General features: G+C 68.4%; 47 protein-coding genes and 1 tRNA gene (2 of these 48 cut by a window edge). 21 read left to right on the forward strand and 27 right to left on the reverse strand.

Features of this window, described 5'->3' with window-relative positions:
* On the forward strand, positions 1-1516 hold the 3' portion of the coding sequence (cphA, locus tag AC3A6M_RS17810; RefSeq protein WP_487854055.1) for a cyanophycin synthetase. 1094 nt of this gene lie to the left of the window's left edge; only the last 1516 of its 2610 coding nucleotides appear in the window; its start codon lies off the left edge, out of view; its stop codon occupies positions 1514-1516.
* A 145-nt stretch (positions 1517-1661) separates the two neighbouring features.
* The gene (locus AC3A6M_RS17815) at positions 1662-2018 is read left to right on the forward strand and encodes an MmcQ/YjbR family DNA-binding protein (RefSeq protein ID WP_487854056.1); all 357 of its coding nucleotides are present in this window, start codon (positions 1662-1664) and stop codon (positions 2016-2018) included.
* Positions 2019-2034: 16 nt separating this feature from the next.
* On the opposite strand, the gene cphA (AC3A6M_RS17820) is transcribed toward AC3A6M_RS17815, so the two are convergent.
* The 4 genes from cphA (AC3A6M_RS17820) to AC3A6M_RS17835 all read right to left on the reverse strand — a co-directional run bounded on the left by cphA (AC3A6M_RS17820) (position 2035) and on the right by AC3A6M_RS17835 (position 8832).
* The gene (cphA, locus tag AC3A6M_RS17820; RefSeq protein WP_487854057.1) at positions 2035-4671 is read right to left on the reverse strand and encodes a cyanophycin synthetase; all 2637 of its coding nucleotides are present in this window, start codon (positions 4669-4671) and stop codon (positions 2035-2037) included.
* An 82-nt stretch (positions 4672-4753) separates the two neighbouring features.
* Positions 4754-6217, reverse strand: coding sequence for an iron-containing redox enzyme family protein (locus tag AC3A6M_RS17825; RefSeq protein WP_487854058.1), 1464 nt, complete (start codon positions 6215-6217; stop codon positions 4754-4756).
* A 199-nt stretch (positions 6218-6416) separates the two neighbouring features.
* The gene (gene bcaP / locus AC3A6M_RS17830) at positions 6417-7817 is read right to left on the reverse strand and encodes a branched-chain amino acid transporter BcaP (protein ID WP_487854059.1); all 1401 of its coding nucleotides are present in this window, start codon (positions 7815-7817) and stop codon (positions 6417-6419) included.
* A 169-nt stretch (positions 7818-7986) separates the two neighbouring features.
* Positions 7987-8832, reverse strand: coding sequence for a metallophosphoesterase (locus AC3A6M_RS17835; RefSeq protein WP_487854060.1), 846 nt, complete (start codon positions 8830-8832; stop codon positions 7987-7989).
* Between the two features lie 131 nt (positions 8833-8963).
* Between AC3A6M_RS17835 and AC3A6M_RS17840 the strand changes: the two genes are divergently transcribed.
* The 8 genes from AC3A6M_RS17840 (at position 8964) to AC3A6M_RS17875 (ending at position 19898) form a co-directional block, all read left to right on the forward strand.
* Positions 8964-9590 (forward strand): LysE family translocator, encoded by a 627-nt coding sequence (locus tag AC3A6M_RS17840; protein WP_487854061.1) that lies wholly within the window; start codon positions 8964-8966, stop codon positions 9588-9590.
* 75 nt (positions 9591-9665) lie between these two features.
* Positions 9666-10340, forward strand: a complete 675-nt coding sequence (locus AC3A6M_RS17845; protein ID WP_487854062.1) for a haloacid dehalogenase type II — start codon at positions 9666-9668, stop codon at positions 10338-10340.
* 123 nt (positions 10341-10463) lie between these two features.
* Positions 10464-11975: an FAD-dependent oxidoreductase gene (locus tag AC3A6M_RS17850; RefSeq protein ID WP_487854063.1), complete on the forward strand. Its 1512-nt coding sequence runs from the start codon at positions 10464-10466 to the stop codon at positions 11973-11975.
* Positions 11976-12061: 86 nt separating this feature from the next.
* Positions 12062-13927 (forward strand): AI-2E family transporter, encoded by a 1866-nt coding sequence (locus AC3A6M_RS17855; RefSeq protein ID WP_487854064.1) that lies wholly within the window; start codon positions 12062-12064, stop codon positions 13925-13927.
* Between the two features lie 143 nt (positions 13928-14070).
* A complete protein-coding gene (locus AC3A6M_RS17860) occupies positions 14071-16266 on the forward strand; it encodes a hypothetical protein (RefSeq protein WP_487854065.1) in 2196 nt (731 codons plus the stop codon).
* A 203-nt stretch (positions 16267-16469) separates the two neighbouring features.
* The gene (locus tag AC3A6M_RS17865) at positions 16470-17516 is read left to right on the forward strand and encodes a hypothetical protein (protein ID WP_487854066.1); all 1047 of its coding nucleotides are present in this window, start codon (positions 16470-16472) and stop codon (positions 17514-17516) included.
* Positions 17509-18717, forward strand: coding sequence for a cation:proton antiporter domain-containing protein (locus AC3A6M_RS17870; RefSeq protein ID WP_487854067.1), 1209 nt, complete (start codon positions 17509-17511; stop codon positions 18715-18717). Before AC3A6M_RS17865 ends, AC3A6M_RS17870 begins: the two co-directional genes overlap by 8 nt.
* A complete protein-coding gene (locus tag AC3A6M_RS17875; protein WP_487854068.1) occupies positions 18714-19898 on the forward strand; it encodes a YbdK family carboxylate-amine ligase in 1185 nt (394 codons plus the stop codon). Before AC3A6M_RS17870 ends, AC3A6M_RS17875 begins: the two co-directional genes overlap by 4 nt.
* 14 nt (positions 19899-19912) lie before the next feature.
* Here AC3A6M_RS17875 and AC3A6M_RS17880 read toward each other — a convergent pair whose 3' ends face one another.
* Positions 19913-21406, reverse strand: a complete 1494-nt coding sequence (locus tag AC3A6M_RS17880) for a DUF3943 domain-containing protein (RefSeq protein WP_487854069.1) — start codon at positions 21404-21406, stop codon at positions 19913-19915.
* Positions 21407-21538: 132 nt separating this feature from the next.
* On the opposite strand from AC3A6M_RS17880, the gene AC3A6M_RS17885 reads away from it, so the two are divergent.
* Positions 21539-23125 (forward strand): MFS transporter, encoded by a 1587-nt coding sequence (locus AC3A6M_RS17885; protein ID WP_487854070.1) that lies wholly within the window; start codon positions 21539-21541, stop codon positions 23123-23125.
* A gap of 9 nt (positions 23126-23134) precedes the next feature.
* Here AC3A6M_RS17885 and AC3A6M_RS17890 read toward each other — a convergent pair whose 3' ends face one another.
* From AC3A6M_RS17890 to uraH, 4 genes are all read right to left on the reverse strand, one after another.
* Positions 23135-23992, reverse strand: coding sequence for an outer envelope protein (locus tag AC3A6M_RS17890; protein ID WP_487854071.1), 858 nt, complete (start codon positions 23990-23992; stop codon positions 23135-23137).
* Complete coding sequence (locus tag AC3A6M_RS17895) at positions 23989-25491, reverse strand: nucleobase:cation symporter-2 family protein (RefSeq protein ID WP_487854072.1); 1503 nt, start codon at positions 25489-25491, stop codon at positions 23989-23991. The genes AC3A6M_RS17890 and AC3A6M_RS17895 overlap by 4 nt, the downstream gene beginning before the upstream one ends.
* Positions 25492-25566: 75 nt before the next feature.
* Positions 25567-26820 carry a urate hydroxylase PuuD gene (locus tag AC3A6M_RS17900; protein WP_487854073.1) on the reverse strand — a complete coding sequence of 418 codons (1254 nt, stop codon included), beginning with the start codon at positions 26818-26820 and terminating at the stop codon, positions 25567-25569.
* Between the two features lie 197 nt (positions 26821-27017).
* The gene (gene uraH / locus AC3A6M_RS17905; RefSeq protein ID WP_487854074.1) at positions 27018-27374 is read right to left on the reverse strand and encodes a hydroxyisourate hydrolase; all 357 of its coding nucleotides are present in this window, start codon (positions 27372-27374) and stop codon (positions 27018-27020) included.
* Positions 27375-27507: 133 nt separating this feature from the next.
* Between uraH and AC3A6M_RS17910 the strand changes: the two genes are divergently transcribed.
* From AC3A6M_RS17910 to AC3A6M_RS17925, 4 genes are read left to right on the forward strand one after another with little or no spacing between them, the layout of a single operon-like run.
* Complete coding sequence (locus AC3A6M_RS17910; protein WP_487854075.1) at positions 27508-28227, forward strand: GntR family transcriptional regulator; 720 nt, start codon at positions 27508-27510, stop codon at positions 28225-28227.
* 31 nt (positions 28228-28258) lie between these two features.
* Positions 28259-29203 carry an allantoinase PuuE gene (gene puuE / locus AC3A6M_RS17915; protein WP_487854076.1) on the forward strand — a complete coding sequence of 315 codons (945 nt, stop codon included), beginning with the start codon at positions 28259-28261 and terminating at the stop codon, positions 29201-29203.
* A gap of 2 nt (positions 29204-29205) precedes the next feature.
* Positions 29206-30981, forward strand: coding sequence for an allantoate amidohydrolase (locus AC3A6M_RS17920; protein ID WP_487854077.1), 1776 nt, complete (start codon positions 29206-29208; stop codon positions 30979-30981).
* Positions 30982-30983: 2 nt separating this feature from the next.
* Complete coding sequence (locus AC3A6M_RS17925; protein WP_487854121.1) at positions 30984-32210, forward strand: M20 family metallopeptidase; 1227 nt, start codon at positions 30984-30986, stop codon at positions 32208-32210.
* A 203-nt stretch (positions 32211-32413) separates the two neighbouring features.
* Here the strand turns inward: AC3A6M_RS17925 and AC3A6M_RS17930 are convergent, their stop codons facing one another.
* The 4 genes from AC3A6M_RS17930 to gcl are packed head-to-tail and all read right to left on the reverse strand — an operon-like array spanning position 32414 to position 37175.
* Entirely contained in the window at positions 32414-33676 is a 1263-nt protein-coding gene (locus AC3A6M_RS17930; protein WP_487854078.1) for a glycerate kinase type-2 family protein, read from the reverse strand.
* Positions 33673-34566 (reverse strand): 2-hydroxy-3-oxopropionate reductase, encoded by an 894-nt coding sequence (locus AC3A6M_RS17935; RefSeq protein ID WP_487854079.1) that lies wholly within the window; start codon positions 34564-34566, stop codon positions 33673-33675. Before AC3A6M_RS17935 ends, AC3A6M_RS17930 begins: the two co-directional genes overlap by 4 nt.
* Positions 34567-34597: 31 nt before the next feature.
* Positions 34598-35377, reverse strand: a complete 780-nt coding sequence (gene hyi, locus AC3A6M_RS17940; protein WP_487854080.1) for a hydroxypyruvate isomerase — start codon at positions 35375-35377, stop codon at positions 34598-34600.
* A gap of 13 nt (positions 35378-35390) precedes the next feature.
* Positions 35391-37175, reverse strand: coding sequence for a glyoxylate carboligase (gcl, locus tag AC3A6M_RS17945; protein ID WP_487854081.1), 1785 nt, complete (start codon positions 37173-37175; stop codon positions 35391-35393).
* Between the two features lie 121 nt (positions 37176-37296).
* Between gcl and AC3A6M_RS17950 the strand changes: the two genes are divergently transcribed.
* Positions 37297-38205: a LysR family transcriptional regulator gene (locus tag AC3A6M_RS17950; RefSeq protein WP_487854082.1), complete on the forward strand. Its 909-nt coding sequence runs from the start codon at positions 37297-37299 to the stop codon at positions 38203-38205.
* Positions 38206-38217: 12 nt separating this feature from the next.
* Here the strand turns inward: AC3A6M_RS17950 and AC3A6M_RS17955 are convergent, their stop codons facing one another.
* Genes AC3A6M_RS17955 through AC3A6M_RS17965 form a run of 3 tightly spaced genes read right to left on the reverse strand, consistent with a single transcriptional unit; the run spans position 38218 to position 43161 of the window.
* Positions 38218-40656, reverse strand: coding sequence for a sensor histidine kinase, YfiR-like protein-associated (locus tag AC3A6M_RS17955; RefSeq protein ID WP_487854083.1), 2439 nt, complete (start codon positions 40654-40656; stop codon positions 38218-38220).
* A gap of 2 nt (positions 40657-40658) precedes the next feature.
* Complete coding sequence (locus AC3A6M_RS17960; protein ID WP_487854084.1) at positions 40659-41228, reverse strand: TOL_0243 family YfiR-like periplasmic protein; 570 nt, start codon at positions 41226-41228, stop codon at positions 40659-40661.
* 13 nt (positions 41229-41241) lie between these two features.
* Positions 41242-43161 (reverse strand): TOL_0244 family TonB-dependent receptor, encoded by a 1920-nt coding sequence (locus AC3A6M_RS17965; RefSeq protein WP_487854085.1) that lies wholly within the window; start codon positions 43159-43161, stop codon positions 41242-41244.
* 249 nt (positions 43162-43410) lie between these two features.
* Here AC3A6M_RS17965 and AC3A6M_RS17970 point away from each other — a divergent pair, with 249 nt between their 5' ends.
* Entirely contained in the window at positions 43411-45192 is a 1782-nt protein-coding gene (locus AC3A6M_RS17970; protein WP_487854086.1) for a PHA/PHB synthase family protein, read from the forward strand.
* Here AC3A6M_RS17970 and AC3A6M_RS17975 read toward each other — a convergent pair.
* The 6 genes from AC3A6M_RS17975 to AC3A6M_RS18000 form a co-directional block, all read right to left on the reverse strand.
* Positions 45174-45590, reverse strand: a complete 417-nt coding sequence (locus AC3A6M_RS17975; protein ID WP_487854087.1) for an SDR family NAD(P)-dependent oxidoreductase — start codon at positions 45588-45590, stop codon at positions 45174-45176. The two genes, AC3A6M_RS17970 and AC3A6M_RS17975, sit on opposite strands and share 19 nt — an antisense overlap.
* A gap of 91 nt (positions 45591-45681) precedes the next feature.
* The gene (locus AC3A6M_RS17980) at positions 45682-45924 is read right to left on the reverse strand and encodes a VOC family protein (RefSeq protein WP_487854088.1); all 243 of its coding nucleotides are present in this window, start codon (positions 45922-45924) and stop codon (positions 45682-45684) included.
* A 133-nt stretch (positions 45925-46057) separates the two neighbouring features.
* Positions 46058-46132, reverse strand: a tRNA-Val gene (locus AC3A6M_RS17985).
* Between the two features lie 70 nt (positions 46133-46202).
* Positions 46203-46913: a DNA polymerase III subunit epsilon gene (gene dnaQ, locus AC3A6M_RS17990; RefSeq protein WP_487854089.1), complete on the reverse strand. Its 711-nt coding sequence runs from the start codon at positions 46911-46913 to the stop codon at positions 46203-46205.
* 63 nt (positions 46914-46976) lie between these two features.
* The gene (gene rnhA / locus AC3A6M_RS17995; RefSeq protein WP_487854090.1) at positions 46977-47420 is read right to left on the reverse strand and encodes a ribonuclease HI; all 444 of its coding nucleotides are present in this window, start codon (positions 47418-47420) and stop codon (positions 46977-46979) included.
* A 22-nt stretch (positions 47421-47442) separates the two neighbouring features.
* A complete protein-coding gene (locus AC3A6M_RS18000) occupies positions 47443-48234 on the reverse strand; it encodes a class I SAM-dependent methyltransferase (protein ID WP_487854091.1) in 792 nt (263 codons plus the stop codon).
* Between the two features lie 34 nt (positions 48235-48268).
* Between AC3A6M_RS18000 and gloB the strand changes: the two genes are divergently transcribed.
* Together gloB and AC3A6M_RS18010 are read left to right on the forward strand one after the other, a co-directional pair.
* On the forward strand, positions 48269-49078 hold the full coding sequence (gene gloB / locus AC3A6M_RS18005; protein ID WP_487854092.1) for a hydroxyacylglutathione hydrolase: 810 nt from the start codon (positions 48269-48271) through the stop codon (positions 49076-49078).
* Positions 49060-49743: a DsbA family protein gene (locus AC3A6M_RS18010; protein ID WP_487854093.1), complete on the forward strand. Its 684-nt coding sequence runs from the start codon at positions 49060-49062 to the stop codon at positions 49741-49743. Before gloB ends, AC3A6M_RS18010 begins: the two co-directional genes overlap by 19 nt.
* Before the next feature lie 74 nt (positions 49744-49817).
* Here the strand turns inward: AC3A6M_RS18010 and aceB are convergent, their stop codons facing one another.
* The gene (gene aceB / locus AC3A6M_RS18015; RefSeq protein ID WP_487854094.1) at positions 49818-51407 is read right to left on the reverse strand and encodes a malate synthase A; all 1590 of its coding nucleotides are present in this window, start codon (positions 51405-51407) and stop codon (positions 49818-49820) included.
* A gap of 162 nt (positions 51408-51569) precedes the next feature.
* On the opposite strand from aceB, the gene AC3A6M_RS18020 reads away from it, so the two are divergent.
* The gene (locus AC3A6M_RS18020; RefSeq protein WP_487854095.1) at positions 51570-52475 is read left to right on the forward strand and encodes a LysR family transcriptional regulator; all 906 of its coding nucleotides are present in this window, start codon (positions 51570-51572) and stop codon (positions 52473-52475) included.
* Between the two features lie 76 nt (positions 52476-52551).
* On the opposite strand, the gene AC3A6M_RS18025 is transcribed toward AC3A6M_RS18020, so the two are convergent.
* The 4 genes from AC3A6M_RS18025 to AC3A6M_RS18040 form a co-directional block, all read right to left on the reverse strand.
* Entirely contained in the window at positions 52552-52755 is a 204-nt protein-coding gene (locus AC3A6M_RS18025; protein WP_036166698.1) for a cold-shock protein, read from the reverse strand.
* Between the two features lie 296 nt (positions 52756-53051).
* The gene (locus AC3A6M_RS18030) at positions 53052-53426 is read right to left on the reverse strand and encodes an Hpt domain-containing protein (protein ID WP_487854096.1); all 375 of its coding nucleotides are present in this window, start codon (positions 53424-53426) and stop codon (positions 53052-53054) included.
* 28 nt (positions 53427-53454) lie between these two features.
* Complete coding sequence (upp, locus tag AC3A6M_RS18035) at positions 53455-54105, reverse strand: uracil phosphoribosyltransferase (protein ID WP_487854097.1); 651 nt, start codon at positions 54103-54105, stop codon at positions 53455-53457.
* Between the two features lie 75 nt (positions 54106-54180).
* Complete coding sequence (locus AC3A6M_RS18040; protein WP_487854098.1) at positions 54181-55884, reverse strand: isovaleryl-CoA dehydrogenase; 1704 nt, start codon at positions 55882-55884, stop codon at positions 54181-54183.
* Positions 55885-56228: 344 nt separating this feature from the next.
* On the opposite strand from AC3A6M_RS18040, the gene AC3A6M_RS18045 reads away from it, so the two are divergent.
* Positions 56229-56957, forward strand: the beginning of a protein-coding gene (locus tag AC3A6M_RS18045; protein ID WP_487854099.1) for a putative bifunctional diguanylate cyclase/phosphodiesterase. Its footprint extends 1038 nt past the window's final position; only the first 729 of its 1767 coding nucleotides appear in the window; it begins with the start codon at positions 56229-56231; its stop codon lies off the right edge, out of view.

Here is a 56957-nt window from a genome sequence, read left to right on the forward strand (position 1 = left end):
GGTGCCGGCCGAAGGCGTGTGCGTCGAACTGCGCGGCAACGCGAACCTGTCCACCGGCGGCACCGCCGAGGACGTGACCGACCTGCTGCCGGAAGAGACCCGCGACATCTGCATCCGCGCCGCCCGCACCATCGGCCTGGACGTGGCCGGCATCGACATCGTGTGCCAGGACATCGCCCGGCCGCTGCGCGAACAGCGCGGCGGCATCATCGAGGTCAACGCGGCGCCGGGGATCCGCATGCACCAGTATCCGAGCCGCGGCACCCCGCGCGACGCCGGCGCCGCCATCGTCGACGCCCTGTTCGGCGAGGACGACGGCCGCATCCCGCTGATCGGCGTGACCGGCACCAACGGCAAGACCACGACCACGCTGCTGATCGCCCACGCCGCCCGCATGGCCGGCCTGCGCACCGGCGTCACCACCACCGAGGGCGTGTTCATCGACGGCCAGCAGACCGCGAAAGGCGACTGCACCGGCTACCGCTCGGCGCGCAGCGTGCTGACCTCGCCGGACGTCGACTTCGCGGTGCTGGAGACGGCGCGCGGCGGCATCCTCAAGCGCGGCCTGGCCTACGACCGCTGCGACGTGGCGGTGGTGCTGAACGTGTCCGCCGACCACCTCGGCCTGGACGGCGTCGACTCGGTCGAGGAACTGGCGAAAGTGAAGGCGGTGGTTGCGCAGCGCGCCGCGCGCGCGGTGGTGCTGAACGCCGAGGACGACCACTGCGTGGCGATGGCGTCCGGATTGGCCGCCGGCGTCGAGGTGCTGTACTTCTCGCTGGACGCCGACAATCCGGTCCTGCTGCGCCATCTCGAGAACGGCGGCCGCGCCGTCTACCTCGAAGACAATACGATCGTGCTGGCCAACGGGGCGCGCCACGAAGCGCTCGCCGATGTGCGCGCCATGCCGGTGACGCTGAAGGGCGCGGCGCGCTACAACATCGCCAACAGCCTGGCCGCCGCCGCCGCCCTGGCGGCCAGCGGCTTCGGCAATCCGGAAATCGCGGACGGCCTGCGCAGCTTCGTCTCCGACTGGAAGAGCAATCCGCTGCGCTCGAACCTGTTCGACGTCGACGGCGTGACCGTGATCGTGGACTACGCCCACAACAGTGCCGCCTACGCCGCCCTGGCCGAGACCGCGCGCGCGATGACGCCGGGCCGCCTGGTCGGCGTGGTGGCCGCGCCGGGCGACCGCCGCGACGCCGACCTGGTCGACATCGGCACGACCTGCGCCGCCGGCTTCGACGAACTGGTGGTCTACGAGACCGAGAACCGCGGCCGGGCCGCCGGTACGGTGGCGTCGAAACTCGTCGAAGGCATCCGCCTGGCCAGGTTCGAGGAAGACCACCTGCAGGTCGAACTGGACGTGCACCAGGCGATCCGCGCCGGCCTGGCGCGCTGCGACAAGGGTGACGTGCTGGTGTTCGGCTGCGGTTCGGATATCAGCGAGCTGCTGGAGGCGATCCGGCCGCAGTCGCCGGAAGTGGCGAAGCGGATCGAGACCGAGGCGGCTTGACACGCATGAAATAAAATTTCATAAAATGTCATTTTTTGAAACGTTATGACAAAGGCAGCGTGCGACGGGCACGCTGTTTTTTTGCCACGCAGCCTGCCGCCGCGCTACCATTGGCGCTTGTTTGACAGGACAGGGAGAGCGGGCGATGGATTTCGAAGCCGCCAAGGTGCTGTGCCGCAGTTTCGCGGGCTGTACCGAGGACATCAAATGGGGCGCCGACATGGTATTTTCGGTCGGCGAAAAAATGTTCGCGGTGACGGGCGCCGCCACGCCCGCCGAGGGCATGAGCTTCAAGGTGGACGACGAGCGCTTTTTGGAACTCACCGATCGTCCCGGGATCGTTCCGGCCCCCTACCTGGCACGCGCCAGGTGGGTGCATGTCAGCCAGGACGCGGATCTGTCGGACGAGGAAGCGGCGCAGTTGCTGCGCCGGTCCTACGAGCTGGTGTTCGCCAGGCTGACCAGGAAGCTGCAGCGCGAGATTGCCGCAGGCGCGGCGTAGCGGAAGCCCCGCCGGGTCACCCCGCCTGCGCGGCAATCTTCGCCGCACTCTCCGGATCCATCAGCCGGACCGCCTCCACGAACACTTCCAGCGACGAGCCGCAGGCAAACACCAGCACATCCCCGCGCCCGCACAGCGACAGTCCCAGGCGGATCGCCTCGCCCACGTCCAGCTCGCGGTGCAGGGTATCGGTCTTGCCGACCACCTCTTCGGCGCCCTGCAGGATCAGGTCCACCGCGCCGCCATACGCGCGCCCGCGGCTGGAAGATTCGTACACCACCAGTTCGTCGAAGCGGGCGGCGCAAACGCGGCCGACTTCCAGCAGGTCGGCGTCGCGCCGGTCGCCCGGTGCGGTGACGATGCCGACCAGCTGGCCCGGCAGCAGCGCGCGCGCCATCTCGGCCAGCGCCGCATAGGCGGCCGGGTTGTGGGCGTAGTCGACGATGACGGTCACGCCGCGCACCTCGAACACATTGGTGCGCAGCGGGTTGGTCTTGCCGTCGCTGACGAAAGTGGAGAGTCCGGTCGCGATCTGCAGGTTGGAAAAGCCGGCCGCCATCAGGCCGGCCGCGGCGGCGAGGCCGTTGGCGATGTTGTAGCGCGCCCGGCCGCCCATCGAGATCGGCATGCTCTCCACCCGCAGCAGCTGCTGGTGCACGTTGCCGTCGGCGAGGACGATCGCATTGTCCTGCAGGTAGGCCGCGCGGCCGCCCTCTTCCAGGTGGCGCAGCAGGACCGGGTTGTCGGCTTCCATCGAGAAGTAGACCAGTTCGACGTCCGGGCGCACGCGGCGCGCCATCGCCACGCACAGCGGATCCTCGGCGTTCAGCACCGCCGCGCGGGTGGCCGACAGCGGCACCACGGCCTTGACCTGGGCCAGGTCCTCGATGGTGTCGATGCCGTCCAGCCCCAGGTGGTCGGGCGAGACGTTCAGCACGATGCCGACGTCGCAGTGGTCGAAGGCCAGGCCGCGCTTGAGGATGCCGCCGCGCGCCGTCTCCAGCACCGCGATCTCGACTTCCGGCGCGGCCAGCACGGTGCGCGCCGACCAGTAGCCGGTGCAGTCGCCCTTCGTGATCTGCTTGCCGTCGATGTAGACGCCATGGGTGGTGGTGGCGCCGGTCACGCGGCCGGCCAGGCGCGTGGTGTGCGCGATCAGCAGCGTGGTGGTGGTCTTGCCGTTGGTGCCGGTGCAGGCGATGATCGGGATGCGCCCGTCCGAGTTGCCCATCAGGCCTTCGACGATGGCGTCGCCGGCGTCGCGCGGCGCGCCGCTGCTCGGGTACTGGTGCATGCGGATGCCCGGCGCGGCATTCACTTCGATCACGGCGCCGCCCTGGGCCGCCAGCGGCACGTTGATGTCGCGGCAGACGATGTCGATGCCGGCCACGTCCAGGCCGATCTTGCCGGCGGCGCGCACGCAGATCTGCCGCGTCGATTCGGGCAGCAGGTCGGTCACGTCCTCGGCGGTGCCGCCGGTGGACAGGTTGGCATTGCCGCGCAGTTCGACCGGCACGCCCTCGGCCGGGACCGAATCCGGCGCATAGCCCTGCCTGCGCAGGATGTCCTCGGCGTGGGCGTCGAGCGCGATCTGGGTCAGGATGTTGGTGTGGCCCGCCCCGCGCGCCGGGTTGCGGTTCTCGATCGCGACCAGCTCGGCGATGGTATGGCGGCCGTCGCCGACCACGTGGGCCGGGCGGCGGCAGGACGCCGCGGCGACCCGGCCGGCAGCCACGAACACGCGGTAGTCGCGGCCCTGGATGCTGCGCTCGACGATGATCCGGCGCCCGTGCTTGCGGGCGAAGGCGTAGGCCTGCTCGACTTCTTCCGGGGTGCGGCAATCGACCGTCACGCCCTTGCCCTGGTTGCCGTCGAGCGGCTTGAGCGTGACCGGCACCGCCAGCCTGCGCGCCACCCGCAGGGCGTCCTCGATGGTGGTGACGGTCTCGCCTTCCGGTACCGGCACGCCCGCTTCCAGCAGCAGCTGCTTGGTGAGCTGCTTGTCGCTGGCGATCCGCACCGCGATATTGCTGGTCTCTCCGGTGATGGTGGCCTGGATGCGCTTCTGCTTCACGCCCCAGCCGAGCTGGAACAGGTTGGCGTCCTCGGTGATGCGCTGGACCGGGATCCCGCGCTCGTGGGCCGCCGCCAGCACCGCGGCGGTAGAGGTGCCGATCGCGTAGTGGTCGGCCAGCTCGCGCAGCTCTTCCAGGCGCGCCGGCAGATCGTCGAAGCGGCCGCCATGCGCCAGCGCATCGACGATCTCCACCGCCAGCTGGAACGCCGGCTGCGCCACCTTCTCGATCTGGTAGGCGCACACGATGCGGTACTGGCCGGGGGTGCCGGTCACCGGGCGGGTGCGGCCGAAACTGGCCGGGGCGCCGGCCAGGCATTGCAGGCCCAGGGTCACGTGTTCGACCACGCGCGCGAGGTAGGTGCCTTCGCGCAGGCGCTGGGCGAAGCCGCCGGGCTGGCCGGACGGCACCAGGTAGTCGGCCAGCGACGGCAGCAGCGCCAGGAGGGCTTCGCTGAACTGCGGGAGTTCGCGGGTCGAGACGCCGTACAGGTCGCCCAGGTCGAGCACGGACAGCAGGCAGGGGGTATCCGCGTGAATGTTCGGGCCACGCAGGAATCGTTGTTCGAGAATTTGCACGTATGGGTCCTTGATCGTGAAAAACGGCGCGGAACAGGGATCGCCCTGCCCGCGCCGCTGAAGCTTGCTGCGCTGCCGCCGCTCAGGCGTCGAGCAGTTGCGAATACATCCTGGTCGCCATCAGCCCGATCGCCGTATGGTGCACCGACGGCGACATCAGGCGCGCCAGCATCGCCATCGCTTCCGGCTTGCCGGCGCTCGCCGCGACCTTTTCTTCCAGCTCGCGCAATTCGCTGTCGCCGGCCAGCGCGCCGGGCGCATGGCGGCGGATCAGGCCGCGCTCGGCGTGGCCGCCGCGTCCCGCGTGCTGGTTCAGCGTCTCGAGGGTGCGCTGGCGCGCCCGGTGGCTCAGCACGCGCGTGGTGCGCGAACTGGCGCCTGCCTCGCGCGGAGTCGCGATCCAGTCGCGCAGCACCTGCTGCTCGTAGCTGGAGAACACCCCGAACATCTCGGCGCGCTCGCCCTGGATCAGGCGCCAGAAGCGGCTGTTCTCGACATCTTCGCCGCGCTTGATCCAGCCCGCGCTCTCCAGCGCCGCCAGGAAGTCCGGAATCTGCTTCGGTTCGCCCAGCCAGTCGTTGATCGAGCGGCCGGCGACGCGGCAGTAATCCGAATGCATGTTGCGGCCGACCGCAGCCTTGGCCGTGAAGATCTCGACCAGTTCCGCCTCCAGGTCGAACGCGGCGATCACGGACGTGGTGCAGGCGCCAAGCTCGTTCAGGCGGTAGCCGTCCAGCACGCGGCGGAAGAAGGCGGCCGGGTCGGCCGACTGCGCCATCAGGTTGCGCAGCGCCTGCACCGCCTTGTGCGCGTGGCCGCTGCCGGCATTGTCGACCGTGACGTGGAGGGTGAAGTAATACGGGTCGATGCCCAGTTCGTTCAGTTCGTAGGACGTGATCAGCAGGTGCAGCGGCAGCTGCTCGTAGCCGAGGTTGTAGCCGACCACCTCGGGCAGGAACTGGTCGGCGTGATACGCCAGCGCCAGCTGGATCGCGCCCTGCACGAAGTGGTCCTCGGGCAGGTTTTCCCAGTGCTCGCAGCCGTGCGCGGCCAGCAGCCGGCGGTACAGGGTCACGTGGTTCTTGTCCGGCACGCCGTCGCCCAGCTCTTCGAGGTAGGTCTTGATCAGCGGATGGAAATCCGGGTTCTCCCAGCGCGGCAGGGTGCCGTACAGCCAGGCGCCGTCGACCAGCTTGGTCGGGGCCACGCCCTTCAGGAAGTACAGCGCGTGCGCCTTGCTGCCGAAATAGCGGCGCGCGGCGCCGTTCTTGCGCGCGGCCAGGTATTCGCGGTAGGCGATGCCGACCGCCTCGGCGCGGCCCTGGATCCAGGCCGGCAGCTGCCACACGGCCTCCGGCAGGTCGCAGGGTTCCTGGCGCGCCGCTTCGATCTGGGCCAGCAGGAACTCGCGCGCGGCCGTTCCAGCGTCCTGGGGATGGTCGAGCAGGGAGAAATAGAGTGCTTTCGCGCTTCGGGCGGCCTGGCCAGCACGCGCGGCAGGCGCGGTACGGACGTCGGGCGCATCGACGGCAAACAGAGTAGTCATCATCAATCTTTTGGTAAATGTTCTACCAAGATTATGCGTACTCGTCCTGGCGCACGAAATCGGTTCGCGGCTTCCCTGACTGTCGGACAGGGCTTACAAAAATGGAATGTTTTCTGGAAAGGCATCGGGGCGCGCCGGACAGTGCCGGGGCGCCCCGAAACGGGCTGGCGGCGCAGGCGGCCGCCAGGAAGGATGGGGATTACTGGGTCACGCCGTGCAGCAGCGAACGGCTGCGCGCGTAGCCGAAGTAGACCAGCAGGCCGATCGCCAGCCAGATCAGGAAGGCGATCCAGGTGATGGCGCTCAGGAAGCTCATCAGGGCCAGGCAGAACACCACGGCGATCATCGGCACGACCGGCACGCCCGGGCAGCGGAAGGCGCGCTTCAGGTCCGGACGCTTCTTGCGCAGCACGATCACGGCGACCGAGACCAGGCAGAAGGCCGCCAGGGTACCGATGTTGACCAGTTCGGCCAGCACGTTCAGCGGCACGAACGCGGCGATCACGCCGAACACTATCCCGACCAGCCAGGTGGCGAAGTAAGGCGTGCCGTATTTCGCATGCACGGTCGACAGCTTGGCCGGCAGCAGGCCATCGCGCGACATGGCGTACAGGATGCGGGTCTGGCCGTAGGCCATCACCAGCATCACGGTGGTCATGCCGAGAATCGCGCCGAGGTCGGTCCAGCGGGCCAGCCAGTTGACGCCGGCGTGCTGCAGGGCCAGCGAGACCGGGTGGTCGACGCCTTCGAACAGCTTGAACGGCACGATGCCGGTCATGATGGCCGACACGATCACGTACAGGATGGTGCAGATCGCCAGCGAACCGATGATGCCGATCGGCAGGTCGCGCTTCGGATTCTTGACTTCTTCCGCGGCCGAGGTCACGGCGTCGAAGCCGATGAAGGCGAAGAACACCAGCGCGGCGGCGCTCATGATGCCGGATGCGCCGAACGGTGCGTACGGGGCCCAGTTGTCAGTGTTCACATGGCTGAAGCCGAACAGGATGAACAGCAGCACCACCGAAATCTTGATGACCACCATGATGTTGTTGACGCGCGCCGATTCGCGCACGCCCAGCGACAGCATCCAGGTCAGGAACAGCATGATCAGCAGCGCCGGCAGGTTCATGACCGTTTCCACGCCGGGGCGCGCGCCCGGCGCCGCGGTCAGGGCTGCCGGCAGGTCGATGCCGACGCCGTGCAGCAGCGACTGGAAATAGCCGGACCAGCCGACCGCCACGGTCGACGTCGCAAGACCATACTCGAGCAGCAAGTCCCAGCCGATCATCCAGGCCACCAGCTCGCCCAGCACGGCATAGCTGTAGGTATAGATCGAGCCGGCGATCGGCACGGTGGACGCGAACTCGGCATAGCACATGGCGGCGAAGCCGCAGGCGATGGCGGCAACGATGAACGACAGCGTCAGGGCCGGGCCGGCGGTCAGCGCGCCGGTGCCGGTCAGGACGAAGATACCGGTGCCGACGATGGCCCCGATGCCCATCAGGATCAGGTCGAAGGGCCCGAGCACCTTTTTCAGCCCGCCGGGCTTGCCGGCGGAGGCGACCATGGTGTCGAGATTCTTGGTTCTAAAAAGACTCACTGCGTTCTCCAATCGATAGTAGATAGTCCCCAGGCCCTGTTATATTGGATGTCTCCTCTGCGGGCGTGGTAAGCCCGGCATTTCCCTTCGTGTAAAAGGGATTCCGGACGGCAGCATAAGCGGCACGCCATTATTACCCAAATTTCAAGCGCAAAACAGGGAGAATTTTTTACCGCAGCGTACAGATGACCAGCTCGGGATCGGCCCGCACGCGCAGGGGGATGCCGGCGCAGCCGATGCCGCGGCTGACGAACAGGGGACCGTTGCCGTCGATCTCGAAGCGGCCGTGCCAGTAATCGCGCGAATACGGACCGCTGGGCCGCTTGAGCGGCGCGCCGTTGCTGCGCACCACCTGGCCGCCGTGGGTGTGGCCGGCAAAGCCGAGGTCGAAGCGCTGGCCGTCCAGGCACCACAGCCCGTCCGGCGAATGCATCAGGTAGATCCGCACCGCCCCGGCATCGCGGAAAGTGGCGCCGGCCGAGGGCGCGCCGGTCCAGGGGTCGTCGATCCCGCAGATGCTGACCGCCCCGAACGGCGCCGGCAGCGCGACGTTGCGGTTGACCAGCACCTCGGCCCCGCTGTCGGCCAGCGCCGCGGCGATTTCGGCGCTGCCGTTCCAGACATCGTGGTTGCCCAGCACGGCATAGGTGCCGAGCGGCGCCCGCGCGGCCCGCAGGAAGCCCTGCAGCGCGCGGATGTTGGCGGCGTCGAAGGAAATATAGTCGCCGCCCAGCAGCAGCACGTCGGGACGTTCGCGCGCCAGCTGCTCCAGCAGGGCGTCGAACAGGGCCGGATGGGTGGTCGGGCCGGCGTGGAAATCCGAGGCGAAGGCGATGGTCAGCGGACGCGGCAGCCGCCGTTCCGGCTCCAGCACGACCTCGTGGCGGCTCACGCCCAGCGTGCCGTGGCCGCCCAGCCGGTAGCTCAGGCCGGCCAGCCAGCCATTCATCAGCAGGGTGTTCAATACCCGCTCGGTGGCATGGCGGATCGGCCGGTGACGCTTGCTTGGTTTCATAGGGCGCGGACTATACAGCAAATGGGAGCAAATGTTGCAAAATTGCCACTGTACACCAGCACCGCTTCCGACCGGCGCAGGGTTGGCGGCGGCACTAGTGCTCTAAATCAACGAAGTGTAAGATTGCGCCCATGCTGACACCTGAACAATTGCTCGCGTTCCTGGCCGCCGCCATCCTGCTGACCCTGTCCCCCGGCCCCGACAACATGATGGTGCTGGGGATCGGCATGGCCAAGGGACGGGCGCGCGGCATGGCCTTCGGCCTCGGCTGCGCACTCGGCTGCCTCAGCCATACGGTGCTGGCGGTGATCGGCGTAAGCGCCCTGATCGCGGCCTCGCCGCTGGCGTTCACGACCCTGAAAGTGTGCGGCGGCCTGTACCTGGCCTGGATGGGCTTCAAGGCCATCCGCAGCACCGGCGGGGCCGCCGCCAGCCGCGCCGAGGCCGTCACGGAATCGGCGCGCACGCTGTTCCTGCGCGGCGTGGTCGCCAACGCCATCAATCCCAAGGTGGCGCTGTTCTTCCTGTCCTTCCTGCCGCAGTTCGTGGTGGCCCAGCGCGGCGACGCCAACCTGCAGACCGGCCTGCTCGGCCTGGCCTTCACCGCCCAGGCGGCCATCCTGTTCGGCCTGCTCGGCTTCTTTTCCGGCGCGGTCGGCGCCTGGCTGAACCGCCGCCCGCGCGCCGGCCTGTGGATGGACCGCATCGCCGGCGCCATCTTCATCGCGCTGGGGCTGCGCCTGATCGTGGCGCGCTGAGGCGGCCGGCGCGGCCGTGCGCCCGGCCCGGCGGGTTCGCGCGATGATGGCATCCCACTCCATGGAGACGCCGACATGCCCCCGACCCCGGACCGCCCCGCCCTGCTGCTGTTCGACATCAATGAAACCCTGCTCGACCTGTCGCCGCTGCGCGCCAGCATCGAACGCATCCTGCCCGGCGGCGCCGAGCTGTGGTTCACCACCATGCTGCACCATGCGACGGCGATGAGCCTGGCCGGCCGCTTCGCCCCCTTCCCCGAAGTCGGCGCCGCGACGCTGCGCATGCTGGCCGAAGGGCGCGGGATCGCCCTGTCGCCGCGCCAGGCGCAGCTGGCGATCGCGCCGATCACGCGCCTGCCCGCGCATCCGGACGTCGCGCCCGCGCTGGCGCGCCTGCGCGCGCGGGGCCTGAAACTGGCCGCGCTGTCGAATTCGACCACGGCCGGCCTGCGCGCCCAGCTGGCGCACGCCGGCCTGGCGCCGCTGTTCGACGCCCAGTTCAGCGTGCAGGACTTCGGCGTCTACAAGCCGCATCCCGGCGTGTATCTGGGCGCAGTGGCGCGGATGCGGGTCGCGCCCGGGCAGGCGATGCTGGTGGCGGCGCATGGCTGGGACACCGCCGGCGCCGGCTGGGCCGGGCTGCGCACGGCCTTCGTCTGTCGCGGGCGCCAGCGGCCCTTCCCGCTGGCCGGGGAGCCGGACCTGACGGTGCGGGACCTGTCGGCGCTGGCGGACCGGCTGGGCGCCTGAACCCGGGTTCGCGCCTTCCGCCCGGCGCGCCGCGCCACCTGTCTTTACATCAGTCAACGCTGCGCCGCCGCAAGCCGGATCTTGGGATCATCGAGCCGAACAATCAATGAAAGGCCCGCGCCCATGGACACCTCTTCGCTCTGGAAAGGCACGGCGGCCAAGACCGCCTGCCTGCCGACCCTGCAAACCGACCTGCACGTCGACGTCGCCATCGTCGGCGCCGGCATCACCGGGCTGACCGCGGCCATGCTGCTGGTCCAGGCCGGCAAGCGGGTCGCCGTCCTCGACGCCCACAAGGCCGGCGACGCCAGCACCGGCAACTCGACCGGCAACCTGTACGCCACCGTCGACCTGGGCCTGCACACCCTCGAAGAGCGGCACGGCCTGGAAGTCATGCGCCGCGTGGTGGAGTCGCGTTCCGCCGCGGTCGACCTGATCGAGGCCACCGTGGCGCGCCTGAACCTCGAATGCGGCTTCCAGCGCCTGCCCTGGCACCTGATCGCCCTCGATGCGGAGCGCGTCGGCGAGGTCGAGAAGGAAGCCCTGGCGGCGATGCGCGCGCGCCTGCACGCCGACCTGCGCGACGACGCCCCGCTGCCCCTCGACGCCGCCCTGAAGACCCTGGTGGTCGAGGACCAGGCCCAGTTCCAGCCGCTGGCCTACGTGCGCCAGCTGGCCCAGAGCATCGGCAGCGAGAATTGCCTGATCTTCGAAAACACCCGCGTCACCGCGATCGAGGACGCGCCGGCCGTGGTCCACACCACCCGCGGCAAGGTCCAGTGCCAGCAGGTCGTGATCGCCACCCATACGCCCATCGGCATCCACCTGGTGCAGTCGCAGCTCGAGGTCGTGCGCGAGTACGGGATCGCCGCTCCCCTGCACGACGCGGTTCCCCAGCCCGGCGTGTACTGGTGCATCGGCCAGGACCGCTGGTCGGTGCGGAGCTACACCGAACATGGCCGCACCTGGCTGGTGGTGGTGGGCAGCGCCCATTCGCTGGGCGAGAAGGAAGTCGGGCCGGAGCGCTTCCAGAAACTGGAGGCCTTCGCGCGCGACCACTTCCCGATCGGGCCGGTCGAATACCGCTGGTCGGCGCAGCGCTACCGCGCCAAGGACAAGCTGCCCTACATCGGCCGCAATGTCGATGCGGAGAACACCTATATCGCGACCGGCTTCTCGGGCGACGGCCTGACCTACGGCACCCTGGCCGGGATGATGCTGGCCGACGAGATCCTCGGGCGCGGCACGCCCTGGCGCGACCTGTATGCGGTCGACCGCCTCGACCAGGCCAGGCGGCCGAAGGGTTTCGAGCACGAGCGCAGCGGCCCCGCCCAGCCGGACGAGGCGCCGGCGCTGGATGCGGAACAGCTGCGCCAGCTGGCCGACCTGCCGCCCTGCCAGGGCCGCAGGATCGAGATCGACGGCCAGCCGGTGGCGGTATTCCGCGCCCAGGACGGCCAGTTGCAGGCGGTGGCCGGGAAATGTTCGCACATGGGCTGCGCGATCAAGTGGAACGGCGCCGAAACCAGCTGGGACTGCGAATGCCACGGCAGCCGCTTCGCCCCGGACGGGCAGGTGCTGGAAGGTCCGGCGCTGGCGCCGCTGCAAGCCGCCAGGCTTGGCCAGGAAAGCTGAAAAATTGATCGTATTCACGTTTTTGCGATACATTGCTGGTTTTACGTTTTCACGGGATAGGCAGCTATCCCGCCCGCAGCACGCGAATGCGCGATCTTCCCCTGTTCAAGCACCTGAATGCCGGCACGCTGGTCACCGTCACCTGCGGGCTCGGCCTGCTTTACGTCGGCCGCGACGTCCTCGAGCCGATCGCCCTCGCCTCGATCCTCAGCCTGGTGATCGCGCCGCTGATCCGCAGCATGCGCCGCGCCGGCCTGCCGCAGCTGCCGGCCACCCTGCTGTCGGTGCTGCTGGCCACCACCTGCCTGGTCGGGGTCGGCATCGTGCTGGCGTTCCAGCTGGTGGCCGTCACCGGCGACCTGCCGAAATACCGGGCCGCGATGCGCACCAAGGTCGCGACCGTGCGCGAGATCGCCGAGCGGCCGTTCGCGCGCATCGAGGCCGAACTGAGCGCGGTGGCGCCGGCCGGCAGCGCGCCGGCCACCGGCAAGCGCGGCATGACCACGATCACCATCAGCCCGAGCCAGCCGATCCCGGTCGAGATCCGCGCGCCGCGCCTGACCACCACCGCCGCGCTGACGCGCCTGTTCGCGCTGGCCTGGGGCCCGATCGGCGAGGCCGGCCTGGTGCTGGTGCTGCTGATCTTCATGTCGCTGGAACATGAATCGCTGCGCGACCGCCTGATCCGGCTCGGCGGACAAACCGAGACCAGCCGCACGATCCAGGCGCTGGCCGACGCGGCCCAGGGCGTGTCGCGCTTCTTCTTCTCGCAATTCGTCGTCAACGCCACCTTCGGCGCCCTGATTGGCGTCGTGCTGTGGGCGGCCAGCGTGCCGCACGCGGTGCTGTGGGGCGCGCTCAGCGGCCTGCTGCGCTTCGTGCCCTACCTCGGCATCATGGCGGCCGGCGCCGTCATCGCCCTGTTCGTCGCCGCCATCGATCCGGGCTGGACCCTGGCCCTGTCCTGCATGGTGCTGTTCGTCGCGCTCGAACTGCTGGTGGCGAACATCGTCGAGCCCAAGGTGTACGGCCAGAGTTCCGGCCTGTCGCCGCTGGCGGTGATCATCTCGGCCCTGTTCTGGGGCGCGATGTGGGGCCCGGTCGGGCTGCTGCTGTCGACCCCGCTGACCCTGTGCCTGGTGGTGGCCGGCCGCCACGTGCGGACCCTGGAGCCGGTCGCGATCCTGCTCGGCGACGCCCCCGCGGTGACCGGCGCCCAGCGCTTCTACCAGCGCATCCTGGCCGGCGACATCGCCGCCATCATCCACGACGCCCATGCCTTCCTGGAGCGCTCCAGCTTCGCGCGCTACTGCGACCACATCCTGCTGCCCGGCATCGTGATGGCCGCCGCCGACACGCGGGCGGGGATGATGGCCAAGAACCAGGAAGAGCGCGTGCGCAACGCCATCGCCGACGTCGCCGTGACCCTGACGCCGGAATCGGGCGGCGAGCCCCGGCACCGGCGCCGGCGCGACGTCTCCCTGCTCGACGCCAACGTCGGCGCCCACCTGCGCCAGATGCGCGAGGCGCGCCTGGGCCGCTGGCAGGGCGCGCTCGACGTGCCGGCCCATTCGGTGGTGCTGTGCGTGGGGCTCGCCACGATGCGCGACGACCTGCTCAGCGAACTGCTGGTGCGCGCCCTGCGCGAAGCCGGCGTGGACGCGCGCAGCTTCTCGGTCATCGGCGAGAGCGAGAATCCGGGCCCGGACAAGGCCGACCTGGTCTCGACCGTGTTCATCAACTATCCGGTCGAAGCCATGCTCGACCAGTGGATGAGCACCGTCGCCAGGCTGCGCGCCGGCCTGCCGGAAGCGATGCTGGTGACGATCCGCCTGCCGCTGGTCGATCCGGTGCCGGAGCCGGCGCTGGTGGAAAACCAGGTCGACATGGTGCTGCGTTCCTTCGAGGAAGCGCTGGCCTTCGTCGACCCGGAGCGCGCGCCGCGTCCCTGAGGAAGGCGGCGGCGCACCGCGTTTCCGGCCGTCAGCAACGCAGCGGCGGCTTGATCCGCAGCCAAGGCATTGCACGCGGCCTGCTCCGCAGCGCCCGGCTTGCCCTTATGATCGCAGGGCGTGGATGAAAACAGGGAGCGGGCATGCCGGAACGGACCGGGGTCGAGGAGCGCGCCATCGAAGGCGGAACGCGCACGCCGCCGATCCCGCGCCCATCCAGCCGGCTCACCCGCTTCACCTTCCTGCGCCGCACCCTGCTGCTGCTGTTCTATCCGGTGCTGACGGTGGCCGCCGGCAACGCGATCCTGCTCGGCGTGCCGCAGGCGCGCGAAGCGCTGGGCGCCTTCCGCAACTTCGGCGAGGCCCGTGACAGCCTGTGGGCCAACCCCGGCTACTGGATCTTCATCGCCGCCCTGGCCTACTGGTCGCTGACCGCCTGGTACTGCGCACGGCTGCTGCTGGCCAGGCGCTTCGCCGTCGACAACGTCGGCCAGTGCGTGCACCATGGCTTCGCCGCCGCCACCAACACCTGGCTGCCGCGCGCGCTGGGCCTGCTGTCCTGCGTGCCGATCACGCTCTGGTTCGCCCTGCCCGGCGCGCCGCCCGGGGCCTGGCTGGCGCCGGCCCTGTACAGCGGCGCCTTCCTGGTGCTGGCGGTGCTGCGCCGGCGCCTGGTCAACCGCTGGCTCGGACGGCAGGCGGTGGCGCCGCAGGCGTGGGCGCGCTCGCGCCGCACGCCGCGCGCCAGCATCGCCGCGGTGCTGCTGATGTTCGCCGTATCCGGCATGGTGCTGGCGGCGGTCCGGTTCGGCCAGGAGGCCGCCGCGCGGGCCCTGGGCGCCCCGGCACTGCTGCTGTTCGCCTTCGGTTCCTGGACCGTGTTCGGCAGCATCGTGCTGGTCTACCTGCCGAAAAGCGCCGGCTGGCCCTCGCTGGCCCTGCTGCCGCTGTTCGCCGCCCTGCTGGCCTCGATCTCGAACGAAAACCATGTCGTGGCCCGCAACGGCGGCCCGCCGCTCGCCGTCGCGCGGCCCACGCTGGAACAGGATTTCAGGGCCTGGCAGCAGGCGCGCGGCGCGCACGGCGGCGAACCGGTCTACCTGGTGGCGGCGGCCGGCGGGGCGTCGCGCGCGGCGTTCTGGGCCGGCACCCTGCTGCTCGAACTGGAGCGCCAGGCGCGCCGCCAGGGCAAGCGCTTCGCGCCCAACATCTATGCGATGAGCGGGGTCTCCGGCGGCAGCCTGGGCCTGGCCGCCTTCGCCGGCGCGCTGGCGGTGCGCGACCCGGACTACGAACGCACCGCCGCCGAGGTCGGCGCCTTCCTCGGCCAGGACTACCTGGCGCCGCTGGTCGGCGCCCTGCTCTACCCCGACCTGCTGGCGCGCTTCTGGCCCGTTCCCTGTCCTTCCTGCGACCGTTCGCTGGCGCTGGAAGGCGCCTGGGAGCGCGGCTGGGACCAGCGCTTCCCCCTGTCGCCGGCGCACGACTGGTTCAGGCGCCCGCTGCTGGCCCCCGGCCCGGAGGCGGCCGGCCTGCCGCGCCTGCTCTTCAACGCCACCTCCGCCAGCGAGGGCCGGCGCGTGGTGCAGTCCCGGCTGGCCTTCAGGCTGCCCCAGGCCTACGACCTGTTCGGCCAGGCGCCGGGCGAGGCGCCGCTCGACACCAGCCGCCTCACCTTGGCCCAGGCGGTCCACAACAGCGCCCGCTTCCCCTACATCAGCCCGGCCGGGCTGGTGTTGACCACGGGCGGCGAGCGCTGGGATTACCTGGTCGATGGCGGCTACTTCGAGAACTCCGGCGCGGCCACCCTCAACGCGATGATCCCCGAGATCCTGAAAACCGGTGTGGTCCGGCCCGGGCAGCTGGTGGTGCTGGTGATCGAGAACGAGCCGGCGTCGCAGTCGCAATGGATCTGCCCGACCCGCGCCCAGCTGGCCGACGCCGCGGTCGGCCCGGCGCCGCGCCCATTGACGGTCGGGCTGCGCTGGCCCTGGGAGCCGCGCCCGCGTCCCGGCGACAAGGTGGTGCCGCCGGTGCCGGAACTGTCGCTGCCCTTCTACGCCCTCTACCAGACCCGCAACGCGCGCGCCCAGGCCGCCGAGGAGGAAACCACGCGCCTGCTGGGCGGCTGCGGCGCCGGCCGCGTGATCGAACTGCGCTACCCGTGGACGGCCGAGGGACGCCAGCCGCCGCTGAGCTGGTTCCTGAACGGCGGCACCACGCGCGCCATGGCCGGGATGCTCCAGCGCAAGCAAAGCGAGGCGGCCGAAGTCGACGCCTTCCTCGCCAACTGGGAGCGGCTCCGCAAGACGGTGCTGGGCACTTCCACTTTGCAATAAATACACCAATTGCAACTACATTTGTCCAAATAAGGTGTTTTAGCGTACACTTGAGGCACGATGCGCCTCGTTGAGGTGCGTCAAGTGTTACGCTCGCTCCAGTTCAATACCGCCTGCCCTTTGCGCGGTTGATCACGGCCCGCGCCGTCCGCTGCCTGGCGCCGATCGCGCCGGTCCGTTCCACTTGCCCGCTCGTCAATATGATGCCACTCAGATTCCTTCCACACTCGCTCGCCGCCCTGGCCCTGCTCGCGCTTGCCGCGCCGGCAAGCCAGGCGGCCGCACGCAAGGACGCCAGGAAAGACGCGCCGCCCACGCTGGCCGATTTCGACGCCCTTACCGGCACCCATCCCGGCGCCTGCGCCGCACCGCTCGATCCAGCCTACGCCGGCATGGGCCAGCCAGCGCTGCGCCAGTGCGCCTGGAGCCAGCGCCTGGAAATGCTGTACTGGAAGAACATACCCGCACCCGCCGGCACCTGCCTGCCGCCGGCGGCGATCGCCTGGCACCGCCTGATGGCCAGCGTGCAGACCGGCGCGCCACCCTGGAACAAGGACTGGACCGGCCAGGCCCGGGTCGCCGGCACCGATGCGCTGCAACAGGCCGTCGCGGTCTGGCAGGCCGGCGACGGCAGCTGGTCGGCGGTCGCCTGGCGCTGGCGTCCGTCCGAAAAGGCCGACACCCGCGCCTGGCAGGCCGGGCACTGGAGCAAGGTCGCCGAGACGGCGCAGGCGGTCAACGCCGGCAATACGGCGCCGCGCCCGTCCCCGCTGCTGGAGGCATGGCTGGCCGGTTCGAACGGCAAGCCGCGCATCCTCGAAGGCGAGACCTGGCGCTGGGTCTCCGACAAGACCTGCCTGGTGATGCGCACGGCCGGGATCGGCCAGGGCCAGCTGCACCTGCCGTATTCGCGCGACGATGCGCGCCTGGAGCAGCGCACCGCGATGCAGGTGCAGCTGGCGCGCCGCTTCCCGACCGCCGAGTGGCTGCAGCCTTTCGCCCTGCTGGAACCGGCCGTGCCGGGCACCCGCAGCGGCGCCAAGTTCTACGCGGTGTGGCGCGAAGGTGCGGCGATCCAGGGGCAGCTCTGGATCCCGCTGCGCGACAACGGCGGCATGGTGCGGGCCCGGATCGGCACCGACGCGCCGCCGCGCGGCCCGCGTGCCGAGGAAGTCACGGCCCGGCGCGCGGCCCTGGTCGAACGCGAGCTGAAGACGCTCGCCCATGCCTGGGAGGCGCGCCATGAATGACGAACTGTCGACGCCGCTCCTGCTGCTGTCGCCACTGGCCCTGCTGGGCGCCGGCCTGATGCTGGCGCTGGTGCTCGGTTTCACCCTGCAGCGTTTCCAGGTCCCGAAACTGTACGGCGCCGTGATCGCCGGACTGCTGCTGGGCGCCAGCGGCGCCGGCCTGATCGACCGTCCGCTGCTGACCCAGTTCCAGGAACTGCTGAACGGCGCCGCCGCGCTGGTGCTGTTCGATGTCGGCCGCAAGATGGACCTGGCCTGGCTCCTGCGCAGCGGGCGCCAGGGCAAGAGCCTGCTGCTGGCCACGCTCACCCGCGGCGCCGCCGCCACCCTGGTGCTGGCCGCCTTCGGCCTGCCGTGGGGCGCAGCGATCTTCATCGGCTCGATCCTGATCGCGGTGAACCCGGTCATCCTGGCCTCGATGGTGGCGGACGAAAACGCCAGCGGTACCAGCACCTTCGCCACCGCCAACATGGTCGGGATCAGCAACCTGGTGGCCCTGCTGGCGCTGGGCGTGACGCTGGCCTGGACCCGCAGCCACGGCGCCGATGCGGCCGGCACCTTTGGCGCGGAAATGGTCCGCCAGGGCGGCAAGCTGCTGCTGGGCGCCCTGTTCGCCGTGTTTTCCTACGGCGCCTATGCGCTCGCCACGCGCCTGTGCAAGATCCCGGCCACCATGCGTCCCGGCGTGCTGCTGGCGGCCCTGCTGATCGACCTCGGCCTGTGCTCGGTGACGGCATCGAGCGCGCTGCTGTCGCTGCTGCTGATGGGGGTCCTGCTGCGCAACGCGGAAAAGCGCGACAACGTGTTCCAGGCCCAGCTGGCGACCGCCCAGGACATCGGCTACATGCTGCTGTTCCTGATGTCGGCCGCGGTGGTCGACATCCATGAGCTGATGCAGGGCTGGGTGGTGCTGGCCGCCATCGCCGTGTTCGCGGCGCGTATCGCCGCCACCCGCCTGGCCTTGTGGCCGGCCACCGCGTGGAGCGAGCGCAAGAAGCATGCGATGGCGCTGTCGATGTGCTCCCTGGTCAGCTTCGGCGGCCTGGTGGTCGACAACACCCTGAATGCCTACACCGGCCTGGACCAGCATTCGACCATGCTGATGAGCGCCCTGCTGGCCCTGAACGTGCTGCTGGCGCCGGGCCTGACCTGGCTGGGCCTGCGCCTGGCCGGCGAAACTTACCGAGGAGGTTCGCAATGAGCGATCAAGCATCCGTCGACCAGCAGGCGCTGGCCGTTTCCGGGCAAGGCGCCGCCTTCCTGCCGGACTTCCGGGAATCGACCCTCGGCACCATGGGCATCGAGCTCGAACTGATGGTGCTCGACCGCCTCACCTACGACCTGTTCCCCGCCGCGCCGGACATCCTGGCCCTGCTCGACCGGCACGAGAAACCCTGGGTGCACACGCCCGAGATCACCACCTCGATGCTGGAAGTGGCGACCTCGATCCTCAGCTCCTACGACGAAGCCGCCGAGCAGCTCGAGCACATCCGCGGCACGGTGCAGCGCGCCGCCTTCGAGGTCGGGGCCTCGATCTCCGGCGGCGGCGCCCACCCGTTCCAGAAGTGGGCCGAGCAGCGCATCTACCCGAAGGAACGCTACTTCGCCTCCGAGCGCAAGTTCGGCTACCTGGCCAAGCTGTTCACCGTGTTCGGCATGCACGTGCACATCGGCGCCGGCTCGCCCGACGAGGCGATGCGCCTGTGCTCCTGGCTGACCCAGCGCGCGCCGCTGTTCATCGCACTGTCGGCCAATTCGCCGTGCTGGCAGGGCGAGGTGTCGGGCTTCTGCAGCTCGCGCAGCAACGTGGTCGGGGCGTTCCCGATGAGCGGCATCCTACCCTACGAGATCCGCACCTGGGACGACTTCCGCGTCCACTTCGACCAGCTCGCGCAATACGGCATCGTCAACAGCATCAAGGACTTTTATTGGGACGTGCGGCCGAAACCCGAGTACGGCACGATCGAGCTGCGCGTGCTGGACACGCCGCTGAAGCCGGTCTACGCCGCCGCGCTGGCCTGCTACGCGCGCGAGCTGTGCCTCGACTTCGCCGACCAGGCCGGCCGCTGGCCGTCCAGCGCCAGCCGCGAGCTGTACACCTGGAACCGCTTCAACGCGGCGCGCGACGGCGTCGAAGGCAGCTGGATCGATCCGGAGACCGGGGTCGCGATGCCGATCCTCGATGCGGTCCATGCCGACCTCGCGCGCCTGCGCAAGCGCTCGCGCGACCCGGGCTTCGGCAAGGCCTGCGCGGTCATCGAACAGTTGATGAAAGACGGCGGCCAGGCGCGCTGGCTGCGCGCCCACCTGGAAGCCGGCGGCGGCATGAACGACCTGGCGCGCATGGCCAGCGAACTGTTCGACAGCCCGGACGCCGCCTGATTCCGAACCGCGCGTCAGTTCACGACGCCCAGCCCGCGCGCCGGCAGCCAGGTGTAATACAGGCCGACCGTGTCGTGGCGCTGTTCGCGCCCGGGCGTGTTGGCGAAGGTATAGCTGCGGCGCGAGCTCAGGTACTTGAGCGTCAGCCCATGGAGGCCGCGCACCCGGTAGGTCAGCGCGGCCTCGCTGCGCAGCACGCGGTCGCTGCCGTCGCCCTGGGGCGTGGCCAGTTTGCCATCGAAGAAGGCGCGCTCGCCGAGGTCGAGCGCCAGCTTGTCGCCGCCGATCAGGCGCAGCGACAGCATGGCCTGCGGCGCGAAGCCGTAGGTGTACTGGCCGGCGGCGCTGGCGCGCACGGTGCCGGTCGAGGTATAGCCGATGCCGCCCGAGCCATGCGCCTGCAGGGTCAGGGCCGGCGCCAGGCGCCATTGCAGGTTGCTGCCCAGGGTCAGGCCGGTGCTGGCGATGCGGAACAGCTGCGGCGACAGGTAATCGTAGCCGCCGTACAGGCCGGCGATGCCGCTCAGCCGGTCGCCGGCCTGGTAGGGCGCGCCGAACAGCAGGCCGCGCGAGGTCAGGCTCTCGACGCCCTGCGCGGTCGACATCCGCAGGCGGAACGTGAAGTAATCGAAGGGCCGGCGATAGGTATAGCCGGCCTTGCCCGGCAGGCCGTAATCCAGCGCGAAGTCGGCCGCCAGTTCGTTGCGCAGCGTGGCCAGCGAGATGCCGGCGTTGCCGCGCGCGCGCACCGTGGCGCCCAGCTGCACCCGCCCGAACACGGCCGGATCGTGGCTGTCCCAGATCGGCGCGTGCCGTCCCGGGCGCGCGTAGCGGTTGAAGCCGAGCGCGGGCGAGATGCCGGCCGCCGCCGCCTCGCGCCAGCGCGGCGACAACCCGTAGCCTCGCTCCAGCACCAGGTTGGCCATCCGGTACAGCGACTCGCCCAGGAAGGAGCCGCCGAAACTGGTGGTGATCTGGTCGTTGCGCGAGGGCGGCGTGGTCTCGCCGGCGATTTCCCACACCGCGCTGCCGGCGAAGGCGGCGCCCATCGATTCCCAGAAATCCAGGCCGTTGCTGCGCGCGATGCCGTAGTACACCGAGCCCTGGTAAGGGTGGCCCATCTGGTTGATCTCGAACGGGTCGCGGTCTTCGACCCAGCTGCTGCGCAGGTTGCGGCGCCACGAACCCACGCTCACGCCGTAGTCGTCGGGCTTCACGAATGCATGGTCGACCCGGTTCAGCACGAACTGGAAGCCGGCGATCTCGAGCGCTGTGGCGCCGTAGCTCTTCCACGGCCGTGCCGGCTGGTCGAAGGCCGGCCGGGCTGGCGGCGCCGATGGCGTATCGGGCGCGGCCTTCGGGTGCTGCTCCGCTTCCCATCCGGCCCGCGCCGTGGCGACCGGCCCCGCGGATTGGTCGGGCGCCGCATGGACGGCGCCGGCGGCCAGGGCCAGCAAGAGGAGATGGGCGCGTTTAGCGGGCGCGCTGTGGTTTTTTAGTGCGTTCATGTCCATTCCGAGGCAATACTGTTAGCATAAATATAACTAATGCATGAAAATCATGGCGCACGGATTGCCGAAAGGAAGTTACACGTCGGTATAATCGTTGGCTTCGCCCGTCAATACAGCCTCCCGACGCCCATGAAATCGAACGGCCTGACCTTCCATCACCCCATCGCCTTCTGGTGCGGCACCCTGGCCCTCGTCGCCGGCGTGCTGGCGCACATCCCGATGTTCGTCTGCGCTTCCCACATGGGCTACCGGATGGCCGGGATGGAGATGGACGGGCCGATGCTGGCCGGGATGGCGCTGATTCCGCTGGGCCTGCTGCTGGCGGCCTACGGCCTGATGCCGCGCATCGACACCTTGCGTGCGCGCGGCAGCGGCGACGGCGCCCTGCTGTTCGAAGCCGCGGACGGCATCCCGCTGAATGCGCGCCACTGGAGCCTGGTGCTGGTGCTGGTGGTCGCGCTGACGATCGACGTGATGAAGCCGGCCACGCTCGGCTTCGTCATGCCGGGGATGACCAGCGAATACGGGCTGTCGAAGCAGAACGCCGGCTTCCTGGCGCTGGTGGCGTTGACCGGGACCACCGTCGGCTCCGTCGTCTGGGGCATGGTGGCGGACCGCTTCGGCCGCCGCGCCACGATCTTGCTGTCGGCGCTGATGTTCATCGGCACCGCCATCTGCGGCGCGATGCCCTCCTTCTACTGGAACCTGGCGATGTGCTTCCTGATGGGCGCCTCGGCCGGCGGCCTGCTGCCGATCACCTTCACCCTGATGGCCGAGATGATCCCGGCGGCGCACCGCGGCTGGCTGCTGGTGGCGCTGGGCGGCATCGGCAACTCGGCCGGCTACCTGGTGGCGGCCGGCGCGGCCAGCCTGCTCGAGCCGTCCTTCAGCTGGCGCGTGCTATGGCTGCTGGGCCTGCCGACCGGCGCCGTGATCATCCTGCTCAGCCGCATGCTGCCGGAATCGCCGCGCTTCCTGGCGGCCAGCGGCCTGCACGACGAAGCGCGCGCCGTGCTGGCGCGCTTTGCCGGCACGGTGCGCGATGCGGACCAGCGTCCGGCGCCGGCCAACGCACCGGCGCCGGCCTCGTCCAGCCTGCGCGAACTGCTGCGCGGCGGCTATGCGCCGCTGACGATCGGCATGAGCGTCGCGGGCGTGGCCTGGGGCCTGGCGAATTTCGGTTTCCTGCTGTGGCTGCCGATGAACCTGCGCGCGATGGGCATGGACGCCGCCGGTGCGACCGCGCTGCTGGCGCGCGCCGCCTTCCTGGCCCTGCCCGGCACCCTGCTGGTGATCTGGCTCTACCACCGCTGGAGTTCGGTCGGCACGCTGGTCGCCTTCATCGCCCTCAGCGCCGCCAGCCTGCTCGGCTTCTTCGCCCTCGGCTGGCTGGGCATCGCGTCCGAGTCGGCGCTGGCCATCGCCACCTGCGCGCTGCTGGTCGCGGCCAGCGGCGTGATCGCCTCGCTGATCCCGTACGCCTCGGAGATCTACCCGGTGCACCTGCGGGCCACCGGATCGGGCGTGATCGCCGCCAGTTCGAAGCTGGGCGGCATCCTCGGCGCCGGCCTGGGCGTGGCGGGACTGTTCGCGGACCTGCCGCTGTCCGCCCTCGCCATCGCCGTGCCGATGCTGGCCGCCGCGCTGCTGCTGGCCAGGTCCGGCATCGACACGCGCGGGCGCCGGCTCGAGGAGATCCAGGCCCTGGTGGCCTAGCCTGCCGGCTCAGAAGTGGTACTGGGCCTTCACCATCGGCGTGCTGGCCGTGGCGCCGGGGATGGTGCGGGCATCGTTGCCGAACTTGTTGCGCCAGTACTGGTAGGCCACTCCGGCGCGGAAGCGCTTCGGCTTCACGTCGAACAGGCCGCCCACGTCCAGCATCAGCTGCATGTCGATGTTGGTCTCGGGCCTGGTATCGCGGCCGAACTCGTTCTTGCCCTTGGCGCCGATGAAGTTCGCATAGCCCTCGAAGGACAGCCCGCTGGCGCCCAGCGGGAAGGCCCACACCGCGCCCAGCATCGGGTGGGTGTCGTAATGGTAGCGCGGCGTGCCGACCTGGGTGAAGGTGCTGTAGGGCGCGTTGCTTTCCCATAGCGCGTACACGCCGACGTTCAGCAGGCCCTTGGCGTCGACCATGAAGGTCGGGCCGGCCACCAGCATGCGCTTCTTCGAGTTGTAGCCGGCATCGTCCTTGGTGTTGGCGTCGAAGCCGAGGGTCAGGCCGGCGTCCTTCACGGGGCCGAAGCGCAGCGGCGCGCCGCCCGCCACCTTGCCCCATTCGAGCGTGTGACGGTAAACCACGTAGAACTCCTGCGCGCCGCTGCTCGCGCCCTTCGACGAGGGGTCGGTCTTGTTGGACAGCAGGATGTCCAGGTTGAAGAAGTTCCCGCCGTACCTGTAGCCGCTCGCATGGGTGAACTGCACGATATCCTTGTGGATGTCGTTGGGGTTGAAGGGCTCGGCGAAGCGGCCGCCGGTGCGGTACGCGATCGACGTATCGCTCCAGTCGGCGGCCAGGGCCGGCAAGGCCATCGCGGCGAACATGCTGGCCAGGACGATGTTGCGGCTGCGGCGACGCTTCATGCCTTGCTCCCTTGTGCGATCGGATGGTCGATATGGTCCGCGTCCGCATGGCTCCCGGCCGGGATGTCGCGCGTACCGTTGAAGAAGATGTTCAGGGTGACCGCGGCCAGGGCGGTCAGCAGGATGCCGGACTCCAGCAGCGGGTGCAGGCTATGCGACATCTGCTGGGCCCAGCGCGGGGCGACCAGCGGGATCATGCCGAAGCCGATCGACAGCGCGACGATGTAGAGGTTGAAGCGGTTGCCCCTGAAGTCGACCCGGGTCAGGATGCGGATGCCGGCCGCCGCGACCATGCCGAACATGACCAGCCCGGCGCCGCCCAGCACGAACTGCGGGATCGACTCGACCAGCGCCGCCATCTTCGGCAGCATCCCCAGCACGATCATGATGATGCCGCCGGCCACGCAGACCCAGCGGCTCGTCACGCCGGTGACGGCCACCAGGCCGACGTTTTGCGAAAAGCTGGTGTGCGGGAAGGTGTTCAGGACGCCGCCCAGCAAGGTGCCCAGCGCGTCGGTGCGCAGGCCGGCCGCCAGCTGCTGCTGGCCGATCTCCTTGCCGGTCATGTCGGACAGCGCCAGGAACATGCCGGCCGACTCGATCATCACGACCACCATCACCACCGTCAGGGTCAGGATCATGACGATGTCGAAGGTCGGCATGCCGAAGGCGAACGGCGTCACCACCTCGAACCAGGGGGCCTTGCCGACCTTATCGAAGTGCATCTTGCCGGCCGCGCAGGCCACGCCGCAGCCCGCGACGATGCCGAGCAGGACCGAGATATTGCAGATGAAGCCGCGCGCATATTTCACCAGGCCCAGCACCACCAGCAGCACGAAGCCGGCGATCGCCAGGTTGTCCAGCGCGCCGTAGGAGGCATTCGGCGTCATCGGGACCGGGCCGGCCAGCTTCATCGCCGCCGCATCTGCGCCCGCGGGCAGGCTGGCGCGCGCGCTGTCGACCATGGTGGCCAGGCGCGCCACGTCGACGCTCTGCGCCGCCGAGTCCGGGCCGCCCATGGCCCAGCCCACCCCGACCCGCATCAGGCTGACGCCGATGATCAGGATGATGGTGCCGGTGACCACCGGCGGGAAGAAGCGCAGCATGCGGCTCATCAACGGCGCGATCAAGATCGCCAGCACGCCCGCGCCGATGCCGGCGCCGAAGATGGCGCGGGCGCCGTCGGCGCCGGGAACGGCATTCGCGATCGCCACCATCGGCCCCACCGCGGCGAAGGTCACGCCCATCATCACCGGCAGCTTGATGCCGAACCACGAGGACAGGCCGAAGGACTGGATCAGGGTGACCAGGCCGCAGCAGAACAGGTCCGCCGAGATCAGCAGCGTGACCTGCTCCGGCGACAGGTGCAGCGCCCTGCCGACGATCAGGGGCACGGCGATGGCGCCCGCGTACATCACGAGGACGTGCTGCAAGCCGAGTGCGGCCAGGCGCCCGAGGGGCAGTCTTTCATCCACCGGATGGCGGCTGTGTTGGTTCATGCTTGTCTCCTGATTATTGTTGACGTCTGTCTTGAAACCAAAGAATGCATGCTGCCCGTCGGGCGGCGGCCGCGCTTACTCGACCGGCGCGCCCTCTTCGTACCAACGCTTCAGCAAGTCCCGCTCTGCGGCGGTGATCTGGGTGGCGTTATTCAGCGGCATCAGCTTGAGGACGACCGCCTGCTGGTACATCTGTTGCGCATGGCGCTTGATCGAGGCCGGGTTGTCGAAGGCCAGGCCCTTGCTCTGGATCTGGGCCGAGTGGCACATCACGCAGCGCTGGTCGATCACGCCCTTCACTTGCTGGAAGCTGACGTCGTGGGCGGTGGCTGCGCCGGCCGCGGCAGGAGCGGCGGCGGAAGGCGCGGCGGCCAGCACCGGCGCCGCCGACCCGGATTCCGGCGCCGGCACCAGCCAGGCCATCATGGCCATCAGGGCGACCGCGCCGGCCACCGCATGCTCCCACGGCACGCGCTTGCCCAGTACCAGGGCCTTGTGGCGCGCGACGAAGCTGTGGCGGATCAGGGCGCCGGCCAGCATCAGCAGGACCAGCACGGCCCAGTTGTTCGCGCCGGAATACAGCCAGCCGTAGTGGTTCGACAGCATGGCCACCAGCACCGGCAGCGTGAAGTAGGTGTTGTGCACGCTGCGCTGCTTGGCGCGCCAGCCGTGGATCGGGTCGACCGGCTGGCCGGCCTTGAGCTGGGCCACGACCTTGCGCTGGCCCGGGATGATCCAGAAGAACACGTTGGCGCTCATCGAGGTGGCGAGCATCGCGCCCACCAGCAGGAAGGCGGCGCGGCCGGCGTACAGCTGGCAGGCCAGCCAGCTTGCTGCGACCACGAACGCGAACACGCAGGCGCCGACGATCAGGTCGCCGTGCTTCCTGCGGCCGAAGGTGCGGCAGATGATGTCGTAGACGAACCAGAACCCGGCCAGGAAGGCGAGCGCGGTGCCGACGGCGGCGCCGGACGACCAGTCATGCACGCTCCTGTCGACCATGAAAGTGCCGGCATTGAACAGGTAGAGCACCGTGAACAGGCCGAAGCCGGACAGCCAGGTGGCGTAGCTCTCCCAGTAGAACCAGTGCAGGTTCTCGGGCATGGCCTTGGGCGCCACCAGGTATTTTTGAGGGTGGTAGAAGCCGCCGCCATGCACGGCCCAGAGTTCGCCGTCCACGCCCTTGTCGACCAGGTCGGGGGCGGTCGGCTTGTGCAGCGAGTTATCGAGGAAGACGAAGTAGAAGGATGCGCCGATCCACGCGATCGCCGTGATCACGTGGGTCCAGCGCAGCAACAGGTTGGCCCAGTCGAGCAGATAGGTTTCCATGGAGCCTCCGGCGAAAAGAAAGGCAGGTCGTGAGACCAACCGTTCCCTTCACCACAGCGGGCTCTGTGAGGGGCAAATCATCGCAACCATCGTGGACCGGCCGGACCGGCCCGTCGATGCGCTCCGCGGCGACGAAAATAACTGTATACGATTTTTTTATCGGTGGATATAAAAATTTTATCGTGTTCCTTGCCGGACTAGGAACCGCGGTAGGTCGAGTAGGCCCAGGGGCTGACCAGCAGCGGCACATGGTAGTGGCCGGCAGCATCCGCGATGCCGAACTCGATCGGCACTTCGTCGAGGAACGCCGGCTCAGGCAGCCCGACGCCGCGTCCGCGGAAATAGGCCGCGACCGCGAACACCAGGCGATAGCGGCCGGCGGCCATGGCGCCGGCGTCGAGCAGCGGACCGCCGTCGTTGCGGCCGTCGGCATTCAGGGTCAGGGTCCTGATGGTCCGCGCTCCGGCGCCGTCGAGCGCCTGCAGGGTGACTTTCATGCCGGCGGCCGGGCAGCCGTTCATCGTGTCGAGCACGTGGGTGCTGAGGTGTCCCATGATTCTCCTTGGTGGGTACGGGGTGGGTAGATCGGACGGATTGCATACACTTTATGTTTTCATTTACAAAAAAAGTGTATACACTTTATCCAGGAAGTCAACCACACGACATCACCGAACCTTCAAGCGAACCATGACCCGCTCCCGCCCGCCGCTGAAAGTCGTCCCGTCGCAGATCGAGGCCCCGGCCCCGGCCGGCAACGCGACCCAGCGCATCGTCGACTCGATCACGAATGCCATCGCGGACCGCCGCCTGATGCCGGGCACCAAACTGTCCGAGCAGAAGATCGGCGACATCTTCGCCGTCTCGCGCACCGTCGTGCGCCAGGCCTTCAACCAGCTCAGCCGCGACAGGCTGGTGGTGCTGGAGCCGGCCCGCGGCGCCTTCGTCGCGAAGCCGACGGCCGAGGAAGCGCGCGACGTGTTCGAAGTACGCAGCATCCTCGAGACCGCCGTCACCCGGCAGTTGTGCGCGGTGATCACCGACGCCCAGGTCCGCCAGCTGCGCGACCACCTCGCGCAGGAACAGGCGGCGCTGAAGAATGACGAGATCCCGGGCCGGACCCGCCTGCTGGGCGACTTCCACCTGGTGCTGGCGCGCATGCTGGGCAACCAGGTGCTGGTGCAGATGCTGAGCGAACTGCTGACCCGTTCATCCCTGATCGCGCTGATGCGCCAGTCCACCCAGTCCGCCGAAGAATCGCACGAAGAGCACGTCGCCATCGTCGACGCCTTCGAGCGGCGCGACGTGAAGGCCGCCGTGCGCCTGGTCGACAGGCACCTCGGCAATGTGCAGCGCAACCTGGACATGGACCAGCAGCGCATCGACCTGGCCGACATCCTGAACCACTGAACCCACCTTCAACCTGAACAAGAGGCGCTCCATGACCCCAAGCTATCCACGCGACCTGCACGGCTACGGCCGGCGGCCGCCGCATGCAGCATGGCCGGACCAGGCCCGCGTCGCCGTGCAGTTCGTCCTGAATTTCGAGGAAGGCGGCGAAAACAGCGTGCTGCACGGCGACCCCGGCAGCGAGCAGTTCCTGTCCGAGATGTTCAACCCGGCCGCTTTCCCTAACCGCCACCTGAGCATGGAAGGGATCTACGAATACGGCTCGCGGGTCGGGGTCTGGCGCATCCTGCGCGAATTCGAGAAGCGCGGCCTGCCCCTGACGATCTTCGGGGTCGGCATGGCGCTCGAGCGCTGCCCCGACATCGCCGCGGCCTTCAAGGAACTGGGCCACGAGGTCGCCTGCCACGGCTGGCGCTGGATCAGCTACCAGAACGTCGACGAAGCCACCGAGCGCGAACACATGGCGCGCGGCATGGCGGCGATCGAGCGCCTGCTAGGTGAACGCCCGCTCGGCTGGTACACCGGCCGCGACAGCCCCAACACGCGCCGCCTGGTGGCCGACTACGGCGGCTTCGAATACGACAGCGACTACTACGGCGACGACCTGCCGTTCTGGCTGACGGTGCGCAAGACCGACGGCAGCCAGGCGCCGCAGCTGGTCGTGCCCTATACGCTGGACTGCAACGACATGCGCTTCGCCCTGCCCCAGGGCTTTTCGCACGGCGATCCCTTCCTGTCCTACCTGCGCGACGCCTTCGACGTGCACTACGCGGAAGGCGCGGACCGTCCCTCGATGATGAGCATCGGCCTGCACTGCCGCCTGCTGGGGCGTCCGGGCCGCTTCCGTGCGCTGCAGCGCTTCCTCGACTACATCGAACAGCACGACCGGGTCTGGGTCGCGCGCCGCATCGACATCGCGCGCCACTGGAAGCGCGTGCATCCCTACAACCCCGACACCGCCTTCGCATGGGAGTGAAGATGCTGACCCTGGAACGTCTCAATGCCGCCGACGAGGCCGAATTCACCGCGCTGCTGGACGGCGTCTACGAACACTCGCCGTGGATCGCGGTGCGGGCCTGGCGCCAGCGGCCCTTCGCCAGCCTGGCCCACCTGAAGCGCGCGCTGGCCGAGGCGGTGCGCAATGCGCCGCATGCAGACCAGCTGGGCCTGATCCGCGCCCACCCGGAACTGGCCGGCAAGGCGATGGTGTCGAACACGCTGACGGCCGAATCGACCAACGAGCAGAACAAGGCCGGCCTGACCGCCTGCACGCCGGAGGAATTCGCCACCATCCAGCGCCTGAATGCCGACTACAACGCCAGGTTCGGCTTCCCCTTCATCCTGGCGGTACGCGGCCCGCGCGGCCTTGGCCTGGGCAAGCACGAGATCATCGCGACCTTCGCGCGACGCCTGGGCAACCAACCCGGCTTCGAATTCGCCGAGGCGCTGCGCAACATCCACCGCATCGCAGAGATCCGCCTGGACGACAAGTTCGGCCACGAGCCGGTGCTCGGCAACCGCGTGTGGGACTGGGCCGAGCAGCTGGCCGCGCACAGCGACCCCGGCTACGACGAGCGCGGCGAGCTGTGCGTCACTTACCTGACCGACGCCCACCGCGCCTGCGCCAGCCAGCTGGCGCGCTGGATGATCGACGACTGCGGCTTCGACGAAGCCCGCATCGACGCGGTCGGCAACGTGGTCGGCGTCTACCACGGCGCCGATCCGCAGGCCAGACGCCTGCTGACCGGCTCGCACTACGACACCGTGCGCAACGGCGGCAAGTACGACGGCCGGCTGGGCATCCTGGTGCCGATGGCCTGCGTGCGCGAACTGCGCCGCCAGGACCGCCGCCTGCCCTACGGCATCGAGGTGGTCGCCTTCTCGGAAGAGGAAGGGCAGCGCTACAAGGCCGTGTTCCTCGGTTCGGGCGCCCTCACCGGCCAGTTCGACCGGGCCTGGCTCGAGCAGCAGGACGCCGACGGCATCAGCATGCGCGAAGCGATGTGCGACGCCGGCCTGGATCCCGAGGCGATCGCCACCCTCAAGCGCGACCCTGCCCGCTACCTCGGCTTCGTCGAGGCCCATATCGAACAGGGTCCGGTGCTGGACGACGCCGACCTGCCGCTGGGCGTGGTCACCTCGATCAATGGCAGCGTGCGCTTCCTGGGCGAGATCGCGGGCATGGCCAGCCACGCCGGCACCACGCCGATGGCGATGCGGCGCGACGCCGCCGCCGGCGCCGCCGAACTGGTCCTGTTCGCCGAGAAGCGCGCCGCCGCCGTGCCCGACCTGGTCGCCACGGTCGGCATGCTGGAAGTGCCGAACGGCTCGATCAACGTGGTGCCGGGACGCTGCCGCTTCAGCCTCGACGTGCGCGCCACCACGGACGACGTGCGCGATGCCTGCGCGCGCGACATCCAGGACGCGCTGCGCGCGATCTGCGAACGGCGCGGACTGTCGTTCACGCTCGAGGAAACCATGCGCGCCGCCGCCGCGCCCTGCGACGAAGGGCTGCGCCGCCGGTGGGAGCGCGCCGTCGCATCCCTTGGCCTGCCGGTATTCCATCTGCCCAGCGGCGCCGGCCACGACGCCATGATGCTGCACCAGGTGATGCCGCAGGCGATGCTGTTCCTGCGCGGCCAGAACGCCGGCATCAGCCACAACCCGCTCGAATCCATCACCAACGACGACGCCGAACTGTGCGTGCGTGCCTTCCAAGCCCTCCTTGACCAACTTGCCACGGACCCGACATGACCATGACTACGCCCTACGAGACCCTCGACGCCTGGATCGACGCCCACTTCGACGAGGAGGTGCGCTTCCTGCAGGAGCTGGTGCGCGTTCCCACCGACACCCCGCCGGGGAACAACGCGCCGCACGCCGAGCGCACCGCCGAGCTGCTGAAGGACTTCGGCTTCGAGGCCGAGCAGCATGCGGTGCCGGCCGAGACTGTGCGCGGCGCCGGGCTCGAGAGCATCACCAACCTGGTGGTGCGCCGCCAGTACGGCGCCGGCCGCACCGTGGCCCTGAACGCCCATGGCGACGTGGTGCCGCCGGGCGAAGGCTGGAGCCATCCGCCCTACGGCGCCGAGATCGCCGACGGCAAGCTGTACGGCCGCGCCGCCGCGGTCAGCAAGTGCGACTTCGCGACCTTCACCTTCGCCACCCGCGCCCTCGAAGCGCTGGGCGCGCCGCTAAAGGGCGGCGTCGAGCTCTACTTCACCTACGACGAGGAATTCGGCGGCGAGCTCGGGCCGGGCTGGCTGCTGGAACGGGGCCTGGTCAAGCCCGACCTGCTGATCGCGGCCGGCTTCAGCTACCAGGTCATCACCGCGCACAACGGCTGCCTGCAGATGGAAGTGACGGTGAACGGCAAGATGGGCCACGCGGCCGTGCCGGAAACCGGCGTCGACGCGCTGCAGGCCGCGACCCGCATCCTGGTCGCGCTGTACCAGCAGAACACCCTGTACAAGCAGACCCGCAGCCAGGTCAAGGGCATCAACCACCCTTACCTGAACGTCGGCCTGATCGAGGGCGGCACCAACACCAATGTGGTCCCGGGCAAGGTCGTGCTGAAGCTGGACCGCCGCATGATCCCCGAAGAGAACCCGGCCGAAGTCGAAGCCGGCCTGCGCCGCCTGATCCAGGAGTCGGTGGCCGGCTGCCCGGGCATCAGCATCGAGATCAAGCGCCTGTTGCTGGCGAATGCCCTGCAACCGCTGGACGGCAACCGCCCGATGGTCGACGCCCTGGCGCGCCACGCCAGCGCCGTGTTCGACGAGCCGATCGAAGCGGCCGGCACCCCGTTGTACACCGATGCGCGCCTGTTCGGCGAACATGGCATTCCGGCGGTGCTGTACGGGGCGGGTCCGCGCACGGTCGGCGAGAGCAATGCCAAGCGCGCGGACGAGCATATCGACCTGGAAGACCTGCGCCGGGCGACGAAGGTGATTGCCCGTACGCTGTTCGACCTGCTGGACTGAGACCCGCAAACGCCGTGCCCGCGAAGGCGGGGCCCCAAGCCCCATGAACGTCGTCCCCGCGCAGGCGGGGACCCAAGCCCCATGAACGTCGTCCCCGCGCAGGCGGGGACCCAAGTTCTGCCGGCGCAGTCGACACGCAAACAAACTTGGGTCCCCGCCTCCGCGGGGACGACGGCACGACAAGCGCCATCGAGCTCGCCCGATCAGGTCAGCAAAATCGCCCGGAAATCGTTGACATTGGTGAGCGTCGGCCCGGTCACCAGGGCGTCGCCCAGCGCGCCGAAGAAGCCGTGCCCGTCGTTGTCGTCCAGGCTCGCACGCGGGTCCAGGCCTTGCGCGCGGGCGCGCGCCAGCGTGTCGGGCGCGAGGAAGGCGCCGGCCACCTCCGCGGCGCCGTCGACGCCGTCGGTGTCGGCGGCCAGCGCGTGAATGCCGGGCGCGCCGCCCAGCGCCAGTTCGAGCGCCAGCAGGAATTCGACGTTGCGCCCGCCGCGTCCCTGGCCGCGCACCGTCACCGTGGTCTCGCCGCCGGACAGCAGCACGCACGGCGCGCCCACTGGCTGGGCATGGCGGCGCGCCTGCAGCGCGATGCCGGCCATGACCCTGGCCACTTCGCGCGCCTCGCCCTCGATGCTGTCGCCGAGGATCAGCGGGGTGACGCCGGCCGCGCGCGCCACCTGCGCCGCCGCTTCGAGCGCCATCTGCGGCGAGGCGACGATCCGGGTAGTCACCCTGGCCAGCCGCGGATCGCCGGGCTTGACGGTCTCGCCGGCGCCGCTCTCCAGCAGGCGCCGCGCGCCGGCCGGCAGTTCGATGCCGTAGCGGCGCACGATCCCGAGCGCGTCGGCGCAGGTGCCGGGGTCCGCCACCGTCGGCCCGGAAGCGATGTCGGCCGGGTCGTCGCCGGGCACATCGGAAATCAGGAGGTTGACCACCCGGGCCGGATGGCAGGCCGCCGCCAGGCGCCCGCCCTTGATGGCCGACAGGTGCCGCCGCACGCAATTCATTTCGCCGATGCTGGCGCCGGACGCCAGCAGCGCGCGGTTCACCAGCTGCTTGTCTTCGAGGCTCACGCCCTCGCCCGGCAACGGCAGCAGCGCCGATCCGCCGCCCGAGACCAGGCAGATCACCAGGTCGTCCTCACCCAGGCCCTTCACCGCCAGCAGGATCTGGCGCGCCGCTTCCAAACCGGCGGCATCCGGCACCGGATGGGCCGCCTCGACGATGCGGATGCGCTCGCAGGGCACGGCGTAGCCGTAGCGCGTGACCACCAACCCGGTCAGCGGCCCGCTCCAGTGGCGTTCGAGCGCCTGCGCCATCGCGCTTGACGCCTTGCCGGCGCCGATCACCACGGTGCGGCCCCTGGGCCGGGCCGGCAGGCAGGCCGGGATCCGCAGCGCCGGCTGGGCCGCGGCGACGGCGGCGTCGAACATGCGGGCCAGCAGCCCGCGCGGCCCCGCGTTCATCGGCCTTCCTGCCCGATCGAGAAATTGGCCATGACCTCCAGCGCCCGCACCATCGCAGAGTGGTCCCAGCCGCCGCCGTCGTGGGCGGCGCAGGTGTTGAACAGCTCCTGGGCGGTGGCGGTGTTCGGCAGCGCCACGCCGAGCTGGCGCGCGGTGGTCAAGGCCAGGTTCAGGTCCTTGCGGTGCAGGTCGATGCGGAAGCCCGGCGCGAAAGTGCGCCTGATCATGCGCTCGCCGTGCACTTCCAGGATGCGCGAGGAGGCGAAGCCGCCCATCAGCGCTTCCCGCACCCGCGCCGGATCGGCGCCGGCCTTGGCCGCCAGCAGCAGGGCCTCGCCGACCGCTTCGATGGTCAGCGCGACGATGATCTGGTTGGCGACCTTGGTGATCTGGCCGTCGCCATTGCCGCCGACCAGGGTGACGTTCTTGCCCATCAGCTGGAACAGCGGCCGCACGCGGTCGAAGGCCGCCTCGCCGCCGCCCACCATGATGGTCAGGCTGGCCGCCCGGGCGCCGACGTCGCCGCCCGACACCGGGGCGTCCAGGTAGTCGCAGCCCAGCGCATTGATGCGGCGCGCGAAGTCCTTGGTGGCGACCGGCGAGATCGAGCTCATGTCGACCACGATCTTGCCCGCGCTGAGTCCCGCCGCCACGCCGTCCGGTGCGAACAGCACTTCCTCCACCTGCGGCGTGTCCGGCACCATGACGATGATCACGTCGGCCTGCTTCGCCACTTCGGCGCTGCTGGCGCATGGCCGCGCGCCGGCGTCGAGCAGCGCGGCCGGCGTCTCGCCGCGGGTGTAGGTGAACAGGCGGTGCCCGTTCTTGACGAGATGTCCCGCCATCGGGGTGCCCATGATGCCCAGGCCAATGAATCCGATGTTTGCCATGTTTGCTCCTCCAGGTTGTCGAGTGTGGTGTTCAGCCGGCCAGCGCCTGGCGCCATCCCAGCCCGGCCAGCGTGCCCGCGGCCGGCTTGTATTCGCAGCCGATCCAGCCGTCGTAGCCGAGCCGGTCGATATGCCGGAACAGCCACGGGAAGTTGATTTCGCCCGTGCCCGGCTCGTTGCGGCCGGGGTTGTCGGCCAGCTGGATGTGCGCGATGCGGCCCAGGTGGGTGGCGATCGTCTTGCCGATCTCGCCTTCCATGCGCTGGGCGTGGTAGATGTCGTACTGCAGGTAGAGGTTGTCGGACCCGACCTCGTCGATGAGGGCGATCGCCTGCGCGGTGCGGTTCAGCCAGAAGCCGGGGATGTCGAAGGTGTTCACCGGCTCGACCAGCAGCCGGATGCCCGCGTCCTTCAGCTTCGATGCGGCGAAGCGCAGGTTCTCGACCACGGTGCGGTGCACGGTTTCCGGATCGGCCCCGGCGGGCGCGATGCCGGCCAGGCAGTTGAGCTGGCGGCAGCCGAGCTGGCGCGCGTAGTCGATGGCGCGCCCGACGCCGTCCTGGAACTCGCCCGTGCGGCCAGGATGGCAGGCGATGCCGCGCTCGCCCTTCTCCCAGTCGCCGGCCGGCAGGTTGTGCAGGACCTGCAGCAGGCCGTGGCGGTCGAGCCGCTCGACCAGCGCGCCGGCCTCGAAGGCATACGGGAACAGGTATTCGACGCCGCGGAAGCCGGCCTCGGAGGCCGCCTTGAAGCGTTCGAGGAAAGGCAGTTCGTTGAACAGCATCGTCAGGTTGGCTGCGAATCTTGGCATGGCGTTTCTCCGGTCAGGCAAAGGCGGTGGCGTGGGCGATCGCGGTCGGCGCATCGGCGGGACGATCGGCCAGCGGCTCGAACTCGTTGATGGCGTCGATCTCGGTCCCCATCGCGATGTTGGTGACCCGTTCGAGGATGATCTCGACCACCACCGGCACGCGGTGCTCGCGCATCCAGGCGCGCGCCTGGGCGAAGGCCGGCTGGATGTCGTCGGCGTCGCGCACCCGGATCGCCTTGCAGCCCAGGCCTTCGGCCACGGCGATGTGGTCGACCCCGTAGCTGCCCAGCTCCGGCGCGTTGATGTTCTCGAACGCCAGCTGCACGCAGTAGTCCATGTCGAAGCCGCGCTGCGACTGGCGGATCAGGCCGAGGTAGGCGTTGTTGACCACCACGTGCAGGTAAGGCAGGCGGAATTGCGCGCCCACCGCCAGCTCCTCGATCATGAACTGGAAATCATAGTCGCCGGAAATGGCCACCACCTCGCGCTGCGGGTCGGCCGCGCACACGCCCAGCGCCGCCGGGACGGTCCAGCCGAGCGGGCCGGCCTGGCCGCAGTTGATCCAGTGGCGCGGCTTGTACACGTGCAGGAACTGGGCCGCGGCGATCTGCGACAGGCCGATCGTGCTGACGTAGCAGGTGTCGCGGCCGAAGGCGCGGTTCATCTCTTCGTACACGCGCTGCGGCTTGATCGGCGCGCTCTCGAAGTGGGTCTTGCGCAGCATGGTGCGCTTGCGCTCCTGGCATTCGGCGAGCCAGGCCTCGCGGCGCGGCAGGCCGCCGATCGAATCGATCCCACGCGCCACCTCGATCAGCAGGTCGAGTGCGGCGCCGGCATCCGAGACGATCCCGTAGTCCGGCCCGAACACGCGCCCGATCTGGGTCGGCTCGATATCGATGTGGACGAACTTGCGGCCTTTGGTATACACCTCGACCGAGCCGGTGTGGCGGTTCGCCCAGCGGTTGCCGATGCCGATCACGAAGTCCGAGGCCAGCAGGGTGGCGTTGCCGTAGCGGTGCGAAGTCTGCAGGCCGGCCATGCCCGCCATCAGCGGATGGTCGTCGGGGACCGAGCCCCAGCCCATCAGGGTCGGGATCACCGGCACGCCGACGATCTCGGCGAATTCCTGCAGGCGCGCGGCGGCATCCGCGTTGATCACGCCGCCGCCGCACACGATCACGGGCCGCTCGGCCTCGTTCAGCATGGCCAGCGCCTTCTCGGCCTGGGCGCGGGTGGCGGACGGCTTGTACACCGGCAGCGCGACATAGGTCTCGACGTCGAATTCGATCTCGGCCATCTGCACGTCGAACGGCAGGTCGATCAGCACCGGGCCGGGACGTCCGGAGCGCATGATGTGGAAGGCTTGCTGGAACACGCGCGGTACCAGCGCCGGCTCGCGCACCGTGACCGCCCACTTGGTGACCGGCTTGGCGATGGCTTCGATGTCGACCGCCTGGAAGTCTTCCTTGTGCAGGCGGGCGCGCGGTGCCTGGCCGGTAATACATAGGATGGGTATCGAATCGGCCCAGGCGGAGTACAGGCCGGTGATCATGTCGGTGCCGGCCGGGCCCGAGGTGCCGATGCACACGCCGATATTGCCGGCGCGCGCCCGGGTATAGCCCTCGGCCATGTGGGAGGCGCCCTCGACGTGGCGCGCCAGCACGTGCCCGAAGCCGCCGTTGCGCTTCATGGCCGAATAGAACGGGTTGATTGCGGCGCCTGGCACGCCGAACACTCTGCTGACGCCTTCCTTGCGCAGTACTGCCGCCGCCGCGTCGATTGCCCTCATACGGGCCATGGTCGCCTCCATCGGGTTGGTGTGAATCGGATCGATGAAGTCAGGATAGCGGCATGGGGCACGCTGTTGAATTGCTGCTACTATTCTCTCTGTCGATACTTCAAGTATTGAATGGAGGGGAATGGACCGCTACACGGAAATCCGCAGCTTCGTGCTGGTCACGGAAAAAGGGAGCTTCGCGGCCGCCGCCATGGTCGAAGGTGTGACCCCGGTGGTGATGGGCAGGCGCCTGGATGCGCTGGAACGCCGGCTCGGGGTGCGCCTGATGCACCGCTCGACGCGCGGGCTCTCGCTCACCGCGCTGGGCGAGCAGTTCCTCGAGCCCTGCCGCCAGCTGCTGCGCGACTTCGACATCACCGAGAACAGCATCAGCGCCGGCCGCAGCACGGTGCGCGGCCACCTGGTGGTGTCGGCCCCGGCCGCCTTCGGCCGCTCGCACATCGCACCGCACGCGCCGCCGTTCCGCGCCATCCACCCGGAACTGAAGATGTCCTTCAATTTCACGGACAGCGTGGTCGACCTGGTGCGCGAGGGCTATGACATGTCGATCCGGATCGGCCAGGTGCTCGACCCCAACTACGTGGCGGTTCCGCTGTTCCCGAACCGCCGCGTGGTGTGCGGCACGCCGGCCTACTTCGAGCGCCACGGCACGCCGGCGGAGCCGGAAGACCTGGCGCGCCACAACTGCCTGGCCTTCAACCTGCAGGGCGGCCAGCAGCGCGGCTGGACCTTCCAGCGCGACGGCAGGCCGTTCGCGGTACGGGTCGACGGCGACCTTGCCTGCAACGACGGCGAGCTGCTGTACGACTGGGTGAAACAGGGATTGGGGATCGGCTGGCGTTCGACCTGGGAGATCCAGGCCGAACTGAAGCGCGGCGAACTGGTCACGGTGCTCGACGGGTTCGCGGTGAACGACTACCCGATCCAGGCCGTCTATCCCCAGCAGCGCTACCTGCCGGCGAAGATCCGGCACTTCATCGATTACCTGAAGGGGATCTACCACACGCCGGGCTACTGGGAACGGGCCTGAAGCCCGCCCGCATCAGCCGCGGGCGCCGTCCGCGCAGGTCGCCTCGTCCAGCACCTTCTGCAGCGCGGCCAGGGTGAAGGGCTTGGGCAGGAAGGAAGGCTCGACCTCGAGGCCCGGGGTCGCCTGGGCGCCGTAGCCGGACGAGAAGATGATCCGCATCCGGTAGCCGTGCGCCAGCACCGTGCGCGCCAGTTCGAGCCCGGTCATGCCCGGCAGGGAGTGGTCGGTCAGGAGGATGTCGAAGCGGCGCTCCGCCAGCAGCTCGAGCGCCTGCTCGGCGCTGCCGACCGCTTCGACCGCATGGCCGAGAAGCAGCAGCAGTTCGCCGAGCATGGCGCGGGCGTCCGGGTTGTCCTCGACCACCAGGATCGACTTCGGCGCCGCCGCGACGGCCTGGCCGGCTTCCTCGCTTTCGGACGCCGGCATCGGCGCCGGCGCAACGGCCGAAGGCGCGGGCAGCGCACCGCTTTCCTTGCGCGCGGCGAACAGCTGGCGGATCTTGCGCGCCAGTTCGTCGCGGCGATAGGGTTTGCTGATCAGCTCCACGCCCGGGTCCAGGCGGCCGCCGTGGACGATGGCGTTCTGCGTATAGCCCGAGGTGAACAGGACTTCGATGGCCGGGAACATCTGCTTGGCCTGGCGCGCCACTTCGATGCTGCGCACCGGACCCGGCATCACGACGTCGGTGAACAGCAGGTCGATCGGGATCCCGCTCTGCAGGATGGTCAGCGCGCCCTGGCCGTCGCTGGCCTTCAGCACGCGGTAGCCCAGTCCCTGCAGCATGTCGACCACGGTCGCCTGCACCGCCAGGTCGTCCTCGACCACCAGCACGGTCTCGCTACCGCCGACCACCGGCGCGTTGCGCAGGTTCGGCAACTCGACTTCCGGCTGCATCGAGCGCGGCAGGTAGATCTTGATGGTGGTGCCGCTGCCGACTTCGCTGTAGATGCGGATGTGGCCATTGCTCTGCTTGACGAAGCCATATGCCATCGACAGCCCCAGGCCGGTGCCCTCGCCTTCGCGCTTGGTCGTGAAGAAGGGTTCGAAGGCGCGCGCGATGACTTCCGGCGGCATGCCGCAGCCGGTGTCCGAGATCGCCAGCATCACGTACTGGCCCGGAGACACTTCCGGCTCGTGCAGCACGTAGTGATCGTCCAGCATGGCGTTATTCAGTTCCAGCGTGAGCCGGCCGTCGCCCTTCATCGCATCGCGCGCATTGATGGCCAGGTTCAGGATCACGTTCTCGAGCTGGTGCGGGTCGGCCAGGGTGGTCCACAGGCCGCCGGCGACCACGGTCTCGATCTGCACCGATTCGCCCAGCGCGCGGCGCAGCAGGTCGTCCATGCCGCGCAGGACGCGGCCGATGTTGGTCGCCACCGGCTGCAGCGGATGGCGGCGCGCGAAGGCGAGCAGCTGCGACGACAGCTTGGCGCCGCGGTCGGCCGCGAAGGCCGCGGCTTCCAGCCGGCGTTGCGCTTCCGCGTTGCCCGCCAGGGACATCTGCAGCAGCTGCAGGTTGCCGGCGATGACTTGCAGGACGTTGTTGAAGTCGTGCGCGACGCCGCCGGTGAGCTGGCCGATCGCTTCCAGCTTCTGCGACTGGCGCAGCTGGGCGTGGGTCTTTTCCAGTTCGGTGGTGCGTTCGCGGATGCGCTCTTCCAGCGAATTGTTCAGCTGGCGCACGGCCTCCTCGGCCTCGATACGCACCGCCATCTCGTGCTGCATCTGCGCGTGCGACTGCTCCAGGGCCGTGGCGCGCTCGCCGACCTCGTCGAGCATGCCGTTGAAGGCGTCGACCAGCACCCCGACCTCGTCCTCGGTGGTCTTCTGCACGCGCATCGAGAAGTCGCGGCGGCGGACGGCCTGGTCCACGGCATCGGTCAGCGCCAGCACCGGCTTGATGATGGCGGCCTGCAGCCAGCTCGACATCAGCACTGCGACCAGCAGGCTGCCCAGCAGGACTGCGCCGAGGATGGACAGGTAGCGCCGCACCTGGGCCATCAGCGGATATTCGGCCGCGACGTAGATGGTGCCGATCAGGTCGCCGTTGCGCTGCATGGTGGTGGCGACGGCGATCTGCCCGCCGTCGATCGTGTTGCCGGCGCGCGGCATGCGCTTCGGCAGGCGCTGCATGTCCTGCGCGGTCTTGCCGTAGCTGGCGAACACCGAGCCGTCGGCGCGGTAGATGGCGGCGTTGACGATCAGCGGCCTGGCGCGCAGCTGCAGCAGGTTCTCCTGGGCCACCTTGACGTCGTTGAATTCGAGGGCCGGCTTGGTGACTTCGGCGAGGATGTCGGCCTGGGCGCGCAGGTCGTCGGCCCAGCCGGTCTGGTAGTTGCGGATGTCGAGCACCAGCATCGAGGCGCAGGCCACCAGCAGCGCGGTCAGCGTGGTCACCAGCACCCCGAGCACCAGCTTGCGCGAGATGGATTGTCGAACGGCGCCAAACATGGTCAACGGCTTCCTTTCACCACGTTCGTGGCAACACTAAAGAGACGGGAATTCAGGTGGATGCCGCTCTGCTCGGCCGCATCGATCGAGACTTCGAAGCGGACCCGGTCGTCGACGATCCGGAAATTGATGATGCTGCCCTGCTCCAGCGCGCCGTCAAAGGCGCTCACGGTCAGGATCGGCCGCCCCCTGGCGAGACGCAGCCACTGGGCCAGGTGCGCACGCTCGGCGCGGCCGACGTACAGCATGTGCAGGCCATTCACCGTATCGCCCGGCAGCAGGCGCTTGACGATCACGCCGCGGTTGTTGACGCTGCGCCCGGCGGCGATGCGCGCCAGCTCGTCGGCGACCGTGTCGTCGCCGGCGACGCCGATCACGTACGGCGTGTCGGCCTGCGGGAAGCCGGCCGGCGGCCATTCCGCATAATTCAGGAACTTGTGCAGGTAGGCCGCTTCCACCCGCTCCTCGCTGGCGACCATGCCGGCGCCGGCCGCCGCCGCGGGAGCGGCGAGATGCAGGACGGCCGCGCCGAGCCACAGCGGGATGACGGCGCGCCTGATAAAGAGTCGCAAGTCTCGCACGGCGTTACAGGTTCCAGACCAGCTTGAGGAGAACGGCGCGCTCGTAATCGTGGCGCGCGCCGGCGGCGCCGAATTCGGCATGGTGCGGATCGAACAGGTTGCGCCCGATCAGGGACAGTTCGAGTCCCTCGCGCAGATGCCAGCCGTAGCGCAGGTCGACCGCCGTGTAGGCCGGCACCGCCGGCTTCTGGAGCGCGCCGACATGGCGCAGGGTCAGGTCCAGCTCCTGCCCGTCCGCGAGGTCGTGCGTGGAGCGCAGCATCCAGTAGTGGCTCGGGTCGCTGGTGGCCAGGCCGGTCGTGCCGGAGGCGTCCTTGCTGCCGGCGTCCAGCGCCGTATCGACGCGCTGCACCACGCCGCCGCCGGACAGGCGCCAGGCCTTGCCGGCCTGCCAGGTGGCCCAGGTTTCGATGCCGCGCGTGCGCCCGTCGGCCATGTTGAGGAAGACCGAGCCGCTGCCGTGCGGGTTGGGCTCGAGGGTGCGCAGCCTGTCGTAGCGGCCATGGAAAGCCGTGGCCGAGTACGACAGCGACGGCGTCGGTTGCGCGCGGTAGCCGAGTTCGAACACGTCCGCCACTTCGGACTGGAAGTCCGGGCCGCCCGCCACCGCATAGCGCGGGACGCCGTTGACCACGGCCGGTGCGGTCGGCGAATAGAAGTCGCGGTCGATCCGCGAGGGCGCGCGCACGGAACGCGAGAGCGAACCCCAGACCAGCGCCGCCGGGTGCGGATTCCAGGCCAGGCGCAGGGTCGGCAGGACTTCGACGCCGGTGTAGTTGTTGTCTTCGAACTTCAGGCCGGCGGTCAGGCGCAGGTCGTCGCGCAGCGCCATCTCGTCCTGGGCGAACAGGTTGGCCCAGTGCAGGTTCATGGTGCCCGGCAGGAAGCCGAAGGCGGCGCCGTTGCGCACGCGGTCATGTCCCCAGCGGTAACCGCCGCCCCAGACCAGGCGATGGCCCTGGCCCAGGTTCACCGCATGCTGCAGCTGCAGGTCGAGGGTGTCGAGGTGCTCGACGAAGGCCAGCGGCTGGTCGCGTTCGGTATGGTCCCAGTACATCTGCACGGTCGCGGTGGACCCGCTAGCGAAGCCGTGGTTGACGCGCCCGAGCAGGTTGGCGCCGCGCACGCGGATGTCCGCCGTGCCCTTCTGGTGCAGGCTGGCGTCGTAGAGGTCGCCCTGGACCGTGGCGTTGCGGGCCTTGCCGTCCCAGTCGGCGCGGAAGCCGGCCTGCCGGCGCTGCCAGCCGGTGGGCACGGTGGCGCCGCTTTCTGCGCGCAGGTCGTCGCTGGCGGCGTACTTGCCGTACACCCGGTAGTGGCCGCCGCCCGCGAGCGCGCCGCCGTGGCGCACCGCGCCGCTGCGCTCGTCCTTGCCGCCGGCCGCGCTGAGCAGGGTTCCCTGGGTGCTCGCGGCCGATCTGGTGATGATGTTGATGACGCCGTTGACGGCATTTGCGCCCCACAGCGTGGCGCCCGGTCCGCTGATGACTTCGATGCGCTCGACGTCTTCCAGCACCACGTCCTGGACATCCCAGAATACGCCGGAAAACAGGGGCGAATAAACGGTCCGCCCGTCGATCAGCACCAGCAGCTTGTTCTCGAACGCGCTGTTGAAACCGCGCGCCGTGACGGCATAGTTGCGGGCATCGACGCGCGCCACCTGCAGGTTCGGCGCCAAGCGCAAGGCTTCCGGCAAGGTGGTGGCGCCGGCGCGGTGGATGTCGGTGCCGGTGATCACGAAGATCGACGATGCGGCGTCCGACAGCGCTTCCGGACGGCGCGATACCGAGGTCACCTGGATATTGGCCAGCTCTTCCAGGCTCAGGTCGCCGAGATCCCTGGCGCCGGGCGCGAGCGCGTCCGCACGGGCGTGCGTGGCGATCAGGACCAGGGCGAGGCAGCGGACCAGGGGAAGGAGGCGCACTTGATCGACAGCGCCTGGCAGGCGCGGGTAGAACGTTCGAGGAAGAAGCGGCGTCACGATGAGGGCGGATGATTTCTTTGCGACATTGTAACTTATACACATTCCATGACACAAACTTATATTGACTGCATAGCTCGTGTTTAATTGGCAACGCAGCAAGCGTGGGCCGGGCACGAAAATTTGATCCCGGCCTACCTTTGTTGCGGCACCAAACTGCCGAAGTCGGGTCGAAATCACAAAGGAGGCCTCATGAACGCCCGTCCCGACATCCCGCCCAGCGAGCAGCTGCGCGAAGCCAGCGCCTGGCAAGGAGGCGCGGCGCCACGCTACCCCGAGACCAGCGTCGAACACGCCCATATCGACCTTGCACTGAACGCCTGGCTGGGCCGCATGACCGGCTATGTGTCGCCGGCCGCCCTGGCCGCGGCGTGGCAGGACTGGGCCTTCCACCTGCTGCTGTCGCCGGCCAAGCAGATGGAGCTCGGGATCCAGGCGCTCACCGGCATGAAGGAATGGCTGCGCTACTGCGCGACGGCCATGTTCGGCAATGCCGCGGAGCCGGTGCGGCCGCTGGCCCAGGACAAGCGCTTCAGCGACCCGCCCTGGCATACCTGGCCCTACAACGGGATCAGCCAGGGCTTCCTGCTGAGCCAGAAATGGTGGCACCGCGCCACCAGCGGGGTGCGCGGCGTCTCGCCGCACCACCGCGACGTCGTCACCTTCGTCGCGCGCCAGCTGCTGGACGGCCTCGCGCCCTCGAATTTCATCGCCACCAACCCGGTGGCGCAGCAGGCCACGCTCGCCAGCGGCGGCGAAAACCTGCTGCACGGGGCATTGCGCGCGGCCGGCGACCTGCGGCGCGCACTGTCCGGCGGCGCCGCCGCGGTCGCTTTCCGACCGGGCCGCGACGTCGCGGTCACGCCGGGCAAGGTGGTGATGGCCAACCACCTCATCGAACTGATCCGCTACGAACCGCAGACCCCGCAAGTCCACGCGCTGCCGCTGCTGGTGGTGCCGGCCTGGATCATGAAGTACTACATCCTCGACCTGTCGCCCGAGAATTCGCTGGTGCGCTACCTGGTCGAGCATGGCCACACGGTCTACATGATCTCGTGGCGCAATCCGGAAGCCGAGGACCGCGACCTGTCGCTCGAGGATTACCGGCGCCTGGGCGTGATGGCCGCGCTCGATGCCGTCGTCGCCCAGACCGGCGCGCGCAAGGTCAACGCGCTCGGTTACTGCCTCGGCGGGACCCTGCTGTCGATCGTGGCGGCGGCGATGGCCCGCGACGGCGACGAACGCCTCGCCAGCATGACCCTGCTCGCGGCCCAGGTCGACTTTACCGAACCGGGCGAGCTGTCCCTGTTCATCGACGACAACCAGGTCGCCTTCCTCGAGGCCGTCATGTGGCAGCAGGGCTACCTCGACACGCGCCAGATGGCGGGCGCCTTCCAGCTGCTGCGCTCGCACGACCTGATCTGGTCGCGGCGGCTGCGCCACTACCTGCTCGACATCCCCGACAAGGACAACGACCTCGCCTCGTGGAACGCCGACGCCACCCGCATGCCCTACCGCATGCATTCGGAATACCTGCACAGGCTGTTCCTGAAAAACAGCCTGGCCAGCGCGCGCTACATCGTGGACGGCCACGCGGTGGCGCTCACCGACATCCATATCCCGATCTTTGCGGTCGGCACCATGACCGATCACGTCGCGCCCTGGCATTCGGTCTACAAGATCGTTCCCCTCACCGACACCGAGGTCACCTTCCTGCTGACGACCGGCGGGCACAACGCGGGGGTGGTGTCGCCGCCGGGCACGCCGAAGCGCAGCTACCAGGTCTCCACCCATCACCACGACGCCCCGTACATCGCGCCGGACCGCTGGCAGGCCGCCAACGAACAACACGAGGGCAGCTGGTGGCCGGCCTGGGAAGCCTGGCTGGCCGCGCGCGCCGGCCCGCTGACGGCGCCCCCGGGCCCGGTGGAGAGCCTGGGCGACGCGCCCGGCACCTACGTGCTGCAGCCGTGACGGCGCCCCGGCGCCACCGACCGCTCAGGCCAGGTACTGCCCGCCGTTGACGTCGAAGGTCGCCCCGGTGAAGAAGCCGGCGGCATCGTCCGCCAGGAAGGCCACCATGCCTTGCTCATCTTGTGGAACATGGCATCGGCCGTCACGCCGGCGTTATTGACCAGGATGTCGACCGGACCGAGCGCCTGCGCCACCTGGGCCAGGCCGGCCGTGCAGGCGTCGTAATCGCCCACGTCCCAGCGGAACACGGCGATGCCGGTGTCGTCCCGCATGCGCCGCGCCGCCTCGTCGTCGTTGTGATAGCTGGCCGCCACGCGGCAGCCGCTGTCGCGCAGGGCAAGCGCAATCGCCCTGCCCAGGCCACGCGTGCCTCCCGTTACCACCGCAGTCCTTTGCATGATGCCTCCCGGGCGAAACCCTTATGCGCTGGACCGCGGCGGGCAGCGAGAGTTCAGCGCGGGAGCATCGGCTTGCGTGGCAGGTGCGAGCTCAGGGGAAGGAGAAGATATTGACCGGCAGCCCATTCGGGTCGGCGACCATGAAGCGCCGCATGCCGAAGCTTTCATCACGCAATTCTTCCGCGATACGAAGGCCGCGCTCCAGCACCATCGCGTAGCTACGGTCGACGTCCGCCACCTGTACGGAAATGATGACGCCCTGTGCCGGGCGCTGGAATTCCTTCGGCGTGAAGGCGTGATCGCGGCGGATCATGCCGATTTGCAGTTGAGGCATGGCCGGCGACGCTATCTGGATGTACCACCCCTGATCAGTCTCACGACACCGATGTCGTCCATCGAACCCTCCTGCTTTGAGATACACGCAAAGCAAAAAGGCCAGCACGCATGCTGGCCTTTTCGACGAATCCTGGTGGGCGGTGCAAGTTTCGAACTTGCGACCCCAGCAGTGTGAATGCTGTGCTCTACCCCTGAGCTAACCGCCCTACTTTCTACTGCTTTGCTGCGATTGCGTCGCTGCAATGACGAGCATTATAGGGGGAGTTTTGCGTTTTGTCACCCCTGCAGAGAATATTTTCTCCAAACACATTCTCCCTTCACGCCCTTGTCGAGTGCGGCCAGCACATTGTCGTGCTCCGCAAGCTCATCGGGGGCTGCCGGCAGCACGATGATCTCGCCCAGCGGACCGGCTTCCAGCAGTTGCGCGCCGCCGGCGGCATCGTCGGCTTCCATGTCCATCGACAGCGTGTTCTGGCCGCGGGTCATCGCCAGGTAGACGTCGGCCAGCAGCTCCGAGTCGAGCAGTGCGCCGTGCAGCTTGCGGTGGGCGTTCGAGATGCCGTAGCGGTCGCACAGCGCGTCCAGCGAGTTGCGCTTGCCCGGATGCAGTTCCTTCGCGTGCACCAGGGTATCGATCACATTGCTGCAGTGGTCGACGAAGGGCGGCAGGCCGAGGCGCTCGAATTCGTGGTTCAGGAAGCCCAGGTCGAAGGGCGCGTTGTGGATGATGATCTCGGCATCCTTCACGAACTCGCGCAGTTCCTCGACGATCTCGTGGAACTTCGGTTTGTCGCTCAGGAATTCGGTGGTCAGGCCGTGCACCGCCAGCGCCGCTTCGCCCGAGTCGCGCTCGGGATTGATGTAGCGGTGGAAGTTATTGCCGGTCAGCTTGCGGTTGAAAATTTCGACGCAGCCGATTTCAATGACGCGGTCGCCCGTGCGGGGATTCAGGCCGGTGGTTTCGGTATCGAGGACGATCTGGCGCATGCGCTTATCAGGGTGAATTCGTTGAAAATCAAAGGCTTATTTTACCAGACGCGGCGCCGGCCTTCAGCGTTTGACGGAGGCCGCGCCCATGTTTGCCAGCACGTCGGCGCGCTCGTTGCCGGGATGGCCATTATGGCCGCGCACCCAGCGCCATTCGACCGCGTGCTGCTGCTGGGCGGCGTCGAGGGCCTTCCACAGGTCGTCGTTCTTGACCGGCTCCCTGGTCGAGGTCTTCCAGCCGCGCGCCTTCCAGCCGTGGATCCATTCCGAGATCCCCTTCTGGACGTACTGGCTGTCGGTATGCAGCACCACGTGGCAGGGACGGTTCAGCACGGTCAGCGCCTCGATCACGGCGCGCAGTTCCATGCGGTTGTTGGTGGTGTTCGGCTCGCCGCCGAAGATCTCCTTCTGGTGGCCGCCATCGGCCACGAGCAGCGCGCCCCAGCCGCCGGTGCCCGGATTTCCCTTGCAGGCCCCGTCGGTAAAAATCTCTACTTTGGTCGTCATGCTGCCTTGTATTCCTCTCGTTCTAGGACTGCTTGTTGCGTTCGTTGCGGTTGGTCGCCGGCACCGCCTGCGGCGCCTTGCCCGGCTTCTTGTTCCAGGCCGGCCCGATGATGTTCATTCCCTTGACGCGCTTGATCGCATGCACGATGTACACGGCCCCGAGATACGGCCACCAGCGCTGCCCCGCCCCTTCGACGAAGGCGAAGCGGTGCAGCCACTGGGAAGTGCGGAAAGGCGGCGCATAGCAGCCGAAGTGGCTGCGCGTGGCGCCGAGATTCAACAATTTTAACCAGTCTTTCAGCCGGGGCATAGAGATGAACTCGCCCGCCGTCGGCAGGTAGGCGCTGCTGGTGATGCGTCCCATGCCCTGGCGCACGCCCCACATGCTGGCCGGATTGAAGCCGCAGATGATCAGCTGCCCCTCCGGGATCAGCACCCGCTCGACCTCGCGCAGCACCTGGTGCGGCTCGGCCGCGAACTCGAGCACGTGCGGCAGCACCACCAGGTCCAGGCTCTGCGAGGCGAACGGCAGGTCGGCGAAGTCGAGCGCGACGGCGATCTGCTTGCCGCCGGCGGCGATCGCCAGTTCGTCGGCGGTCGAGGTGCGGGTCGCGGCCTGCCACTTGTTCGGCATCCGGTTGGCCGCCAGCGCGTCGATCTGCGGCACGCCGATCTGCACGGCGTTGAAGCCGAAGATATCGGCGGTGAGTTCGTCCAGGCAAGCCTGTTCCCAGGCGCGCACATAGGCCCCGGCCGGCGATTGCAGCCACCGGTCGAGGGCTATAATGGATTTTTCCGATGCAGCGCTATCCATGCCACCCCTTTTTGCTTACGCATCTATCAAGCCTATGACGAATTCGCCGAGCAACCTGTCAGTCCTGACCGTCCCTGCCTTCAAGGACAATTATCTCTGGCTTATCCATGACGGCGTCCACGCGGCGGCGGTCGACCCGGGCGACGGTCAGCCCATCCTCGATGCCTTGCGGGCGTATGGATTGACCCTTACCGCCATTCTACTCACCCATCATCACGCTGACCACATTGGTGGCGTGCCTCAATTGCTTGCAGAATATAACGTACCCGTGTTCGGACCGCGCAACGATGGCATCGCCGCGGTGACGCATCCCCTCGGCGAAGGCGACCGCGTACAGGTGCCGGGACTGGCGCTGGACCTGGCGGTACTGGACGTGCCGGGCCACACGCGCGGCCACATCGCCTACTTCCGCGACGAGGCGGGCGACCCCTCGGGCACGCACTGGCTGTTCTGCGGCGACACCCTGTTCGGCGCCGGCTGCGGCCGCCTGTTCGAAGGCACGCCCGAGCAGATGGCGGCCTCGCTCGCCAAGCTGGCCGCCCTGCCCGACGACACCCTCGTGTATTGCGCCCACGAATATACGCTGTCGAATCTGCGCTTCGCCGAAGCGGTCGAGCCGGACAACCGGGCGCTGCGGATGCGGCTCGAGGCCGACAGCAAGGCGCGCGGCACCAACCTGCCGACCATCCCCTCGAACATCGCCATCGAAAAGGCCACCAATCCCTTCCTGCGCACGACCGAGCCCGCCATCGCCGCCAGCCTGGCCGCGGCCGGGCGGCTGCCGCCGGGCGCCACGCCGGTGGCGGTCTTCGCCGCGCTGCGCGAATGGAAGAACGTGTTCTGATGGGCGCCGCGTCCCCGACCAGGCAGGTCGAGTTCTGGTTCGATCCGATCAGCCCCTATGCCTGGCTGGCGACGGATTCGCTGGCCAGGCTCGAAGGCGCCGGCCTGCGGGTGCGCTTCATGCCGGTGCTGTTCGCCGGCCTGCTGAAGGCGCACGGCAACCTGGGGCCGGCCGAGGTGCCGGCCAAGCGCACTTACCTGTTCCGCGACGTGATGCGCGAAGCGGCGCGGCGCGGCATGCCGTTCGCCGGCCCGCCCGGCCATCCCTTCAATCCGCTGACGGCGCTGCGCATGTGCACGGCCCTGCCCGAGGACGCCGAACGGCGCACGCTGGCGCTGACCCTGATCAAGGCCTGCTGGGAACGCGGGGAAGACATCTCGGACGCGGCCGTGCTCGTGCGCCTGGCCGATGCGGCCGGCTTCGACGGAAACGCATTGCTGGAGCGCGCCGCCACGCCGGCAGTGAAGCAGGCGCTGGCGGCGGCCACGGATGCGGCGATCGCCGACGGCATCTTCGGCGTGCCGACCTTCCGGCTGGATGGGGAATTGTTCTGGGGTGGAGACCGCATCGAGACGCTGTTGTGGCGCCTCGATGGGGGTGCGGTCGACGAAGACCAGCTGAGGAAATTTTTAGAGCGGCCCGCGCTCGCGCAGCGCAGCCGGTAGGGTGGGCACCACGTGCCCACGCCGAAGCAGGCGTCACGCGAACGTCACGCGTGGGCACATTGGCCCACCCTACCTCAGATTTCTTCGTACAGCGGCAGCGTGAGGAACTCGGCAAACTCCTCCGAGGTCGACATCTTCTCGAAGATCTCGGCCGCGCGCACATAGGTCGGGTTGTCGCCGTTCGGCGCCGCCTGCTTCACCTTGGCCAGCTCTTCCGGGATCATGGCGCGCACCATCCCGGCCGTGACCTTGCGGCCGTCGTCCAGCACACCCTTCGGCGAGCGGATCCACTGCCACACTTGCGAGCGGCTGATCTCGGCGGTCGCCGCGTCTTCCATCAGGTTGTGGATCGGCACGCAGCCATTGCCGGCGAGCCAGGCGCCCAGGTAATGGATGCCGACGTTGATGTTGTAGCGCAGGCCGGCCTCGGTGATCGGGGTCTCCGGGCGGAAGTCGAGCAGGTCCTTGGCCGTGACTTCGACGTCCGGACGCTGCTTGTCGATCTGGTTCGGGCGGTCGCCCAGCACCTTCTTGAATTCCGCCATCGAAGCCTCGACCAGGCCCGGGTGGGCGACCCAGCCGCCGTCGTAGCCGTCGGTGGCGTCGCGCGACTTATCGCCGATCACGCCAGCCATCGCCACGGCGTTCTTTTCCGGATCGTTCTTGATCGGGATCAGGGCCGACATGCCGCCGATCGCCGGCGCGCCGCGCTTGTGGCAGGTCTTCAGCAGCAGCAAGGCGTAGGCGCGCATGAAGGGCGCGGTCATCGTCACTTTCGGACGGTCGGCCAGGCAGAAGTCCTTGTCCAGCTTGAATTTCTTGATGCACGAGAAGATGTAGTCCCAGCGGCCCGCGTTCAGGCCGGCGCTGTGCTCGCGCAGTTCGTACAGGATCTCGTCCATCTCGAAGGCGGCGACGATGGTCTCGATCAGCACGGTGGCCTTGATCGTGCCCTGCGGCAGGCCCAGCTCGTCCTGGGTCATCTTGAAGATGTCGTTCCACAGGCGCGCCTCGAGGTGCGATTCCATCTTCGGCAGGTAGAAGTACGGGCCGGCGCCGCGCGCGATCTGTTCCTTCGCGTTGTGGAACATGAACAGGGCGAAGTCGAAGATGCCGCCGGAGATGCGCTTGCCGTCCACCAGCACGTGCTTCTCGTCCAGGTGCCAGCCGCGCGGACGCACGACCAGGGTCGCGATCTTGTCGTTCAGCTTGTACTGCTTGCCGTTCTGCTCCAGCGAAATGGTGCGGCGCACGGCGTCGCGCATGTTCAGCTGGCCGGTGATCTGGTTGTCCCAGTTCGGGGTGTTCGAATCCTCGAAGTCGGTCATGTAGCTATCCGCGCCCGAGTTCAAGGCGTTGATGACCATCTTGCGCTCGACCGGGCCGGTGATTTCGACGCGGCGGCATTCCAGCGCCTTCGGGATCGGGGCGATCTTCCAGTCGCCGTTGCGGATGTCGGCGGTTTGCGGCAGGAAGTCCGGGCGCTCGCCGGCATCCAGGCGCTTGGCGCGCTCGACGCGGGCGGCCAGCAGTTCCTGGCGGCGCGGTTCGAATGCGCGGCTGAGCTTGGCGACGAGGGCAAGGGCCTCGGGAGTCAGGATCTGTTCGTAGCCGGGTTTGATCTCGGCGCGGATCTCCATTCCGGACGGGGTGGCGATGGTCATGGCATGCTCCTCTTAGTATATAAATCTTATGCAACGCGGCTTGGCGTTTGCTATCTCGTCAAGTATATTCACTTCTGCCAAACTAAACGAGACAAAAAATATATTCATCTGTGCGTATAAGTCACAAATGAGTCTCACAGATGAGGAGCCAAGCAAGCACTTATGGGCCATTTCCGCCAGATTTCCACCTTCGTCGAAGTCGTCGCCCGCGGCAGCCTGTCCGCCGCGGCGCGCGCCGAGGGCATCGCGCCCGCCATGATCGGGCGCCGCCTCGACGCCCTCGAGAGCCGCCTCGGCGTCAAGCTGCTGCAGCGGACCACCCGCAAGCTGGTCCTCACCGACGAGGGCGCGGCCTTTCTCGAAGATTGCCAGCGCATCCTGGCCGAACTGGAAGAGGCGGAGGCGGCGGTGTCCGAGCGCAGTGCGCGGGCCACCGGCCACCTGCTGGTGTCGGCGCCAGCCGGCTTCGGGCGCCAGCACGTAGCCCCGCTGGTGCCCTCCTTCGTGCTCGAACACCGCGACGTCACCGTCAACCTGAACCTGAACGACCGGGTGGTGGACGTGATCGGCGAAGGCGTCGATGTGGCGATCCGCATCGCCGCCCTCTCGGATTCGAGCCTGGTCGGGGTCAAGCTGGCCGACAACCACCGCGTCGTGGTGGCGGCCCCGAGCTACCTGAAGCGCCATGGCACGCCGCAGGCGCTCGATGAACTGGCGCGCCACAACTGCCTGGCGATCAGCAGCGAGGGCAGCCAGCGCGGCTGGGCCTTCCAGGAGAACGGCAGGATCGTGACCCTGAAGGTGAGCGGTAATATGGTCTGCAACGACGGCGCCGTGCTGCACGAATGGGCGCTGGCGGGACGGGGCCTGGCCTGGCGCTCGATGTGGGAAGTGGGACCGGAAATCGCGGCGGGCCGGCTGGTGCCGGTGCTGGAGCAGTTTGCGGCGCCCGGCAACGACATCTATGCGGTATTCGCGCAGCGCCGCCACCTGCCGCTGCGGATCCGCGCTTTCGTCGATTTCCTGCGCCACACTTATTCGCAGCCAGATTATTGGCGGAACAAGTGACAGAAATCGATGGGCAAAAAAAATCCCCGGACATGCCGAGGATTTTTTGCTGACATTCAGCGTTGTATCACGAGGATTACAGCGGCTGGATGTTCGATGCTTGCTTGCCCTTCGGACCCGAGGTCACGTCGAACGAAACACGCTGATTCTCTTGCAGCGACTTGAAGCCTTGGGATTGGATCGCCGAGAAGTGAGCGAACAGATCTTCGCCGCCCTCATCCGGGGTGATGAAGCCGAAACCCTTGGAGTCATTGAACCATTTTACGATGCCAGTTGCCATACTATTTCCTATTTCAGTTGAAGTGGACTTGCGTCCGTTTACGATCGTTTGAAGAAGCAAGAAACAAATGACAGACTAACTGCACTGCTACCTCGAATCCAACGATCCCTAATTATACCGAATAAACCAGAAAAGACACGGTTTTCACGAAATAAAAACGCGGCAATCGTAATCGTTCCAAATGCCAACTTTTACGACGCCGTATTTGCGTCGGCAGTACGCAGAATATAGGTCATCGACAATTGGCAAGTTTGTCCTAAATCAAACGACTCCTGGACAGCTTTTTTGTCCGGGATCTAGGTAACGGACTCGTCATTAGGATAGGCGCCCTTCGGGTCGCGCAGGGCCCAGGCCACGAACACGTCGAGCTCGGCCAGCCAGGCGTTCCACTCTTCCGGAGCGACGGCGTCGAAAGTCATCAGCACCCGCAGGCGCTGCTCGATATTGCGCGCCTGCTGGCCGAGGATGCGGAAACCGAAGGTCGCGGCCGATCCTGCCAGCGTGTGCAGCACCGCGTGCAATTCCCGGATCAGTTCCGGCTGCGGCTGGCGCGTGTCGAAAGCGTTGCGCGCCACCGACACCCGTCCCAGCGTTTGCGGCAGCGCCGTCGCGAACTTGTCGTTGAATTCCGCGAGGCGTTCGAAAAACCCGGCGTCCACCGCGTCGTTCATTTTCTGCTCGTTACCCGCCGACATCGCTTTATTTCGTGCCGAAGATGCGGTCGCCGGCATCGCCCAGGCCCGGGATGATGTAGGCGTGGTCGTTCAGGTGGCTGTCCAGCGAGGCCACGTACAGCTTGACGTTCGGGTGGGCCTTGTGGAACACCTCCACGCCTTCCGGCGCCGCCACCAGGGCCAGGAAGATGATCTGGTCGTCCGGCACGCCGCGCTTCTTCAGCACGTCGACGGCATAGACCGCGGAGTTGCCGGTCGCGACCATCGGGTCGCACAGGATGAAGGTGCGCTCGTTGGTGTCCGGCAGGCGCACCAGGTATTCGACCGGCTGGTGGGTTTCCGGATCGCGGAACACGCCGATGTGGCCGACGCGGGCCGACGGCACCAGCTCCAGCAGGCCGTCGCTCATGCCGACGCCGGCGCGCAGGATCGGGACGATGGCCAGCTTCTTGCCGGCGATGACGGGAGCGTCGATCGTCATCAGCGGGGTTTCGATCTCGCGGGTGGTCAGCGGCAGGTCGCGGGTGATCTCGTAACCCATCAGCAAGGTGATCTCCCTGAGCAGCTCGCGGAAGGTCCGCGTCGAGGTGCCGCGGTCGCGCATGTGCGACAGCTTGTGCTGGATGAGCGGATGGTTCAGGATGAACAGGCTAGGGAAACGCGGATCTTGTTTCATTATCGGTACTCTATATAAATGCGGCCAGCCGTGGCTGAAAAACGAGCATTATCCCAGCCGCGGACCTATTTGTCCCTACCTTGTTGAAGAAATTTCCAGAGCGCGCGCCAGGATCGCCGGACAATCGACCCCGTCCGGCAGGCGCCCGAACGCGCCGCCGACGTCCTGGGCGATGCGCGACGCCACGAAGGCATCGGCCACGCAGCCCGGCGCATGGCGCAGCAGCAGGCCGGCCTGGACCCCGACCACCAGCCGCTCGGCCAGGCGCCGCGCGCCGAATTCGGACGCCGCCATGGCATCGATCTCGTCCAGCAGTTGCGCACTCCAGGCGTCGTAGCGGGCGTCGAGCCCGGCCGCCAGGCCCAGTTCCTGCTCGAGCGCGGCGCGCGCGTCGGGCGTCTTGCCGAAGGCCCGCAGCACGTCCAGGCACATCACGTTGCCCGACCCTTCCCAGATCGAATTCACCGGGAACTCCCGGTACAGGCGCGCCAGCGGGCCGTCCTCGACATAGCCGTTGCCGCCCATGACTTCCATGGCCTCGCCGCCGAAGGCCGGGCCGCGCTTGCACAGCCAGTACTTGCCGGCCGGGGTCAGGACGCGGCCCAGCAGCACCTGCGCCGGATCGTCCTGCTGGTCGTAGCAACGCGCGAGGCGCAGCGCGAACGCGATCGCGGCTTCCGATTCCAGCGCCAGGTCGGCCAGCACGTTCTGCATCAGCGGCTGTCCGGCCAGCGGCCGGCCGAAGGCGCTGCGCCCGCGCGCGTGGTGCAGGGCGTGGCAGAGCGCCGCGCGCATGATGCCGGCGGTGCCGGTCACGCAGTCGAGCCGGGTATGGCTGCCCATTTCGAGGATGGTCGGGATGCCGCGGCCCTCCTTGCCGATCATCCAGCCGATGGCGTCGCAGAACTCGACCTCGGACGAGGCGTTCGAACGGTTGCCGAGCTTGTTCTTCAGGCGCTGCACGCGGATCGCGTTGCGGCTGCCGTCCGGCAGGTAGCGCGGCACGAAAAAGCAGCTGAGGCCCGCGCTGCTGCCGGCGTCGCACTGGGCCAGCACCAGGTGGGCGTCGCACTGCGGCGCCGAGAAGAACCATTTGTGACCCACGATCACGAATGCGCCCTCGCCCTGCTCGCCAAAACGCAGCCTGGCCTCGGCCGGATCGAGCGGCGCGGCGCGCGTGGTGTTGGCGCGCACGTCGGTGCCGCCCTGCTTTTCCGTCATGCCCATGCCGACCAGGGCGCCGCGCTTTTCCGCCACCGGCAGCGAACGCGGGTCGTACTCGCGCGACAGGATCTTCGGCAGCCAGCGCGCGGCGATCGCGGCGTTCTGGCGCAGCGCCGGCACCGCGGCATAGGTCATCGTGACCGGACACTGCGAGCCGTTCTCCACCTGGCCGAACATCAGGTAGGCCGCCGCCCGCGCGACCTGGGCGCCCGGGCGCGGCTGGCCCTCGCTGCGTTCCCACGGCAGCGAGTGGGCGCCGTTCTCGATCAGCAGGGTCATCAGGCGATGCCAGGCCGGATGGAATTCGACCTCGTCGACGCGGTTGCCGTTGCGGTCGAAGTTGACCAGGCGCGGCGTGAACTCGTTGGCCAGCCGCGCCAGGTCCAGCACCTCCCTGCTGCCGAGCTGGGCGCCGAGCGTGTCCAGCATGCCGGCGGCCCAGCCGGCGCCTTCGCGCGCCAGCCCCTCGCGCAGGGCGGGATCGCAGCGGAACAGGTTCACGTCGCCGAACGGCGCGGCCTGGTTGAATACCTCGTGCGTATCGAATCGGTTCATGTCCCCGCCTCCTGGTTGGTTGGCCGTTTGTTGCACATAAGCATCGCGCCTGAGAAGGAAAAGTTTCCTAATTGCACTATATCGGCGACAATGCAACGGCTCGGCAGCGCGATCGAGTTATCGACAAGACAACAAGGCTAGCGTAAAGCACCATGCCGGGCAAGCAGGACCTGTTTCAAGCGACAGCTGCGGGGCGTCAAGGAAGAAGGAACGCAAGGCGGGCTTGTGTTTTTTAATGCTTCCGAGAATCTTTCAGTGATACATTGCCGGTGGATTTGGTACACTCGTGCGGTTCCATCGGAATCCCTGGTTCCGGCCAAGATAAGAAAGCAGATATTTCAACAATGCGCCCCGGTTCACCAGCAGCAGCGAACGAGGATCCGCGTCATGCGCCGCCAGCCTACGGGCTGGATGCGCTCATGGAAGCGGCTGGCGACATCGCATTCCGGATCGATCCGTCCGGCCTGATCCGCCACGCCAGCCAGCGCGCCCGCAAGCTCCTCGGCAAGGACGAAGAACTGCACGGCAGCCCGCTGCCCGCCCTTGCCCTCGACATCGACCAACCCGCACTGCGCAATGCCATCGTCGACGCCACCGCGCGCGCCGAACCGGTGCTGGTCGAAGCGCGCCTGCGCGTCGGCGACATGGCCGCCACTGGCCAGGAGACCTGGTTCGAGCTGCGCGTCAGCCTGCTCGACGGCGGCCCGGAGCTGCTGGCGGTAGGCCGCGACATGTCGGCCCAGCGCGCCACGGAGCAGCGCCTGCGCCACATGGCGACCCACGATGCCCTCACCGAGCTGCCGAACCGGCTGCTGCTGTCCGACCGCATCCGCATGGTGATCGCCAACGCGCGCCGCTCCGGCCAGGGCTTCTCGGTCGCGACCATCGGCCTGGACGGCTTCAAGAAGGTCAACGACGGCCTCGGCCACCCGGTCGGCGACGCCGTGCTGCGCATGGCCGCGGGCCGCCTGCGCAAGACCCTGCGCGACAGCGACACCCTGGCCCGCGTCGGCGGCGACGAATTCGTCGCGGTCCTGCCGGGCACCTTCAACGAAGCCCAGATCAAGCTGGTC

Source organism: Telluria sp. Soil_C_11, assembly GCF_057657395.1.

What these genes read in the sequence shown, in the direction of transcription:
- AC3A6M_RS17860 (WP_487854065.1), top strand. Translation starts at nt 14,071, where the DNA reads ATGCCGGAACGGACCGGGGTCGAGGAGCGCGCCATCGAAGGCGGAACG.
- AC3A6M_RS17850 (WP_487854063.1), top strand. Translation starts at nt 10,464, where the DNA reads ATGGACACCTCTTCGCTCTGGAAAGGCACGGCGGCCAAGACCGCCTGC.
- gloB (WP_487854092.1), top strand. Translation starts at nt 48,269, where the DNA reads ATGACGAATTCGCCGAGCAACCTGTCAGTCCTGACCGTCCCTGCCTTC.
- AC3A6M_RS17950 (WP_487854082.1), top strand. Translation starts at nt 37,297, where the DNA reads ATGGACCGCTACACGGAAATCCGCAGCTTCGTGCTGGTCACGGAAAAA.
- aceB (WP_487854094.1), bottom strand. Translation starts at nt 51,407, where the DNA reads ATGACCATCGCCACCCCGTCCGGAATGGAGATCCGCGCCGAGATCAAA.
- AC3A6M_RS17815 (WP_487854056.1), top strand. Translation starts at nt 1,662, where the DNA reads ATGGATTTCGAAGCCGCCAAGGTGCTGTGCCGCAGTTTCGCGGGCTGT.
- AC3A6M_RS17880 (WP_487854069.1), bottom strand. Translation starts at nt 21,406, where the DNA reads ATGAACGCACTAAAAAACCACAGCGCGCCCGCTAAACGCGCCCATCTC.
- AC3A6M_RS17910 (WP_487854075.1), top strand. Translation starts at nt 27,508, where the DNA reads ATGACCCGCTCCCGCCCGCCGCTGAAAGTCGTCCCGTCGCAGATCGAG.
- AC3A6M_RS17845 (WP_487854062.1), top strand. Translation starts at nt 9,666, where the DNA reads ATGCCCCCGACCCCGGACCGCCCCGCCCTGCTGCTGTTCGACATCAAT.
- AC3A6M_RS17885 (WP_487854070.1), top strand. Translation starts at nt 21,539, where the DNA reads ATGAAATCGAACGGCCTGACCTTCCATCACCCCATCGCCTTCTGGTGC.
- AC3A6M_RS18020 (WP_487854095.1), top strand. Translation starts at nt 51,570, where the DNA reads ATGGGCCATTTCCGCCAGATTTCCACCTTCGTCGAAGTCGTCGCCCGC.
- hyi (WP_487854080.1), bottom strand. Translation starts at nt 35,377, where the DNA reads ATGCCAAGATTCGCAGCCAACCTGACGATGCTGTTCAACGAACTGCCT.
- AC3A6M_RS17825 (WP_487854058.1), bottom strand. Translation starts at nt 6,217, where the DNA reads ATGACTACTCTGTTTGCCGTCGATGCGCCCGACGTCCGTACCGCGCCT.
- upp (WP_487854097.1), bottom strand. Translation starts at nt 54,105, where the DNA reads ATGAAACAAGATCCGCGTTTCCCTAGCCTGTTCATCCTGAACCATCCG.
- AC3A6M_RS18030 (WP_487854096.1), bottom strand. Translation starts at nt 53,426, where the DNA reads ATGAACGACGCGGTGGACGCCGGGTTTTTCGAACGCCTCGCGGAATTC.
- AC3A6M_RS17930 (WP_487854078.1), bottom strand. Translation starts at nt 33,676, where the DNA reads ATGAACGCGGGGCCGCGCGGGCTGCTGGCCCGCATGTTCGACGCCGCC.
- AC3A6M_RS17870 (WP_487854067.1), top strand. Translation starts at nt 17,509, where the DNA reads ATGAATGACGAACTGTCGACGCCGCTCCTGCTGCTGTCGCCACTGGCC.
- AC3A6M_RS18000 (WP_487854091.1), bottom strand. Translation starts at nt 48,234, where the DNA reads ATGGATAGCGCTGCATCGGAAAAATCCATTATAGCCCTCGACCGGTGG.
- AC3A6M_RS17980 (WP_487854088.1), bottom strand. Translation starts at nt 45,924, where the DNA reads ATGCCTCAACTGCAAATCGGCATGATCCGCCGCGATCACGCCTTCACG.
- AC3A6M_RS17895 (WP_487854072.1), bottom strand. Translation starts at nt 25,491, where the DNA reads ATGAACCAACACAGCCGCCATCCGGTGGATGAAAGACTGCCCCTCGGG.
- gcl (WP_487854081.1), bottom strand. Translation starts at nt 37,175, where the DNA reads ATGGCCCGTATGAGGGCAATCGACGCGGCGGCGGCAGTACTGCGCAAG.
- AC3A6M_RS17855 (WP_487854064.1), top strand. Translation starts at nt 12,062, where the DNA reads ATGCGCGATCTTCCCCTGTTCAAGCACCTGAATGCCGGCACGCTGGTC.
- AC3A6M_RS17835 (WP_487854060.1), bottom strand. Translation starts at nt 8,832, where the DNA reads ATGAAACCAAGCAAGCGTCACCGGCCGATCCGCCATGCCACCGAGCGG.
- AC3A6M_RS17875 (WP_487854068.1), top strand. Translation starts at nt 18,714, where the DNA reads ATGAGCGATCAAGCATCCGTCGACCAGCAGGCGCTGGCCGTTTCCGGG.
- AC3A6M_RS17970 (WP_487854086.1), top strand. Translation starts at nt 43,411, where the DNA reads ATGAACGCCCGTCCCGACATCCCGCCCAGCGAGCAGCTGCGCGAAGCC.
- puuE (WP_487854076.1), top strand. Translation starts at nt 28,259, where the DNA reads ATGACCCCAAGCTATCCACGCGACCTGCACGGCTACGGCCGGCGGCCG.
- AC3A6M_RS17955 (WP_487854083.1), bottom strand. Translation starts at nt 40,656, where the DNA reads ATGTTTGGCGCCGTTCGACAATCCATCTCGCGCAAGCTGGTGCTCGGG.
- rnhA (WP_487854090.1), bottom strand. Translation starts at nt 47,420, where the DNA reads ATGACGACCAAAGTAGAGATTTTTACCGACGGGGCCTGCAAGGGAAAT.
- AC3A6M_RS18010 (WP_487854093.1), top strand. Translation starts at nt 49,060, where the DNA reads ATGGAAGAACGTGTTCTGATGGGCGCCGCGTCCCCGACCAGGCAGGTC.
- dnaQ (WP_487854089.1), bottom strand. Translation starts at nt 46,913, where the DNA reads ATGCGCCAGATCGTCCTCGATACCGAAACCACCGGCCTGAATCCCCGC.
- uraH (WP_487854074.1), bottom strand. Translation starts at nt 27,374, where the DNA reads ATGGGACACCTCAGCACCCACGTGCTCGACACGATGAACGGCTGCCCG.
- AC3A6M_RS17840 (WP_487854061.1), top strand. Translation starts at nt 8,964, where the DNA reads ATGCTGACACCTGAACAATTGCTCGCGTTCCTGGCCGCCGCCATCCTG.
- AC3A6M_RS17975 (WP_487854087.1), bottom strand. Translation starts at nt 45,590, where the DNA reads ATGCAAAGGACTGCGGTGGTAACGGGAGGCACGCGTGGCCTGGGCAGG.
- AC3A6M_RS18025 (WP_036166698.1), bottom strand. Translation starts at nt 52,755, where the DNA reads ATGGCAACTGGCATCGTAAAATGGTTCAATGACTCCAAGGGTTTCGGC.
- AC3A6M_RS17925 (WP_487854121.1), top strand. Translation starts at nt 30,984, where the DNA reads ATGACTACGCCCTACGAGACCCTCGACGCCTGGATCGACGCCCACTTC.
- AC3A6M_RS17865 (WP_487854066.1), top strand. Translation starts at nt 16,470, where the DNA reads ATGCCACTCAGATTCCTTCCACACTCGCTCGCCGCCCTGGCCCTGCTC.
- AC3A6M_RS17900 (WP_487854073.1), bottom strand. Translation starts at nt 26,820, where the DNA reads ATGGAAACCTATCTGCTCGACTGGGCCAACCTGTTGCTGCGCTGGACC.
- AC3A6M_RS17935 (WP_487854079.1), bottom strand. Translation starts at nt 34,566, where the DNA reads ATGGCAAACATCGGATTCATTGGCCTGGGCATCATGGGCACCCCGATG.
- AC3A6M_RS18040 (WP_487854098.1), bottom strand. Translation starts at nt 55,884, where the DNA reads ATGAACCGATTCGATACGCACGAGGTATTCAACCAGGCCGCGCCGTTC.
- AC3A6M_RS17920 (WP_487854077.1), top strand. Translation starts at nt 29,206, where the DNA reads ATGCTGACCCTGGAACGTCTCAATGCCGCCGACGAGGCCGAATTCACC.
- AC3A6M_RS17890 (WP_487854071.1), bottom strand. Translation starts at nt 23,992, where the DNA reads ATGAAGCGTCGCCGCAGCCGCAACATCGTCCTGGCCAGCATGTTCGCC.